The 52389-nt window shown below is 62.0% G+C and carries 66 protein-coding genes, 2 tRNA genes and 2 pseudogenes (2 of these 70 cut by a window edge); 19 read left to right on the top strand and 51 right to left on the bottom strand.

The window, feature by feature from the left end:
• On the top strand, positions 1 to 436 hold the 3' portion of the coding sequence (locus FPZ61_RS01455; RefSeq protein ID WP_185464146.1) for a septal ring lytic transglycosylase RlpA family protein. Its footprint begins 122 nt before the window's first position; the window shows 436 of its 558 coding nt (coding positions 123–558); the start codon falls outside the window, past its left edge; the stop codon is at positions 434 to 436.
• A 78-nt stretch (positions 437 to 514) separates the two neighbouring features.
• A complete protein-coding gene (locus tag FPZ61_RS01460; RefSeq protein ID WP_185464390.1) occupies positions 515 to 2107 on the top strand; it encodes a bifunctional pantoate--beta-alanine ligase/(d)CMP kinase in 1593 nt (530 codons plus the stop codon).
• Between the two features lie 42 nt (positions 2108 to 2149).
• On the opposite strand, the gene FPZ61_RS01465 is transcribed toward FPZ61_RS01460, so the two are convergent.
• Genes FPZ61_RS01465 through FPZ61_RS01475 form a run of 3 tightly spaced genes read right to left on the bottom strand, consistent with a single transcriptional unit; the run spans position 2150 to position 4193 of the window.
• The gene (locus FPZ61_RS01465; RefSeq protein ID WP_185464145.1) at positions 2150 to 2650 is read right to left on the bottom strand and encodes a low molecular weight protein-tyrosine-phosphatase; all 501 of its coding nucleotides are present in this window, start codon (positions 2648 to 2650) and stop codon (positions 2150 to 2152) included.
• Positions 2650 to 3318, bottom strand: a complete 669-nt coding sequence (locus tag FPZ61_RS01470) for a HEAT repeat domain-containing protein (protein ID WP_370594256.1) — start codon at positions 3316 to 3318, stop codon at positions 2650 to 2652. The genes FPZ61_RS01465 and FPZ61_RS01470 overlap by 1 nt, the downstream gene beginning before the upstream one ends.
• Before the next feature lie 50 nt (positions 3319 to 3368).
• Positions 3369 to 4193: a HEAT repeat domain-containing protein gene (locus tag FPZ61_RS01475; RefSeq protein WP_255441245.1), complete on the bottom strand. Its 825-nt coding sequence runs from the start codon at positions 4191 to 4193 to the stop codon at positions 3369 to 3371.
• A 156-nt stretch (positions 4194 to 4349) separates the two neighbouring features.
• Between FPZ61_RS01475 and FPZ61_RS01480 the strand changes: the two genes are divergently transcribed.
• The 3 genes and pseudogenes from FPZ61_RS01480 to FPZ61_RS01490 all read left to right on the top strand — a co-directional run.
• A complete protein-coding gene (locus FPZ61_RS01480; protein WP_185464142.1) occupies positions 4350 to 4553 on the top strand; it encodes a hypothetical protein in 204 nt (67 codons plus the stop codon).
• A 464-nt stretch (positions 4554 to 5017) separates the two neighbouring features.
• Positions 5018 to 5278, top strand: coding sequence for a hypothetical protein (locus tag FPZ61_RS01485; RefSeq protein ID WP_185464141.1), 261 nt, complete (start codon positions 5018 to 5020; stop codon positions 5276 to 5278).
• A 514-nt stretch (positions 5279 to 5792) separates the two neighbouring features.
• Positions 5793 to 6761, top strand: a pseudogene (locus FPZ61_RS01490) (IS5 family transposase); the annotation flags it as partial.
• A gap of 501 nt (positions 6762 to 7262) precedes the next feature.
• Here FPZ61_RS01490 and FPZ61_RS01495 read toward each other — a convergent pair.
• The 7 genes from FPZ61_RS01495 to FPZ61_RS01525 form a co-directional block, all read right to left on the bottom strand.
• Positions 7263 to 8180, bottom strand: coding sequence for an NAD-dependent epimerase/dehydratase family protein (locus FPZ61_RS01495; RefSeq protein WP_185464140.1), 918 nt, complete (start codon positions 8178 to 8180; stop codon positions 7263 to 7265).
• Between the two features lie 396 nt (positions 8181 to 8576).
• A complete protein-coding gene (locus FPZ61_RS01500; protein WP_185464139.1) occupies positions 8577 to 8855 on the bottom strand; it encodes a hypothetical protein in 279 nt (92 codons plus the stop codon).
• 185 nt (positions 8856 to 9040) lie between these two features.
• Positions 9041 to 9823 (bottom strand): phycoerythrobilin:ferredoxin oxidoreductase, encoded by a 783-nt coding sequence (locus FPZ61_RS01505; protein ID WP_185464138.1) that lies wholly within the window; start codon positions 9821 to 9823, stop codon positions 9041 to 9043.
• Positions 9820 to 10551: a 15,16-dihydrobiliverdin:ferredoxin oxidoreductase gene (locus FPZ61_RS01510; protein ID WP_185464137.1), complete on the bottom strand. Its 732-nt coding sequence runs from the start codon at positions 10549 to 10551 to the stop codon at positions 9820 to 9822. Before FPZ61_RS01510 ends, FPZ61_RS01505 begins: the two co-directional genes overlap by 4 nt.
• A 15-nt stretch (positions 10552 to 10566) precedes the next feature.
• Positions 10567 to 11175, bottom strand: a complete 609-nt coding sequence (locus FPZ61_RS01515) for a phycobiliprotein lyase (protein ID WP_231594571.1) — start codon at positions 11173 to 11175, stop codon at positions 10567 to 10569.
• A gap of 4 nt (positions 11176 to 11179) precedes the next feature.
• Positions 11180 to 11893 carry a heme oxygenase (biliverdin-producing) gene (locus FPZ61_RS01520; RefSeq protein ID WP_185464136.1) on the bottom strand — a complete coding sequence of 238 codons (714 nt, stop codon included), beginning with the start codon at positions 11891 to 11893 and terminating at the stop codon, positions 11180 to 11182.
• Between the two features lie 155 nt (positions 11894 to 12048).
• The gene (locus FPZ61_RS01525; protein ID WP_185464135.1) at positions 12049 to 12264 is read right to left on the bottom strand and encodes a hypothetical protein; all 216 of its coding nucleotides are present in this window, start codon (positions 12262 to 12264) and stop codon (positions 12049 to 12051) included.
• Between the two features lie 412 nt (positions 12265 to 12676).
• On the opposite strand from FPZ61_RS01525, the gene cpeB reads away from it, so the two are divergent.
• From cpeB to FPZ61_RS01540, 3 genes are all read left to right on the top strand, one after another.
• Positions 12677 to 13237 (top strand): class 1 C-phycoerythrin subunit beta, encoded by a 561-nt coding sequence (gene cpeB, locus FPZ61_RS01530; RefSeq protein WP_185464134.1) that lies wholly within the window; start codon positions 12677 to 12679, stop codon positions 13235 to 13237.
• 53 nt (positions 13238 to 13290) lie between these two features.
• A complete protein-coding gene (gene cpeA, locus FPZ61_RS01535) occupies positions 13291 to 13785 on the top strand; it encodes a class 1 C-phycoerythrin subunit alpha (RefSeq protein WP_094555058.1) in 495 nt (164 codons plus the stop codon).
• Positions 13786 to 13871: 86 nt separating this feature from the next.
• Positions 13872 to 14510, top strand: a complete 639-nt coding sequence (locus FPZ61_RS01540; protein WP_185464133.1) for a HEAT repeat domain-containing protein — start codon at positions 13872 to 13874, stop codon at positions 14508 to 14510.
• Here FPZ61_RS01540 and FPZ61_RS01545 read toward each other — a convergent pair.
• Entirely contained in the window at positions 14486 to 15403 is a 918-nt protein-coding gene (locus FPZ61_RS01545; protein ID WP_255441246.1) for a HEAT repeat domain-containing protein, read from the bottom strand. The genes FPZ61_RS01540 and FPZ61_RS01545 overlap by 25 nt on opposite strands.
• Positions 15404 to 15499: 96 nt before the next feature.
• Here FPZ61_RS01545 and FPZ61_RS01550 point away from each other — a divergent pair, with 96 nt between their 5' ends.
• Both FPZ61_RS01550 and FPZ61_RS01555 read left to right on the top strand, forming a co-directional pair.
• Entirely contained in the window at positions 15500 to 15940 is a 441-nt protein-coding gene (locus FPZ61_RS01550; protein WP_185464131.1) for a DUF2656 family protein, read from the top strand.
• A gap of 441 nt (positions 15941 to 16381) precedes the next feature.
• Positions 16382 to 17719 carry a HEAT repeat domain-containing protein gene (locus FPZ61_RS01555; RefSeq protein ID WP_185464130.1) on the top strand — a complete coding sequence of 446 codons (1338 nt, stop codon included), beginning with the start codon at positions 16382 to 16384 and terminating at the stop codon, positions 17717 to 17719.
• Positions 17720 to 18009: 290 nt separating this feature from the next.
• Here FPZ61_RS01555 and FPZ61_RS01560 read toward each other — a convergent pair whose 3' ends face one another.
• The 14 genes and pseudogenes from FPZ61_RS01560 to FPZ61_RS01620 all read right to left on the bottom strand — a co-directional run bounded on the left by FPZ61_RS01560 (position 18010) and on the right by FPZ61_RS01620 (position 29635).
• Positions 18010 to 18642, bottom strand: a complete 633-nt coding sequence (locus FPZ61_RS01560; RefSeq protein ID WP_185464129.1) for a chromophore lyase CpcT/CpeT — start codon at positions 18640 to 18642, stop codon at positions 18010 to 18012.
• Positions 18642 to 19178, bottom strand: a complete 537-nt coding sequence (locus FPZ61_RS01565; RefSeq protein WP_185464128.1) for a phycobiliprotein lyase — start codon at positions 19176 to 19178, stop codon at positions 18642 to 18644. The genes FPZ61_RS01560 and FPZ61_RS01565 overlap by 1 nt, the downstream gene beginning before the upstream one ends.
• Before the next feature lie 275 nt (positions 19179 to 19453).
• Entirely contained in the window at positions 19454 to 20326 is an 873-nt protein-coding gene (locus FPZ61_RS01570; RefSeq protein ID WP_370593305.1) for a phycobilisome rod-core linker polypeptide, read from the bottom strand.
• Positions 20289 to 21818, bottom strand: a complete 1530-nt coding sequence (locus tag FPZ61_RS01575) for a phycobilisome rod-core linker polypeptide (RefSeq protein WP_185464127.1) — start codon at positions 21816 to 21818, stop codon at positions 20289 to 20291. Before FPZ61_RS01575 ends, FPZ61_RS01570 begins: the two co-directional genes overlap by 38 nt.
• Before the next feature lie 52 nt (positions 21819 to 21870).
• Positions 21871 to 22746 (bottom strand): phycobilisome linker polypeptide, encoded by an 876-nt coding sequence (locus FPZ61_RS01580; RefSeq protein WP_185464126.1) that lies wholly within the window; start codon positions 22744 to 22746, stop codon positions 21871 to 21873.
• A gap of 114 nt (positions 22747 to 22860) precedes the next feature.
• Entirely contained in the window at positions 22861 to 24060 is a 1200-nt protein-coding gene (hemH, locus tag FPZ61_RS01585) for a ferrochelatase (RefSeq protein WP_185464125.1), read from the bottom strand.
• Positions 24061 to 24078: 18 nt separating this feature from the next.
• Positions 24079 to 24534 carry a pentapeptide repeat-containing protein gene (locus FPZ61_RS01590; RefSeq protein WP_322782643.1) on the bottom strand — a complete coding sequence of 152 codons (456 nt, stop codon included), beginning with the start codon at positions 24532 to 24534 and terminating at the stop codon, positions 24079 to 24081.
• A 30-nt stretch (positions 24535 to 24564) separates the two neighbouring features.
• Positions 24565 to 24771, bottom strand: a pseudogene (locus FPZ61_RS15845) (pentapeptide repeat-containing protein); the annotation flags it as partial.
• 119 nt (positions 24772 to 24890) lie between these two features.
• Positions 24891 to 25556 carry a phycobilisome polypeptide gene (locus tag FPZ61_RS01595; RefSeq protein ID WP_185474726.1) on the bottom strand — a complete coding sequence of 222 codons (666 nt, stop codon included), beginning with the start codon at positions 25554 to 25556 and terminating at the stop codon, positions 24891 to 24893.
• A gap of 508 nt (positions 25557 to 26064) precedes the next feature.
• Complete coding sequence (locus FPZ61_RS01600; RefSeq protein ID WP_370593304.1) at positions 26065 to 26805, bottom strand: phycobilisome rod-core linker polypeptide; 741 nt, start codon at positions 26803 to 26805, stop codon at positions 26065 to 26067.
• Between the two features lie 270 nt (positions 26806 to 27075).
• On the bottom strand, positions 27076 to 27567 hold the full coding sequence (gene cpcA / locus FPZ61_RS01605) for a phycocyanin subunit alpha (RefSeq protein ID WP_185464122.1): 492 nt from the start codon (positions 27565 to 27567) through the stop codon (positions 27076 to 27078).
• Positions 27568 to 27612: 45 nt separating this feature from the next.
• On the bottom strand, positions 27613 to 28131 hold the full coding sequence (locus tag FPZ61_RS01610) for a phycocyanin subunit beta (protein ID WP_185464121.1): 519 nt from the start codon (positions 28129 to 28131) through the stop codon (positions 27613 to 27615).
• 396 nt (positions 28132 to 28527) lie between these two features.
• The gene (locus FPZ61_RS01615; protein WP_185464120.1) at positions 28528 to 28749 is read right to left on the bottom strand and encodes a phycobilisome linker polypeptide; all 222 of its coding nucleotides are present in this window, start codon (positions 28747 to 28749) and stop codon (positions 28528 to 28530) included.
• 40 nt (positions 28750 to 28789) lie between these two features.
• Positions 28790 to 29635 carry a phycobilisome rod-core linker polypeptide gene (locus tag FPZ61_RS01620; RefSeq protein ID WP_185464119.1) on the bottom strand — a complete coding sequence of 282 codons (846 nt, stop codon included), beginning with the start codon at positions 29633 to 29635 and terminating at the stop codon, positions 28790 to 28792.
• Positions 29636 to 29856: 221 nt separating this feature from the next.
• Between FPZ61_RS01620 and FPZ61_RS01625 the strand changes: the two genes are divergently transcribed.
• Positions 29857 to 30261: a hypothetical protein gene (locus FPZ61_RS01625; protein WP_185464118.1), complete on the top strand. Its 405-nt coding sequence runs from the start codon at positions 29857 to 29859 to the stop codon at positions 30259 to 30261.
• Position 30262: 1 nt separating this feature from the next.
• Here FPZ61_RS01625 and FPZ61_RS01630 read toward each other — a convergent pair whose 3' ends face one another.
• From FPZ61_RS01630 to FPZ61_RS01645, 4 genes are all read right to left on the bottom strand, one after another.
• A complete protein-coding gene (locus FPZ61_RS01630; protein ID WP_370593303.1) occupies positions 30263 to 31078 on the bottom strand; it encodes a phycobilisome rod-core linker polypeptide in 816 nt (271 codons plus the stop codon).
• Between the two features lie 151 nt (positions 31079 to 31229).
• Positions 31230 to 31835 (bottom strand): chromophore lyase CpcT/CpeT, encoded by a 606-nt coding sequence (locus FPZ61_RS01635; protein ID WP_185464117.1) that lies wholly within the window; start codon positions 31833 to 31835, stop codon positions 31230 to 31232.
• Between the two features lie 29 nt (positions 31836 to 31864).
• Complete coding sequence (locus FPZ61_RS01640) at positions 31865 to 32101, bottom strand: hypothetical protein (RefSeq protein WP_185464116.1); 237 nt, start codon at positions 32099 to 32101, stop codon at positions 31865 to 31867.
• Positions 32102 to 32179: 78 nt separating this feature from the next.
• Positions 32180 to 32252 (bottom strand) — tRNA-Phe (locus FPZ61_RS01645).
• A 337-nt stretch (positions 32253 to 32589) separates the two neighbouring features.
• Between FPZ61_RS01645 and FPZ61_RS15425 the strand changes: the two genes are divergently transcribed.
• Entirely contained in the window at positions 32590 to 32712 is a 123-nt protein-coding gene (locus tag FPZ61_RS15425) for a hypothetical protein (protein WP_255441248.1), read from the top strand.
• 321 nt (positions 32713 to 33033) lie between these two features.
• Here the strand turns inward: FPZ61_RS15425 and FPZ61_RS01650 are convergent, their stop codons facing one another.
• From FPZ61_RS01650 to psbB, 8 genes are all read right to left on the bottom strand, one after another.
• On the bottom strand, positions 33034 to 33303 hold the full coding sequence (locus FPZ61_RS01650) for a DUF2470 domain-containing protein (RefSeq protein WP_185464115.1): 270 nt from the start codon (positions 33301 to 33303) through the stop codon (positions 33034 to 33036).
• 160 nt (positions 33304 to 33463) lie between these two features.
• Positions 33464 to 34771: an FGGY-family carbohydrate kinase gene (locus tag FPZ61_RS01655; protein ID WP_370593302.1), complete on the bottom strand. Its 1308-nt coding sequence runs from the start codon at positions 34769 to 34771 to the stop codon at positions 33464 to 33466.
• A gap of 5 nt (positions 34772 to 34776) precedes the next feature.
• Positions 34777 to 36039: a methionine adenosyltransferase gene (gene metK, locus FPZ61_RS01660; RefSeq protein WP_185464114.1), complete on the bottom strand. Its 1263-nt coding sequence runs from the start codon at positions 36037 to 36039 to the stop codon at positions 34777 to 34779.
• A gap of 57 nt (positions 36040 to 36096) precedes the next feature.
• Positions 36097 to 36882: an HAD family hydrolase gene (locus FPZ61_RS01665; protein WP_185464113.1), complete on the bottom strand. Its 786-nt coding sequence runs from the start codon at positions 36880 to 36882 to the stop codon at positions 36097 to 36099.
• A gap of 32 nt (positions 36883 to 36914) precedes the next feature.
• Positions 36915 to 38000, bottom strand: a complete 1086-nt coding sequence (locus FPZ61_RS01670) for a 30S ribosomal protein S1 (protein WP_185464112.1) — start codon at positions 37998 to 38000, stop codon at positions 36915 to 36917.
• 130 nt (positions 38001 to 38130) lie between these two features.
• A complete protein-coding gene (nrdR, locus tag FPZ61_RS01675) occupies positions 38131 to 38628 on the bottom strand; it encodes a transcriptional regulator NrdR (protein ID WP_185464111.1) in 498 nt (165 codons plus the stop codon).
• A gap of 236 nt (positions 38629 to 38864) precedes the next feature.
• Positions 38865 to 38960 (bottom strand): photosystem II reaction center protein T, encoded by a 96-nt coding sequence (locus FPZ61_RS01680; RefSeq protein ID WP_006042122.1) that lies wholly within the window; start codon positions 38958 to 38960, stop codon positions 38865 to 38867.
• Between the two features lie 24 nt (positions 38961 to 38984).
• A complete protein-coding gene (psbB, locus tag FPZ61_RS01685; protein ID WP_185464110.1) occupies positions 38985 to 40544 on the bottom strand; it encodes a photosystem II chlorophyll-binding protein CP47 in 1560 nt (519 codons plus the stop codon).
• 235 nt (positions 40545 to 40779) lie between these two features.
• On the opposite strand from psbB, the gene FPZ61_RS01690 reads away from it, so the two are divergent.
• Positions 40780 to 41259 carry a 2Fe-2S iron-sulfur cluster-binding protein gene (locus FPZ61_RS01690; protein WP_185464109.1) on the top strand — a complete coding sequence of 160 codons (480 nt, stop codon included), beginning with the start codon at positions 40780 to 40782 and terminating at the stop codon, positions 41257 to 41259.
• A 42-nt stretch (positions 41260 to 41301) separates the two neighbouring features.
• Positions 41302 to 41409 (top strand): photosystem II reaction center protein PsbM, encoded by a 108-nt coding sequence (gene psbM, locus FPZ61_RS01695; RefSeq protein ID WP_185464108.1) that lies wholly within the window; start codon positions 41302 to 41304, stop codon positions 41407 to 41409.
• A 134-nt stretch (positions 41410 to 41543) separates the two neighbouring features.
• On the opposite strand, the gene FPZ61_RS01700 is transcribed toward psbM, so the two are convergent.
• Positions 41544 to 42392, bottom strand: coding sequence for a universal stress protein (locus FPZ61_RS01700; RefSeq protein WP_185464107.1), 849 nt, complete (start codon positions 42390 to 42392; stop codon positions 41544 to 41546).
• Between the two features lie 56 nt (positions 42393 to 42448).
• Between FPZ61_RS01700 and FPZ61_RS01705 the strand changes: the two genes are divergently transcribed.
• The 5 genes from FPZ61_RS01705 to FPZ61_RS01725 are packed head-to-tail and all read left to right on the top strand — an operon-like array spanning position 42449 to position 45968.
• A complete protein-coding gene (locus FPZ61_RS01705) occupies positions 42449 to 42922 on the top strand; it encodes an acyl-CoA thioesterase (protein ID WP_255441249.1) in 474 nt (157 codons plus the stop codon).
• Between the two features lie 25 nt (positions 42923 to 42947).
• Positions 42948 to 44201: a DNA-processing protein DprA gene (locus tag FPZ61_RS01710; RefSeq protein WP_185464106.1), complete on the top strand. Its 1254-nt coding sequence runs from the start codon at positions 42948 to 42950 to the stop codon at positions 44199 to 44201.
• Between the two features lie 57 nt (positions 44202 to 44258).
• The gene (gene prmC / locus FPZ61_RS01715) at positions 44259 to 45164 is read left to right on the top strand and encodes a peptide chain release factor N(5)-glutamine methyltransferase (protein WP_185464384.1); all 906 of its coding nucleotides are present in this window, start codon (positions 44259 to 44261) and stop codon (positions 45162 to 45164) included.
• Positions 45165 to 45166: 2 nt separating this feature from the next.
• Positions 45167 to 45802, top strand: coding sequence for an L-threonylcarbamoyladenylate synthase (locus FPZ61_RS01720; protein WP_185464105.1), 636 nt, complete (start codon positions 45167 to 45169; stop codon positions 45800 to 45802).
• Between the two features lie 7 nt (positions 45803 to 45809).
• A complete protein-coding gene (locus FPZ61_RS01725; RefSeq protein WP_185464104.1) occupies positions 45810 to 45968 on the top strand; it encodes a hypothetical protein in 159 nt (52 codons plus the stop codon).
• A gap of 14 nt (positions 45969 to 45982) precedes the next feature.
• On the opposite strand, the gene FPZ61_RS01730 is transcribed toward FPZ61_RS01725, so the two are convergent.
• From FPZ61_RS01730 to FPZ61_RS01790, 13 genes are all read right to left on the bottom strand, one after another.
• Positions 45983 to 46642, bottom strand: a complete 660-nt coding sequence (locus tag FPZ61_RS01730; RefSeq protein ID WP_185464103.1) for a Na(+)/H(+) antiporter subunit B — start codon at positions 46640 to 46642, stop codon at positions 45983 to 45985.
• Positions 46642 to 47172, bottom strand: coding sequence for a hydrogenase subunit MbhD domain-containing protein (locus FPZ61_RS01735; protein WP_185464102.1), 531 nt, complete (start codon positions 47170 to 47172; stop codon positions 46642 to 46644). The genes FPZ61_RS01730 and FPZ61_RS01735 overlap by 1 nt, the downstream gene beginning before the upstream one ends.
• A complete protein-coding gene (locus tag FPZ61_RS01740) occupies positions 47169 to 47486 on the bottom strand; it encodes a monovalent cation/H(+) antiporter subunit G (RefSeq protein ID WP_185464101.1) in 318 nt (105 codons plus the stop codon). Before FPZ61_RS01740 ends, FPZ61_RS01735 begins: the two co-directional genes overlap by 4 nt.
• Positions 47483 to 47731, bottom strand: coding sequence for a hypothetical protein (locus FPZ61_RS01745; protein ID WP_185464100.1), 249 nt, complete (start codon positions 47729 to 47731; stop codon positions 47483 to 47485). Before FPZ61_RS01745 ends, FPZ61_RS01740 begins: the two co-directional genes overlap by 4 nt.
• On the bottom strand, positions 47728 to 48150 hold the full coding sequence (locus tag FPZ61_RS01750; protein ID WP_185464099.1) for a Na+/H+ antiporter subunit E: 423 nt from the start codon (positions 48148 to 48150) through the stop codon (positions 47728 to 47730). Before FPZ61_RS01750 ends, FPZ61_RS01745 begins: the two co-directional genes overlap by 4 nt.
• Complete coding sequence (locus FPZ61_RS01755; RefSeq protein ID WP_185464098.1) at positions 48147 to 49604, bottom strand: proton-conducting transporter membrane subunit; 1458 nt, start codon at positions 49602 to 49604, stop codon at positions 48147 to 48149. Before FPZ61_RS01755 ends, FPZ61_RS01750 begins: the two co-directional genes overlap by 4 nt.
• Positions 49601 to 49951, bottom strand: coding sequence for a cation:proton antiporter subunit C (locus FPZ61_RS01760; protein WP_185464097.1), 351 nt, complete (start codon positions 49949 to 49951; stop codon positions 49601 to 49603). The genes FPZ61_RS01755 and FPZ61_RS01760 overlap by 4 nt, the downstream gene beginning before the upstream one ends.
• Before the next feature lie 45 nt (positions 49952 to 49996).
• Positions 49997 to 50068, bottom strand: a tRNA-Thr gene (locus tag FPZ61_RS01765).
• Positions 50059 to 50274, bottom strand: a complete 216-nt coding sequence (locus FPZ61_RS01770; protein WP_255441250.1) for a response regulator transcription factor — start codon at positions 50272 to 50274, stop codon at positions 50059 to 50061. The genes FPZ61_RS01765 and FPZ61_RS01770 overlap by 10 nt, the downstream gene beginning before the upstream one ends.
• A gap of 84 nt (positions 50275 to 50358) precedes the next feature.
• Entirely contained in the window at positions 50359 to 50664 is a 306-nt protein-coding gene (gene minE / locus FPZ61_RS01775; RefSeq protein ID WP_185464095.1) for a cell division topological specificity factor MinE, read from the bottom strand.
• Positions 50665 to 50670: 6 nt separating this feature from the next.
• Complete coding sequence (minD, locus tag FPZ61_RS01780) at positions 50671 to 51504, bottom strand: septum site-determining protein MinD (protein ID WP_185464094.1); 834 nt, start codon at positions 51502 to 51504, stop codon at positions 50671 to 50673.
• Positions 51505 to 51595: 91 nt separating this feature from the next.
• Positions 51596 to 52279, bottom strand: coding sequence for a septum site-determining protein MinC (gene minC / locus FPZ61_RS01785; protein ID WP_185464093.1), 684 nt, complete (start codon positions 52277 to 52279; stop codon positions 51596 to 51598).
• Positions 52280 to 52302: 23 nt separating this feature from the next.
• Positions 52303 to 52389 carry the end of an HD domain-containing protein gene (locus FPZ61_RS01790; RefSeq protein ID WP_185464092.1) on the bottom strand. 1185 nt of this gene lie beyond the right edge of the window, so 87 of the gene's 1272 nt are visible here — the last part of the coding sequence; its start codon lies off the right edge, out of view; it ends in the stop codon at positions 52303 to 52305.

Below are 52389 nucleotides of genomic sequence, written 5' to 3' on the forward strand. Positions count from 1 at the left end.
GGCCGACACTGCACCGGCCGCTGAACCCTCCAAGCAGGGTCAGCCGACTGAACCGGTTGCCATTCGTCAACAGGAAAGCGAGGCGCCGGCCGCCGAAGCCCAGCCCGAGCCCACGGCTCCAGCCCCCACGCCGCGTCGCTTCAAACTGGCCGGCACCGGTGAAGCCAGCTGGTATGGCCCTGGTTTCTTCGGCAACCGCACCGCCAATGGCGAGGTGTTCCGACCCGGCACCATGACGGCAGCCCACCGCACCCTGCCTTTCGGCACCAAGGTGAAAGTCACCAACCTCTGGAATGGTCGCAGCGCCATCGTGCGCATCAACGATCGTGGTCCCTTCCACGGCAACCGGATCATCGATCTGGCCCATGGGGCTGCCCAGCGACTCGGTCTTGTCTCGAGCGGCATTGCGCAGGTTCGCCTGGAAGTGGTCCAGTAAGGCCTGAAGCCCCCAGCTTCCATTCCGATGATCGGCCCATCCGGCAATCTGCCGGGTGGGCCTTCGTTCTGCGCTTCCATGCAGCTGCTGCACACCTGTGATGAGTTGCGGCGCTGGTGCAGGCCCGCGGGGCAGCGGCCTGCGAGAGCGCTTCACTTCGTGCCCACCATGGGTGCCCTTCATCAGGGACACCGTCGACTGATCGAGAGGGCCGCTGCCCCCCTCTCCCCGTCAGGGTTGCCGCCACGGGTGCTGGTGAGCGTGTTCGTCAATCCCCTTCAGTTCGGCCCCGGGGAAGACTTCGCGCGGTATCCACGGGATCTGGGCTCCGATGCCGCTCTCGCCGCTGAAGCAGGCGCCATCGCCCTGTTCGCCCCGGATGTGCAGGAGTTGTTCCCCGGTGGTGATCCCGAACTCACCAGGGTGCTGCCTCCACCTGCCCTGCTACAGGGGCTCTGCGCCCGCACCAGAGCGGGTCATTTCGAAGGGGTGGCCACGGTGGTGGCCCGGCTGCTTGCCCTGGTGCAACCTGATCGACTGTTTCTCGGGGAGAAGGACTGGCAGCAACTGGTGATCCTCAGGCGGATCGTGGCGGATCTGGCCCTGCCGGTTCGGGTTCAGGGTTGTGCCACCTGGCGGGAACCCGATGGACTGGCCGCCAGCTCACGCAACCGTTATCTCAGCGGGAGCGACCGAATGCAGGCGGTTGGTCTGCCGGCAGCGCTCGCCTGGGGAGAACAGGCCTGGCGGGCGGGGGAGCGTGATCCTGCCCGCCTGATGCAGCTGGTGCGATCTGAGCTGGAGCGAGCCGACCTGACGGTGGAGTATGTGGAGATGGTGGAAGCCCTGCGGCTGCGCCCCCTGGATCCTTCCACCTCACCCCAGGGGCCCCTGCTGCTGGCGGCCGCGGTTCGCTGCGGTCCAAGCCGCCTGATTGATCACCTTGTTCTCATGAACCGTCCTCCGATCGTCGCCATCGATGGCCCTGCCGGGGCTGGCAAGAGCACCGTCACCCGGGCCCTGGCCCAACGCCTCGGCCTCATCTACCTCGACACCGGAGCCATGTACCGGGCCGTGACCTGGTGGGTGCTGCGCCAAGGGGCGAATCCAGCTGAGGCAGCCCAGGTGGCGCCTCTCCTCGAGGGGCTGGAGCTCAGCCTCGATACGGTGGCCAGCGGCATCCAACGGGTGACTCTGAATGGCCACGATGTGAGCGAGGCGATTCGCCATCCCGATGTGACGGCCCAGGTCTCCCTGGTGGCGGCCCATGCCTGCGTCCGGGAGGCCCTCACCCAGCAGCAGAGGGCTCTGGGCGCCAGGGGACGACTGGTGGCTGAGGGTCGCGACATCGGTACTGCCGTCTTCCCCGATGCGGATCTCAAGGTGTTTCTCACCGCCACGGTGGCGGAGCGGGCCCGCCGCCGGGCCCAGGATCTGGAGCAGCGGGGGTTCGCCGTGCCGCCCCTGGTGGAGCTGGAGGCACTGATCGCAGAGCGGGACCGTCAGGATTCCACCCGGGAGGTGGCCCCCCTGCTCCAGGCCGAGGATGCGGTGGAGCTGATCACCGATGGCTTGGCCATCGAGGAGGTGATCACGACCCTGGTGGATCTATTCAGGGAGCGCATTCCAGAGGAGGCCTGGCCAGCACCGGAGAATGGCGCAGCAGCCTGAGTGTCGCCGCCTTCTCCTGTGGGCTTCCAGCCTGCCGTCGGCTCATTGTTCCGATGGCTTCCAGGGTGTGCCGGTGGCCAGCAGGTCGTCGAGCAGGCCCGTGCAGGCATCCTCGAGCAGGTCCAGCACCTCATCGAAGCCATCGGCGCCGCCGTAGTAGGGATCCGGTACCTCACGGACCCTGTGCAAGCGGCAGTGCTGGGTGATCGGCCTGATCTGGGCCCAGGATCTACGGCCCCGGGTCATGGCCTGGACCGCCGCCAGGTTGTCGTCATCCATGGTGAGTATGTGATCGAACTGATCAAGATCGGCTACCACGATCTGGCGGGCACGGCTGGGCAGGTGGATGCCGCGCCCGGTAGCCGCGGCTCGCATGCGCGCATCGGCCGGCTGACCGGCATGCCAGTTGCCCGTGCCGGCCGAATCGACACTGAAGGACTGTTCCAGACCTTGCAGCTGCAGGTGGTGCAGAAACACCCCTTCTGCGGCGGGGGAGCGGCAGATATTGCCCAGGCAGACGAACAACAGACGGGAACGTTCCATCAGCACCCCGCCCCGCCAGTGAGGCGGCTCAGGGCCAGTCCGGCCCGCAGTCGCACCACCGGGGTGTCGTCCCCGGGCTCGCCGGCCAGCTCCTGCAGGGCCTGCAGTCCGGAGCGATGCCCTGGCTCTGCCCTGCCCATGCCGAGCAGTAGTCGCTCCAGTCCCACCGCCACGGCGTAGCGGACCACCCATTCGCCATCGCCGCCACCGCCCAGAAGGGCGTCGAGGCAACGTTGCCTTACGTTGATTTGCTCGATCTGGGGCAGGGCCTCGAGGCGGAGCTGACCCAGGCCCCGGGCCGCGGCTCGCCGCACGCTGGGTCCGATATCTGAGGAAAGGGCGCTCTCGAGGAGGTCGAGTCCACGCACGTCGCCGATCCCTGCAAGGGCACGCACCGCCCAGGCCCGGGCTCCGTAGTTCCGTTGATCGAGGCTGCCCAGTAGCGGCTCCACAGCAGGGGGGCCGATCGCGATCACCCCATCCACAGCCGCCACAGCGGCGCCAGGATTGTTGAATCCAAGCACTTGGAGCAGGCAATCAATCGCGTCTAGGCCCTCGGGATCGCAGGGCGATTCACCCTGATGATCTGCCTTCGCCAGAGCAGCGAGGGCTCCAGCCAGATTTTCGGTCGCCTTCTGCAACCCATCCGCGCTGTCGGCGCGCTCCACGGCTCTGATCCAGGGCCTGATCAAGCCCAGCCCATCGTCTGCTGTCTTACTCAAAGCAAGTCGTCCATCACCCTGAGCACAGTCTCGGTGTCAGGGGGGGCTTGGCCCCGTTCCACCAGCCCCCTCAGGGCGATCAGTTTGAGGCTGTTTTCCGCAAGGGTGTCCCGGATCGGCTCGAGCGCCGCTCGCCAACCCACGGCGCCCAGGTCCATCAGGGCGGAACGTCGGACCTGCAGCAGGGGATGTTCAAGCAGTTCGATCAGGTTTTGTCCCCAGCGCCGATCCTGTGTGAGCTGGAACAGGGCCCGCGCGGCGGCGCTGCGGATCAGGGGCCGCTCGTGGGTGGCGAAAGGCTGGATCGCGGCCACCACATCGGCAGCGGCTACGCCGATGTCCCCCAGGGCCTCGATCAGGGCCTCGCAGGGTTCTCGTAACCTCAGGCTGTTGGGAAGGGGTTGCCCGGCCTGATCGCTGGCCAGGCGGGCACAGATTGGCGAAACGGCCTCGCTTGCACGGAGTTCCCCAAGAGCTCGCGCCGCCGCTTCCCTCAGCCCGTCGTCCTCGTCCTCAAGGGCAGCAAGCAGATCGGGGATTGCCTGTGGATCCCCCAGCTTCCCCAGCGCCCGGGCAGCATTGCGGGCCACGGCGTTCTCTTCCACACCGGACGAAAGCGCACGGGGCTGGCGCCGACGCAAGGCCGCTCGAAGCAGGGGCACCGTCTCTGGATGGCGGCTGCGCATTCGGCCCAGCCACCAGGCGGCGTAGTACGAATCGGATTGATCCTCGCTCTGGCGCAGGCGCTGCAACGCTTCCTGCTCAGAGATGGGTTCGCCGGCTGTGGCCATGGCGGAATCCAGATCAGCAGTGCCAGCCATGGCCCGCACGGTGCATAGGGGAACCATTGATGTTGCCATTGCATCCATCCGATGGGCCCCATCTCCCCATGTCCTGATGAGCACTCCGGCGGCGGGATCGTTTCTTTAGCGCTGGGTCTTGGCAGAAACCCCCGGTATCCAGGCTCTTCGAGGCCCATGCTCACCCTCCCAGCCAATGGGTCACCAGACGCCTGCTTCGAGGGGATCTCATCGGTGAGCCTCGCCGCCAGCTACGTGCCCCTTATGTTCCGCCTCAACTGTGCTCTCAGGGAGGGCACCGCCCTGCGGATCACCACCGAGGGCCACTGCTTCAACGCCTATCGGGAGAGGGTGCAGATCACCATTGATGTGAAGACGTAAATGCAGAAAATACAGTGGAGAACGGTACTTCGTCCAAAATTGCTGCTTGGTATTGTGGGTACATTCTTGGCTAAACATTGGTCTTTTGCCTTGCCTACAAGGTCTATCCCTTACAGGTGAAATGGCCAGAATCTCCTCTTGAATTGCCTTGCATATCAGCGATCAGGTGATCATCTAGTGCAGTAGTCGCACCCTGCGCTGAATCCGTGCCACTGCAACGAGATCATCGCTCTTGTCTCCGTCCACCAGCGGGTGGGCGCCACTCAGCTCTTTCAGAACGGCGTCTACGGGAACTCCACGCTAGTCTGAACAAGGGGCTTCTCCCCTGCTCAGACATGAGAAGCAGCTTCGCCACCCCGAGCCGGTGCCGCCGAACTTCACCTCCAAAAGGTCTACTTTTAGCTGGTCGTTTCTTCGACCTGAGAGAATCAGGCGATGACGATCCGGATTCTGGACTGAGCACCATGGCAAGCACGACCAGCCAGAGCAACACAGGAGCTGATCGTCAGTGGGATCTGATGCGAGCCAGCATTGATGGCGACTGGCAGGGGGTGACGACCTGGTACGGCCGAGAGAGCGCTGGAATAGATCTGGCCCGTGGAGAATCAGATCCAGCTGGGTCAACAATGTATGCGATAAGTTTTTCAGATGCCGACACGGGACTTTTGGCCTGGAACTGGCTTGCGATTTGCTTCAAACAGGGAACGCAAGTTTCCATTGCATAGGCATAACTATAATCTAGGCAACAGCTATTGGCATTTTCAAGATGCAGCTGATCAGTCAAGTCTGGAAATGGACGGAAGGGCTGGACGTGCAGGCCATGAAGTTAATTTTTCACCTCCTGCTCCCGATCCATGATCATTGCTCTCTATCAATGGCAGGATAACCGTGGTAGGAACCTTTAATCATTGGCCGCGACACCCTTTGGCTGCTAGAGAGCTTGCATAGATCCCGTTCGGGACGAACCAGATTCTCAGCAAGATCTATGTTAGGCAATAGCAGGTTGGCCTGGAATGGAGCAGGAATTACGACCCGGCAAATGGACTGAGCACACGCCTTCAAAACGTGCGACCGCGGGGTTCGCTGCCAGAAACTTTCAAAAGCATGATGTTAACGGCTATTTTGCTGACAATCTACTGTGCAGCGTGCCAGGAAGTTTTCTTCATGGACCATTTGATCTGAGGAACACCTGAAAAACCCGCTAAAATCAGTCCAGATCCAAGACTGAGACTGGAACGGATGGCCGCCCCCCTCCAGCTGGGCTTCACGGACTACGAGCAGATCTACGCCAAAAAGAGGACGCGTCGCCAGCGCTTCTTGGATGAGATGGAGGCCACAGTTCCCTGGGAAGCGTTTCTGGCCTTGATCGAGCCCGTGTATCACAAGCCGTCCAGCAAAGGAGGCCGTCCGCCGATTCCTTTGGAGGTGGTGTTGCGGATCCACCTGCTGCAGCAGTGGTTCACGCTTTCAGATCCATTGATGGAGGAGATGCTGATCGATACGCCCTGCTTCCGCCGCTTCGCAGGGATCGAGACGATGGATGGCCGGATCCCTGATGAGACGACGATTCTCAACTTTCGCCATCTGCTGGAAGAGCACCGGATCGCGGAGCAGATTCTTGAGGGTGTGAACCAGATGCTTAGCGAGAGAGGAGTGATGCTGAGGGAAGGAACGATCCTTGATGCCACGATCATCAATGCCCCCAGCTCCACCAAGAACAAGGCCAAGGAGAGGGATCCTGACATGCACTCAGTGGCCAAGGGTAAGCAGTGGTTCTTTGGAATGCGCTGCCACATCGGAGTTGATGCCGCATCTGGCCTGGTCCACTCTGTTGAGAGCACCGCCGCCAATGTTCATGAGCTGAACACAGCAGCTGAACGGCTCCATGGGGATGAACGCCTCATCTACGGCGATGCAGGCCACATCGGCATCGAGAAACGAAACGACTTCCAGAACTGCGAGGCTGAGTTCAGAATTGCCATGAAGCCCGGCCAGCGCAGAGTGCTTCCAGAGACATCAGAGGGCAGGCTTCTGGATCTGATTGAGACGGCGAAAGCCCACTTCCGCGCCAAAGTAGAGCATCCCTTTCGGATCATTAAATGTCAGTTCGGATTCCGGAAGGTCTTCTACCGAGGCATCCGCAAGAACGACCTCAAGCTGAAGTTGCTCTTTGCCCTGGCAAACCTCTGGATGGTACGGGAGCGAATACCTGATCCAGCGCAGTACAAGGGTTTAGTGTGTCTTAAAGGTCGACAATCGTCCAGAAATCAAGGCAAAATGCATGGTGAAAACTGCCTGAACGTCTCTGCAAGGACTGCTGTGAGCGAATGGGGGGTCAAATTCTGCTAAGTATCGTCTCATTGACGAGAATGAGACTAGGTTTTTTGGATTAAGCCGTCTTGATCAGAGCTTCCTCAGCGTAAAGCAAGGGTATAGTGTGTCTAAAGACCGATAATCATCCAGAAATCAAGCCAAAACGAATGGTGGGAACTGCCTGAAGTCTTTTCAAGGGCTTCTCTGAGCGAAAAGTGGGCGAAATCTGCTCAGTATCGTCTCATTGATGAGAATGAGACTAGATTATTCGGATTAAGGCGTCTTGATCAGAGCTTCCCTGAATTTTGGCTGCTTGTTAAGTGCCAGGATCTTTGTGCATCTGATCATTGAATACGATGAGATGGATCAGCTGACTCGTTGGGTTGAATGGCGTTATCAGCCCACCATGGAGGGTTGAGTCAACGTGAAGCCGAGTCGCTTGAGTTTGGCATTACTCACTCTCGCATTGAGTACTCGATCGGTCGTGTCCACCGACAGCCATTTTGCTGTAGGCAGGCCAGCCCGTTCGCACAAGCGATCGGTAAGTTCCTGACCGGTGTACTGAGTATCATTCACCAAATTGTAAATTTCGTTGAGTTTGTGCTCGAAAGCAAAATTTATTCCACGAACAATATCATCAAGATGGACCCAGCACGGCACATTCTGGCCATTGCGCTGAATCGTGCTGCCTGCTGCTGAAAGAAGTATACCAGGAATATCACGACCGGGACCATAGATGCCGCCCAGTCGTAGAATGCAGACGTTGACTGTCTCTGAGCGGACCGATTGAATCATCTCTTCAGCTCCTGCCAGGACCTCATTGACGGGGTGAAGACAGTCGAGCTGGTCAGTCTCGTCGGTCATTGCTCCGCGCCGATTTCCATAAACGCCGCAACTGCTCAAGTGAACCAACTGAAGTGGTGTTTCACTTAAACGATGCTTTATCGAATCAATCAATAATTCCAGGCCTCCAAGGAATGTTTCCTGATATTGGTTAATGTCAACATGAGCACTCTTTGAGGGCGCGAAGGACACCAGTATTCCATCAAGATTTCTGGTAAAATCCAGGTTGCTGCTGGAGTCCGTGGAATCAAAAACAACTGGCGCATCAACAAATTCAGCCAATTCGATCAAGCGTTCATGACGGGTTGTGGTTCCCCAGAGTTCATGTCCCTGCTGCCTCCAGGTCTTGGCGACCGCTTCACCCACGTAGCCACAGCCCAGGATGGCCCTTTGCTCACCTGAGGGCAGGATGGGACGCTGCTTCTTGGCCAGCAGCTGGTAAAGCGAGGCCAGGTCTGGAGAGGAGGTCACGCGACTGTTGCATTTCGTAAAGTTTAGCTTAGAGTTGTTGAGGTCGTGTGGCGAAGGCTACTGTTCGTCTCCATGCAGGTGGTTTGCTGGCCGGCCTCACTTGAGAAGATGGAATGAGGTGTGCCGTTCCAATGCCCAGCTACCGGATCACTGCGGAGGGACTTGAGGAACTTCAGGTGACCTGTCCAGGTTGCAGTGGCGACGCCCTCGTTCTGGCCCTCAAGGACCAGGAGATGCGGAGCTATAAGGTGAAGCAGCGCAGCGATGACTGTCGCCAATGGTGGTTTCAGGTGACCTTGGGCCCTGCAGGAACCGGAGCCAGCGAAGACAGGTCTTTCACCAAGGAGTTCAGTGTCTATCGAATCGAAGATTGATGGTGCGATTGGACACCACTGATCACTCACACCACTCCTGATGACGGAAATCCCTGCTGGTGCCCAGTAACCAGCCTTTGAGCGAGTGAGACAACGTCCTCCCCGTCAGCGCTATGCCGGTGGCTCCGGCCTGCCGATTGGTGGACCGCAGCATGAGCATCCTGATCAAAGGCGAGAGCTGCCGGCGTAAGCGCGAATGGCGAGCAGGCAGCTGCGCTTCGGCCAAGTTGATTTCGCCGCCACTCCGCATGATCCAGCACCCTTCGGTGCGAGGAGTGGCCTGACCCGCGAACAGGCTCATGGCATGCCCTGGCGGTGGTGCATCAGGCCAAGGAGCATGCCCGAAGTGAAGTCCTGTCCCGGTGATAGGGCTACGGGGATGCAGCCATTGAGCGATCGAGCCCGAACCAGACAAACGATCCCGCAATCGCATGGGTGGGATGTGGGGGCTGACACGGCCGCCCCTTTCTGCCGGCAGGGCTGACCTCAGAGGTCGAAGAGCACCCCGTGGATGTAGGCCTCAGTCCACTCGGCCCCGTGGAAACGGGTGAGCATGCCCCGTGCTGGGTCCTTCTCGGCCCGGTAGGCCACATAGCGCTGCTGGCCTGCCAGCAGTTCTTCGCAGCGCTTCTCCTCCACAGGAGTGGCTTCCGCCACCAGCTGGAGATAGAGATCGAAGTAGGCCACGAAGGCCGGAAAAACGGCTGAGCGGATCAGCTCATCTCCTTGCTCGCCGAGGGGAAGGCGCGTCCATAGGAACCCTGGAGAGAAGTAGGGCTCCGCTTCCGATGGAATCGGCCCCCCTGAAGGCAGAAGCTTCGTCCAGTTCTCCCACAGCGGCACCAGACGCTCCCAGACTTGCATGGTGTGGGCCTGATCCTTTTTGAGTGCGGGTTGAAGATCCAGCGCGATCAGATGGCCCGAGGGCAGAGTGACCAGATCGGCTCCGAAGAAGGGAAGATCGAAGTTGCTGGAGGGATTGGCCACGAAATTCAGCACCGAGGCGGCCACCCCGGCCTCCACGCACGCGGCCCGAACCTGCCGGAGCTTGTCAGTTCTGCACGCCCAGGTGGACGTTGTCACAGCGACGGGGTGGGCTTTGGAACCGGTGACACCTTCACGCCGCAGAAAACGGGGCTCGATCGGGTAGGCCTCAGGCCGCAGAGGCTGAAGGGCCTCCACGGCGTGATCCAGGAAAGGCCCCCATCTCCATCCGGGCAGGGTGACTGGATCAAGGCTGCACGGGTGGGTCGGCAAGGAAGGAGTCATGGGGCTAGCTCGGGGGTCGGATCGGGTGCCTGGCTGCTCCCGGGGAATAGAAACTCATGCAGGAAACGGTCCGACCAGGCCTTGCCGAAATGGCTGGTGAACAGACCGTGAGCTGGATCACGTTCGGCGCTGTAGATGTCGTAAGCGTTCTGCAGACGGGCTACCTCCTCAGGCTCCAGGGAAAGGCCGGTGGCGGGGCTGTCGTGCAGGGCCCAGTACTGGGAGAGAAAGGCACCGAACGCTTCGGGCAAGGCTCCCTGAGCCTGTTCAGCGTTCCCCCGGCAGAACAGCAGCCAGGGGGAGAAGTACTGGTGCGGGTCATAGGAGCGCATGGTCTCCTCGCCACTGAGATCAGGAAACCGGTCGTGCAATCGATGCAGCCCCTGGAGGTGCCGATCCAGATAGTCCGGGGTCTGAAGCAGGGGCTGGAAATCGAGCACGGCCACCAGTTTCTGGCGTGTGCCGAACCAGAGCAGATCGATCCCCAGCAGAGGCTGGTCGCGGCTGAAGGCGGGATAGGCCACTGAGTTGAGCACCTGCAGACTGTCCCCTGCATCGAGCCGGGTCACCCGCCAGCGGCGGATGCCGGGCAAGTGCCACAGCCAGCTGCGGATGACGCTGTTGCCTTTGGCAGAGCGGCATTCCGCCAAGCCGTCCGGGATCGACAGAGCCTCTGCCCCCCTGGCTTTGATCCCGGCATGGAGCTCATCGAGGAAGGAGTCGAACATGGGGAGGATCAGGCCTCAGTGGCCAGTCGCTGGGGTGGAGAGGTGGAAACGACTCTGGGCGTTAGCAGACATGGCTTCCAGCTGATCGGTGCTGGGGCAGCGCAGCTCTGTGCAATAGGTTGTCATGCTGACGCCATCGAGAAACTGCACACTGCTGACACGGATTCGTACCCCCTCGGTCACAAACCAGCAACGCTCCACGCCGACATTTGTGTCATAGCGGGTGGTAATCGTCAACAGGCCGTCATCGGCAAAGGAGTAGGTGCTCATCACCGGCTGCTTCTCGATGTAGCCCTTGTCGCGCAGTAGAAATCCCTGGCGGGGATTCTGGTCATCCACCACATCGACCAGCACGGCCGCCTGCTCGTCACTGCGGCTCCCCTCCTTGAGGTTGCTTTCCCACCAGAAGCGAGCTCCGCCCGCCACTTGGGCTGAGGCCAGCCCAAGGCTGTCGCAGACCCGCTGAACCACCGCATCGGAGGCCTCGAATGGCTCGATTGTGAGGTTGGAATCGCCGGCTTCATCGTCCTGATGATCGAGATGGTGAACGGCGCGGCGCGTCAACCAGGTACCGGCACTGGCGGCCAGGAACTCCGCCATGGTCAACGGTGGTGCGGTCTGCATCGAATCAGGCGGCGACAGCCTCGGTGCTGCCGGCCCGCTGGCGACGGGTGAGGAAGCCGAAGAGCACCTTTCCGATGGCCGCCACCAGGTTGCCTTCCAGTTCCTGGAACATCCTCATGTTGCAGTGGAAGGCCTCGTTGGCCTCGGCCACGATGCGATCAGCGGTGGCCTGGTCGATCGGCAGTGCGTCGAGGGTGGCGCGGTAGGTGGTCTTGAACGCCTTCTCGTCGGCGATGGCGTCGAACTCGTAGAAGCGCAGGCCGTCGTGCTCGCTCAGGTTCATCGCCTTCTGGGCGATGTTCTTGAGAATGATGCCGCCGGAGAGATCGCCGATGTAGCGGGTGTAGTGATGGCCCACCAGCAGCTCTGGGGCGTCCTTGGCCACCTGATGCAGACGGGCCACATAGGACTGAGCTCCAGGTGTGGCCTGGATCTTCTGGCGCCAGTCGCCTCCGTAGTAAAAGGTGAGATCCTGCTCAAGGGCCTCGCGGCGGTTGAGCTCGGCGAAGGCGATCGGCCCGACCACTGGATGAGAGGTGAGCTTGCCGATCGCCTCTTCCATGGCGCTGTACACATACCAGAGGTCGGCCACCAGGGTGCGGTAGCTGGCCTTGTCCACCACCCCCTTGAGGAAGCAGCTCACAAAACCGGTGTTCTCGGCCATCGTGTGGGCTTTTTTGGTTCCCTCCCTCAATTGGGAAGCAAGTGCGACAGGCATGGGGAGGGAGGCGGAAGAGGGCAGTCTTGAACGCTACAAGTGCCCACCCCCTGAATACGTCCATCAGCCGGAGGGCCTTAAGGAAACTCTTGAAAACAATCGGTGGCGATGTGTCGCGACTGATCCAGCCACCGCCGGCTGAGCCCAGGGTTGGATCAGGTGGAAGAGCTGGTGTCCCGTTGGCTGAGCAGTTGTGTCAGGACGGCCTCGATGCGCTGCAGTTCGGCGTGGGAGGCGAGGGTGGCATCCACCTTCTTCTGGGGGAGCTTGAGACGCTGGCCCATGGCCGTGACATCAGCCACTAGGCGATCCCTGTAGGCGGCAAGGACCTCGATGGAGTCGTTCAGTTCCTGAAGGCTGGGTTCTGACATGGAGTGGCGCAGTCCTGCCGATCAGGGTACGAAGCCGGCTGACGCGTGCCATGACCAGCGCGCCAGATCACCCGCCGCCGCCATCCGAAGCAGAAGAAAATGTGAAATACGCTCTTCGGTGAGGGCCTGCTTCTTCCCGGCACCAGGGTCATGACTCTGGGGACCCCTGTTCCTGCGTGGGGTCTTGTCGGCTGCCACCATCGCGCGCATGGCCGGCCTGGTTCGCGTCACGAAATCTTGCGTGACGCGTTTATAGGGGGGGGGGTGCCAGGGTCTCCGGGTAACTTCATGGAGCTTCGGTCCTCGGGACTAGCGCGATCAATGGTTTCCTGATTTCTCCTGTAGCAATCAGAGCCGTTTGAGTAATGCACGAAGCTTCTTCCAACATTTTCCCTAGTCCGGGTTTGTCCCCATGCTCGACGCCTTTTCTCGCACAGTTATCAGTGCTGACGCCAAAAACACTGCCATTGGTAGTGGCGAACTGGCGACACTTCGCAATTACGTTGCCGAGGGCAACAAGAGGCTTGACGCCGTTAACGCCATCACCTCCAATGCCTCCTGCATCGTTTCTGATGCTGTCACTGGCATGATCTGTGAGAACACCGGTCTGATCCAGGCTGGTGGTAACTGCTATCCCAACCGTCGCATGGCCGCTTGCCTCCGCGATGGAGAGATCGTGCTGCGCTACATCAGCTATGCACTCTTGGCTGGTGATCCGTCTGTGCTGGATGACCGCTGCCTGAACGGCCTCAAGGAGACCTACATCGCTCTGGGCGTGCCTCTGCAGTCGGCTGCTCGTGCCGTGTCCATCATGAAGGCATCCTCCACCGCCCACATCAACGAGACCAATACCACCGGCACCAATCCTGACGAGACCCGTTTCCGCAAGATGGAAACAGTCCAGGGTGACTGCTCCGCCTTGGTGGCCGAAGCTGCTTCCTACTTTGACCGCGTGGCCAGCGCACTCGCCTGATCGGCTGAGTTGTCCATTTTCACTTTTTCACCCTCCAACACAGGAAACATTCGATGAAATCAGTTGTCACCACCGTTGTGACCGCCGCTGACGCCGCCGGTCGCTTCCCCAGCCAGAACGACCTCGAGGCCGTTCAGGGCAACATCCAGCGCGCCGCGGCCCGCTTGGAAGCCGCTGAGAAGCTGGCGAATGGTTGGGAAAAAGTTACCCGTGAAGCCGGCGATGCCTGCTTCAAGAAGTACCCCTACCTCAAGCAGCAAGGCGAAGCTGGCAGCACCCAGACCAAGGTCGACAAGTGCTACCGCGATCTGGGCCACTACCTGCGCCTGATCAACTACTGCCTCGTGGTGGGCGGCACCGGCCCCCTCGACGAGTGGGGCATCGCAGGAGCTCGTGAGGTGTACCGCACCCTCAACCTGCCCACCTCGGCCTACGTGGAGGCACTCACCTACACCCGTGACCGCGCCTGCTCCCCCCGCGACATGAGCCCCCAGGCTCTCAACGAGTTCAAGAGCTACCTGGATTACGCCATCAACTCCCTCTCCTGAGGTCGGTCTGATCTGCAGTGGGGAGGCCTTTGGGCCTCCCTTTTTTTCTGTTTATGGCTACTCCTTCCTCCCAACGCCTCCTCTTGATGGCTCCTGCCACCAGCGCCACCGCTCTTGATCAGCTGTTCGTCGATCTCGCGCATCCCAATCCCTACGTGCAGACCGAGGCCTTCCTGGCCATGGTCCGCCACCACTCCGAGGCTTCCCTGCCGCGTCTTATCCTCCTGCTCGATCATGAGGACGTTGTTCGACGGCGGGCCGCCGTGCGAGCCCTGGGTGCTTTCGGGGAGAAGGCGATGCTGCCGCTGGCACAGAAATTTCAGTCAAGCCGCGATGGCACCGTTCGCGCCAGTTGCGTGAAGGCCTATGCCCAGATCGCCTCGAATCTCCCCGGCCTTCAATTCCCCAGCGAAGCCATGGCTGTCCTCAAGACCGCTCTGGATGACGAGTCCCCCGTGGTGGCCATTGCGGCAGTGATGGCCCTCGGCCAGGTGGGGGAACAGGCCCTTCCGCTGTTGATCCAAGTCTGCCGGGGAAGTAACGAGGCTCAAGCTGTGGCAGCGGTGAATGCCCTCGCCAACATCGATCATCCCGATGTTTCGATCTGCCTGGCCCAGTTGGCAGCCTGTGAGGACACCGACGCGTATGTACGGGAGTCTGTGTCCTCCGCATTGGTAAGGGTTGAGGATCTGCGTGGGCGTCAGCCTTCCTTGCTGTCCTCTTGATGCTGCCTCAGTTGCTGAATAGAGAGGTTCAGGATGGGTTTCACTTCAGGGCTGGTTTCGCTGCCTGCAGCTGACTCCAGATCTGGTAGGGCGTCAATCGCCCCTAGTTTCATCAGAGAGAGGGCCGTGTTCTTGCGCACCTGAGCCGAGTTGTCATCGAGCAAGGGTTTCAGTAAAGGAGTTGCCCAGGTCGGCTCGTGGAGTTTCCCGAGCAGGATGACGGCTTCGGCTCGTACGAGTTCAGCGGAATCGCCAAGAGCCTCGATCACCAGCTCTCGGGCTTCCTGGTCATTGAGAGACTGAATTTGCTCACCAAGAGCAGCAATGGCTGCGATCCTCACCTCGGTGTGGGAGGACCGTGCGGCGCGTCGCAGGGCAGCGGGTGCCTGGGCGCCAACGAAGGCAAGCCCCCAACCGGCCAGGCCCAGATGCATGGAGCTACTCTCGCTGCTGGAGAGAACGGCAATGAGCGCATCCACGGCACACTCTCCGGTGGCGGCCATTGCGCCGACAGCCGATCCCTGCACCACTGGATCCCCATCGTTCAGCAGGGCATCAACCAGAACAGGCAGAGCTTCAGGATCAGCGATCAGAGTGAGGGTTTTCGCGGCTGCACGGCGAACTGTCACATTCTCATGGGTGCGCAGTGCGTGGCAGAGAGCCGGTACGGCTGCTGTGCCGATCGCACCAAGGCTTTCGGCGAATGTGAGACGCATCAGGCCACGTGGATCTCCCAGCCCTGCCACCATTTTTTCGATCAGAATCTCGTCGCCTTGGGGGCGTTCACCTGAACGAAGTTGCTTCTTGAGATCTGCGGCCAGCAGGGAGGCCTCTGACTCGCTGAGGAAGACGGCTGGAGGTGTGGCTGGAACGCCGGTGGGCTCACTGCTCAAGGCTTCTGGGGGGAGCATGGGTCATTGTCTCAGCATGGAAGCCATAGTGGTGACTGGTGACGTGGCAAGTAACATGTCAAGCTTCCAAGCACTCCCATGACCACATTTCTGCTGTCCCACAACCTGCAGGTTCAGAGTGGATCTGTGCCGCCATGGGATGCCCAACAACTGGCTGAGGGGCTGCCGCTTCACTGCTCCAGCATCACCAAGGCCGAGGCTCTGTCCCATCCTCACTGGTTGATCAGGATCGAGAGCCCAGCAGACTCGACGGCGCTGGCCAGGGAACTCTTGAAGGGCTGGGCCTTGCTGCGGCAGCACCATGGCCACGATACGAACCATACGATTCTGGCTCTGGGCGGCCGCAAGGACATGCCATCTGCACCCGGATCTCCACTGGAGCTGGGCGCCTGGGGGGTTGACATCGTGGAGACGGTGGATGCCGATGCTTTTCTTGCGTCCATCAACTGGCAAGCCCTGAAGGCGGGCCGACCTGCCGATGGTGTCTTCGAGCTGCTGCTTGATCCTGCACAGGGCTAGTGAGTGGCCAGGGGCTCGCTTGAAGCGCCCCCTCACCCCTTCTTGTTGCTGGCACGTTTACGTGATGGCCTGTCCTCCGAGGTGTTCTCTGCGGCTGTGGGAGCAGAGTCCGAATGTTCGGCGATGGATGCGCCCACATGGGTGACGACGGCACCTTGCTGGTGGAGGCCATTCATCATGCTGCTGAGGCTTTGCAGTGGAATCCTCAGGACTCTGCTGGAGAGGCGTTGGGGAGTCTGCGGATAGGCCACGGTGACGACGAGTGCGTCGGTGAGAGATGGTCCCATAGTATGTTGTGCGAGAGGATCGCATTATGCCGAAAAGTCTCGTTGGTTCCTCCTTTCGCAATGATCGTATACAACACTCTTCGTTAGGGGACAAACCGGGGAAAGGGAACGCGTAAATGGGACAATGGAGTATCGCTAGATCTGGGTGACGATGATGGGCGATTCCGGTCGCTTCAACAACCTCCATCCCGGCCTCAGTCACGATGAGGCATTGCGCATTCTTGCCTTGCCGGTGGAGCAGCTTGAGTCAAGCAGCGATCGCTACATGGCGGCAGCCCACATGATCAATTTTCCCGGTCAGCGTTCCGAGCAGGCACTACTGAGCCTACTTGATGACAACGACGACAGCCAACCCACTCGACTGGCCAGGCGTAAGGCGGTGGAGGTGCTGGCGCGCCTTGGCTGTAAGGATGCCCTCACCAGCATTGGCAGATGTCTCCTGAGTGAGGATCACTATCTGGTAGAAAATGCAGCGTGGGCCCTGCAACAATTGGGTTGCCAGGATCCACGCATCCTGAGCCAGATGATCATGTTGTTGGCAGATGCCGGGCAGAACCGGCGCATACTGGCTCAGAGTCTGGCCGGCTTAGGGGTGATGGAGGCCCTTCCGGCGATCGAACTCCTTCAGGATGATGAAGTACCAGGAGTGCGTGGGGCTGCTCTGGCGGCAGTCGCCACCCTCTCGGGAAGCCATGAGAGAGTCAGTGAGCTGGCAGAGCACTTGTTTCTTGCCAACCAGATGGATCGACAGTCGGCGATCCAGGATGTCATCAATTCCAGGGCCGCAGAGCTGCTTCCCCAGGTTCTGCAGGCGCCAGTCTCCTCAGTCTTTCGGCTTCGAGCCCTTCGGCTGCTTTGGCCGGAAGCTGAGCCACTTCATCAGGGCCTGTCACTTCTGGAAACGCTGGATAGGCTGCTCTTGGATCAGCCGGAAGGTGTCCAGGTTGTTCATCACTATGACGAAGTACCAGAGATATCCTTTCTGATCAATGAGTTGTTTGGTACCGACTTCAGTCGTTGCTATCTTGCTCTTCAAGCCATGAGCACTCATCCTGGGGCGTCACTCTGGCCTCTCCTAGAGCAGCGTTGGCTGGAGGAAGCTCATAACGATTATGGAGCTCACTATTTCTTCCTGCGGCTGTTTGGGCGGATTGCAAGCTGGGGAGATGCGCAGGATAGAGTGGAGGACCTTTGTGAAAACGCCATTCAAAATCGCAGGCCACAATTTGTGAAGTCCCGTCCTGCCGCTATTCTCTCATTGTTGCGTTTAAATCCTGAACGTCTGTCATCACGTCTGCCAGATTTGATGGATGCGCAGGAGGAAGCCAGTTGGGAGTGTAGATATGCTGCCTTGATGGCTATACAGGAATTAGTCTTGCAGGGATCCGTCAATGGCGTTTCCGGCTTAGCGGAGATGATCCTGAGTCCTGATCCTGATCTCTACGTAGAAAGCAAAAGAAAGCAAGTCCGTGCGCTACTGGCTGATCTCTGAATAGCGGGTTCTGTTGCTTCCATGGTTTGCCCAGTAGCTGACAGTTTCATTGCAAATAGGCCGTGGGACTCTCGCAACGGCTCTGAGGATTTTGAAGCTCCGGCGTGGGCCCATAGGCCATTGGCCAACATCCTTGACAGACAGGACCTGTCCACCAAGTGCTGTCAAGCACGATTCAAATCGATCAATCAAGCTTTGATCAACCGTTTCAAAAATGAAGTCTGTGCCATTGCAGATCAAGTGATGGGAGCGAATCCAGGATTGAAGTTGCTTTTCTGGGCTGTGACTGCTCATGCCGTTTCGATTTGAGCAGCTTGATTGTCTCTCAGCCAGTCAGCGCCGAGATGATCAGCGTAACGTTCCAGCCGCTTAAAGCGGAGTGGTCCATGTTCGGAGCCCCAGCGATAGGTATGGGTGGCAGGGTCGAAGCCGAGATCTCTGCTGATCCAATGGTGATCATCAAACTCAACTTCACTCACAAGATAGGTCATTTGACCTCCTCGCGGAATAAGGCATTGGCAGCCCGGCTCGACTTCACCGCAGTAACGATCGTTAGTCGTGGCACGGAATTCCATCGCGCAGCCGGGTCGAGGCAGCAGATCCTTCCGTTCTAACCCATTCAAGAGATCGGGTTTTGAACCACCGCCAGCACAACGTAAGCCGTTGCGGAGCCCATAATTGAGCATGAGAATATGATCGGCGGATACCACCATGTGATGAATCCCTTGTCGGTATGGCCTCCAAGGATCGTAATCGTAGCTTTGCTCGGAGTAGAACCAGGGGCCCTGAAAAAGATTCCAAGCAAGGGGCCTAAAAAAAATATTGATGTGGGAAAACTTTGTAGGCTCTGCTTGGGCCTGTTCATGATTGCTAAATCGGCCTGAGAGAGTCTTTACGAAGTGGACAGCTTGTTTGGCATCCATCATTCTGTTGCTATCCGCCTTACCTCAGAAGCAAAGGATGTTTGCAGCACTCCAGACCCGGCTGATGTACGCAGAACTGAGGAGCGACAGCGGACGTGTTCGGATATAAACCAGATTCGTTCTTCGGCAATGGATTGGCCATAAGCAGTGTGGAGGACGAAGGTATCATCGTCAAGAAAGTGATAGGTTGAAGCCGCGCTCTCTGTTTCAGCATAGCCAACGCTACGGACCAGCTTTCCAGCCCTATCATTTTCAGGGATGGGAATCAGAATGCAGGAGCCCTTGGATTTAGCGGAAGGGTCGTCTGGTTCCCAATCCGATTCTGCCTCCCATGACATCTGGAATGGAGAGAAGATAGTGGCGGGGTCTATGGATTCTCGGATTAGGATGTCGCTTACATCTGGATGGTCTGCCGATAACAGTACAATATCGATATGACTGAGGACATCTTCAAACTGTCGAAAGGCAAGCGAATGGGCTGAACGCATCGACCGCCACTGGCCTTGCGATCGAGTTAAAAAACGCTCAATGGTCATGAACAAGGAGACCCGATCCATGACTTGCGGAAGGTTTTGGTCTGCCTGCCTGGACCATGCTCACCAGGCTATGAATCATCATGTCAATGGCAGAACCTTGGTGAGAGGGTTGTCGCTCTACAGGGGCTGACTGGCGATTCAACTGCTGTTCCATACGAGAAGGTTGAGCGCACCAATGGGGGGAAGGTGGCGTGATTCGGAGCTGCATGCTCACATGGCACTTGGGCAGAGAGCCACCGCCACCATCTATTTTAACCAGAGACGGGGGTTGTCATTTAATCATTTGTAACAGATACAATGGAACCTCCACGTCGCTGCAGGCTTTGCAGCGTTGAAGTGAGACTGCTAAACGGAACAATGGAGACCTGCACAGCCCTGCGGTTGAGTCCGCTAGGCGAGGCGGTAGTCCAGTTGATCCGAAAGCGTCTGTCATTCCGGTTCGTGCTGCCGCCTCTGCCGCCGCGAACGGCAACGGAAGGGGCGTCACCTGTGGCAAGACTGACCTGAAGCTTGGAAGAGGAGCTACCGTCAAAGGAAGCTTCTCCCCCCTTGAGTTTTAATGAACGCGTATAGGTGAGGTTGCTTTCCCCGGTTTGGGTATGAGTTGTGCGCCAGTAAGGCACCGTGTCGAAGCCGAAGGCTCCTATGTATTCCGGGGAGTAAACATAGCTGGCGATCTCGGCTTCATAGCCCTCGTTGGCTAAGCGTTGAACATGTTCGCTCACTTCGGCCTGATCGCGGGGAGCCCTTCCCAGCAGATGCTTGAAATTGAGCTCCACAAAGCGGTAGGGCCCATTCTTGTCGAGGAAGAGTCGGCGGTAGGTGTCTGAGCAGGCCAAGGCTGCAACCAGTCCCTGGACTGCGAGGTCCCCTTGGAGGAAGAGACTTTCAGCAGTTGATACCAGCTCCTCATCCATCAGATGGGCATTGCCGAAGACCTGGCGGTAGGCGGAGCGCAGCACCATCCGTGCATGGGCATAATCTTGAACTGAGGTTGTTGCTTGTCTGGTGATCACTGGCATGGCAAAGAGAAAACAGTTGAAGTCAGGGGAGAGAAAGGAATGGACAGGTTGCTCAGCGAGCCAGCCGGGCAGACGCCCCCTGCTTGGATCAGGCCACTTCCGTGATTGAGACAATTCGGCCTCCACGGCGATGGATATAACCCAGCTGGGTCGTCATGTCCTTGCCGGATACCAGATAGCTGGCATTCGGGGTGCGCTGGCGCCCTCCAGCTGGTTGCGCTTGTACAACGATCCGATACCTTTTTGTGGTGGGATCGACAGAGCCACTGAAGACACTCGAGCGATTGATCCGCACGGTTGTGTTGCTCCATCCGGCAGGGAGCGCTTTGGCCGCCAGTGAATTCACCAGACTTGAGGAATTCTGAATGGTGTCACTGCTTGAATATCCTGCCACCAGAGACAGGTGGCGATTAAATCCGATCTGGTCGCGGCCATTCTCCGTCTGGATACGGGGGAAGGGAACTGTATCTTCACCGAAGTACGTCTGATATTCGGTGCTATCGAGGTAGCTGCTGATGTCTGCCTCATAGCCTTTTTCAGCCAGCAGACGGATGTGTTCACTCACTTCCGCCTGGGAGTTTGGTGCGCGGCCGAGCAGGTGCTTGAAGTTGAGCTCTACGAAACGATAGGGAGCGTTGGATTCAAAAAAGCGGCGACGGTATTCCTGGGAGCAGGCAATGGAACGCACGAACTCACGGGTGCTCAGATAACCCTCGATGAACTTGCTTTCTGAGGTGAGCACGCGCTCGCTTTCCATCAGGTGAGGGTTACCCATCACCTGCCGGTAGGTGGCACGGATCAGTGCCTGGATCTGGTCGGCAGTGTCTCCCTGGCAACGCTGGAAGACCTCCTGACTGCGCTGGCCAAGACCGAAGCCCACATACAGATCACCTCTCAGGCTTGTGCTATCACCGCCATCGCTGCTGTTGCGGCGCACAGGAGCGAAGGCTCCTCGTCTGCTCATACCCGAGCCAGAAAGGCTTGTTCCGGACTGGGTAAGGTAAGCATGTGCAGGCAGACGAATGGTGATTGGCTGTCCCATGGCGAGGCTGGTCAGCAACTGGCTACGTGACCCCATTGCGTTATCGCTGCCCGCGAAGTTCTGCTCCAGCGCGGCGATGCGATTGAAGGACGACTGTGCTGCCCCTTCTGGGCTGTTCCAGGAACGGATATGCGGTGCCGTGTGTTCTCCGAAGGCCGAGGCGTACTCGTCGGAATCGATCAGGGCGTCGACATCCGCTTCGAAGCCTTCTTTGGCGACTATCGCTACGTGCGTGCCCACCTCAGCTTCGTCGATGGGAGGACGCCCCAGCAGGTGCTTGATGGCCAGTTCAACCGAACGGTGAGGCGTAACTGCTTCGTAAAAGCGTGCACGATAGAAGGGTGACTTGGCCAGGCAGCGGACAAAATCGCGTACGGAGATTGTGCCGTTGCGTAGTTGCGATTCGGCAGCGTCAAGACGCTCGCTTTCCATGGGCATGGTGTTGCCGAACACATGCCGGTAAGAGGCGCTGATCACGAGGTTGAGGCTCGTCTCATCGGCGCCGGGCTTGTAAGAAGCAGGTGCATCGAGGAGAGTGGTGGCACCAAAGCTCAGGGCTACGGACTGGGAAGACATGGTTTTGCAGTGGCGAGGGAGTCGGCAAAGAGAAAACAAAGTAGTCCGTTAATTAGGCCGGAGTGATACTGGCAATCACCCCTCCTTCACGGTGAATTTCCTTATAGGTTTGGGACAGTTTGTTAAAGGGGACGAAATAAGTCCGATTGGACTTTTTGTAGCGTGAAATCGGCCGAATTGAGTTGGCCCTGTAGGCCGTTACCTCAACCCGATAGATACGACCCTCCTGGCCGGCGCCGACGCCCAGTCGCGTTGCGGCGTCTTGGAAATTGGCAGAAGGCCTGAAGCTCCATCCTTGTGTATCCGTGGAGGAGGGAGGGACGACTGGGAGTGGGCGATTCACATAGACATTGCCACCTAGTCGTGCTGCCTTGCCGGAAAGATTGCCTTTGAAGCTACTGCTGCTGGCACCACGGAGCAGTTGGAAGCTCCAAGTGAATTCCTGCATGGTTTTGCAGCTTTCGGTCTTCCAGCCACGGTGGTAGGGGGCTGTCCACTCACCGAAGGTGTCCTGATACTCCGTTGAATCTATGAAACTGTCGATATCCGCTTCATATCCTTTGCTATCGAGAAGTTCGGCATGGACGCGCATCTCGGCAAAGTCGGCTGGGGCCCGACCCAGGAGGTGGCGGAAGGCCAGCTCGATGTAGCGGTAGCGAGGGCAGGAATCAAAAAAACGAGCACGATACAGGTCACTTTTGGCAACGCTGCGTACGAACTCGCGCAGGCTCAGCTCCCCCAGCTTGAACTGGGATTCGGGGACCAGCTGCTGCTCGCTTTCCATCACATAGGAGTTTCCGAGAACCTGCCGGTACACGGCACGGATGAGCTGCTCTTTCTTGGCGTCCGTATCGTTTGGTAGCAGTTCAAGTGGGTCCTGGCTGTCAAACCGTTCGACGCCGAGGAGCGAGGCGGGACCAAAAGCCATTGTGAACGCAGAACCTGAGTGACCCTGCTATGGTGAAACACCATTGCAGGCTCCCACTGAGTTCTTAATAAAGCTAAACTATGTAGTTAAAATTGAGAGTAGTGATGCCCTACCTCAAAGCAGTCTGATGGCGTGGAGAGGTCCATTGCCGCTCAATAATTCCATCAGGATTGCCAAGAATCCCAGCATAGCAAGCCGCCCGTTCCACACTTCCGATCTGTTGTTCCAGCCCCAGGCCCACCTGTCCTGTGGATACAGCTTCACCTTGGTGGGAAGTGTGGCTGCCTGGTCAAGGTTTATCTCCGGTCCGGCCAGGGCTTGCTGTACCAGATCGGCCAAGCCGTGGATGAAGGAGGGGGTGGTGTCGAGGGCCGGTACACGGCGGAAGTTAAGGATGCCGACCTGTGTGGCGATCTCCCGGTATTCGATGTCGATTTCCTCGAGAGTCTCGATGTGCTCGCTCACGAAGCTGATAGGCACCACCACCAGATCCTTCACGCCTGCTTCACCAAGCTCATGTAGGGCTTCATCGGTGTATGGCTTCAGCCACTCCACTGGGCCCACACGGCTCTGGTAGGCCAGGGTGTAGGGGTTGGAGTGGCCCAGGTCGCCGGCCAGTCTTTCCATGATCAGGCGGGCGCAGGTCTCGATCTCGTTCTGATAGGGGTCGCCCGCCTCTTCCACGTAGCTCTTGGGCACGCCATGGGCGCTGAAGAACACATGGGCGCTGCCGGGCTCGGGACAGGCCTGAATCTCCCGAGAGATCAGTTCGGCCATGGCCCCTAGGTAGCCGGGGTCGTCGTAGTAACCGCGGATGCAGTGAATCGGAAGCTTTGCGAAGCCTGGATCGGCCAGGCGCAGGCGCTGCAGTTCTCGAAAGCTGGATCCGCTTGTGCTGATCGAAAAGTGGGGGTAGAGAGGCAACACCACCACCTGATCTATCCCGTCCGCTTTGATATCGGCCACGGCCGACTCGGTGAATGGATGCCAATAACGCATGGCTACGTAGCTGGTGGCCTCGATGCCTCGCCCCCGCAGTTCGCTCTGCAGTTCGCGGGCCTGCTGCTCGGTGATGCGGCGCAGGGGGGACCCGCCGCCGATGGAGCGGTAAGCCTCCTTGGACTTGTTGCTGCGCAGGCTGCTGATCAGCCAAGCGAGGGGCTTCTGCAACACCGGGGTCGGCAGTCGGATGATCTCCGGATCGGAGAACAGGTTGTAGAGGAACGGGGCGACATCCTCGATCCGCTCAGGGCCTCCGAGGTTCAGGAGAACCACGCCGACCTTGACATGGTCTGTGGGAGGGTGATGGTCCATACATGCAGGCGGCAATGTTTAGGTCATCAGGCTGTCGCGGGTCGTACGGCGAGTGAGCGGGTTCCAACAGTCCAGCTCCTGGAACGGCCGTCCGATCAAGGTCTCTCGAATAGAGTCCAGCCCTGATGAGCTCGTGAAGTCGGAACCACGGATCGATTCGGCTGCGGAAAGGTCAGCATCGGTCAGATTCGCCCCGCGAAAATCGGCATAATCCAGCTGGCAACCTGAGAAACGCACCCCTTCGCAAAGAGCACCGCGCAGCACAGCATGACGCAGATCTGCTCCTGCCAGGCGCACTCCTCTGAGGCAAGCACCGCTGAGATCTGCACCGCTGAGGTATGCACCCATCAATAGGGAGCCGCTCAGGTCCATGCCGGAAAGATCGGCGCTATTGAGAAAGTGGCCGCTTAACTTGGCCTTGGGTCCTACTGCACCGGAACCTCGAAACTCGTAGTTGTCTGGCCAGATGGTCATGCCGTCATATCGAGCCAGTCGCAGATCGGCTCCATCGAGTGTGCATCTACTCAGATTCGTTCCCCTTAAATCGACACGACAAAGGCGTGCTTCTGTGAGATCAGTAGCACCGAGATCCAGCTCACGCCAATCAGCTCCTCTAGCGTCGAAAGCACGACCGATGGCCTGGTTGGAAGGGAGTTTGGATTCCGGAGGAAGCCAACCAGGCACTAAGGAGGATTGCGATGCGCTATGCACGAGGCCTACGAATACTTAGAAACAATCTGCAAAGATGGAACTCTCCCAGTTCAGGTTACTGCTGGGGAGCCCTGTGGACCCCCTAGGAAGAGTGCGCTCCACGATGGAGAAATAAAACATCACAGAACAGGGGCTCCTACCTCTCCAGCTTGGCAGGAGAACTCCCTGATCATCTCCTCCAGATGGCGAATGACCATTTCAAGGCGCCAGGTATCCTTGCTTCCGCCGAGCGATCCGTAGTGAATAGATGAGACTTCACGCAGGTAGCATAAAGCCTTCGCCATGCTGTCGATAGGAACGGCCAGTTCTCGATAAAGTTCACGCAAGCCGCTGACTCCTGGTGGGTGCGTGAACGATTGCCGATCAGCGGCCACGGCATAGATGGCAATGCGGAGAAAATGCCAGCAGTCGCGCCAGCATGCCTCGGAGCGACTTTCCGGGAAAAGTGATCCACCGGGCTTGATCAGGCCAGGATCCTCTGCCACCAATCTTCTCTTGACATCTGCTACTACTTGTGAGGCGTTCTCTTGAAGCAGGCGTAGGGGTTCGGAATCAATGGAGGAGAACTGGCAAATCTCATCGAATTCCTTTGTGGTCAAAGGCCTGCTCTCATCATCAGCATGCCGGAAAATTGCACGAACATTCGCCGGGAGGGACTTGTCATGAGCAAGACCAAGGATGCGAGCCCCTGCAATCATCTCAGGCAAGTTTTTCGCCATCACTTCTGCAGCATCGATGATTTTGCCTTCATGAGGAGATCGAGGAGAATCTGGCCATTGCCTCACGTCCCAACCCTGCAGAGACCACAGGAGTTGCGACTAGATGTCCATGTCGTTCATTATACAAGGCCCAGATGGCTCCATTTGCTATGCCAGGACAATGACGGACGATCGCATCTGCCAAGTTAGGTCGCAGCCCGAGCGCATGAAAGAGCTGCCAACACTCATCCTCACTGCTAACATGAACATGGCGGATTGCGGATCCGACAACCCAGGTCAATGTCGTATCCTCAATGGGTCCGCTTGAACTGGAGCAGGCAAGTAGAAGATTGTTGTCTGTATTGTCTGCCTGAGAGTAAGTGGCTCCCCATAGATCAATGGTCTCGGGGAGAAGGTTTAGGCGTAGATCAGTTTGCCCTTCGTCAACGAGAATGTCATGCTGACCATATGCTGACTTCAGCATGGTGAGAAATCTTTGAAAAGAATCACTCATGACAATCTCTCCCTGTGGTGTGCTCCCCCTTCCCCTTAGCGTTTTTTCCAGGAACTCGGACCATTCCCAACCTCTTGAACACTAGCCCCGTCCAGCAGTGCTGAGCATGGAGATGGCGATCCAAAGCACCAGTCCAGTGATTACGAAGCCCCCCGCAGCAACGGTGTTCAACCAGAGCTTGCGGGCCCATGGAGCAGGGGCATTGGCCAGCCAGGCAGGCCGTTGACCCATGGTGCTGTTCTGCCACAGCATCGATTGTGCGGGAGTTCGCTTGGCGATGCTGTCCCGCCAGTAGGCCTGATAGCGGGGCGCTTGCTGGTTGAAGGGCATCGTGCCCACCGCCTGTCCAGGCAGAACACGGGACCGCTGGAAGGGTACTGTATCGTAGCCAAAGTTTTGCATGTACTCCTCAGACTCCAGGAGTGTATCCACCAGGGAAGCCAGGCCACCCTGGGCGATCAGAATCGAATAGGCGATGCGTTCCCGCTCGCCGTAGACGGGCCTTCCAAGCACCCGGCCGATGGTCTGCTCGACCATCCGATAGTTGCTGTTGCAGCGGTAGAAGTCGTCGCGGAACTTCTGCGACAACAGCAGGCCACGCACGAAGTCCCTCATGGTGATCTGACCCTCGCGCAACTGGGATTCGAGCATGGGATCGCGGTCCACCTTGAAGGCGTGGAAGTAGATCTGTCGATAGGCCTGCTCGATTTGGATATCCAGGTCACGTCGATCGCAGGTCCCGTTGATGCTGCGCGCAGCCGACTGAGACTGCCGACTGCCTTCCTCGCCGGCCAGGGTGAAGCTGGCGACCCGCGCATTCATGGTGAGCGGCTTAACAGAAAGCAAAGGCAGTGCCATGGTGACTTGATAGCTTGAACGAAATCATCCCCTGGATCAATGGGCCTGTGCGGGAGGGAGGAAGGGATCCACACCAATCGTCACTTCCCCTGCTCGCGGATCGAGGTTCCTTGAACAGAGGGTAAAAGCTGTGGCTGTGAAGTGATCCCAATTGGCTAGCCCAAACATAAAGAAGGCCCCCCGAAGGAGGCCAGCATCATTGAAAACTGGCGATCTCAGGTCGCCTTGCCTGCTTCAGACAAGCGCGTTGATGGCATAGTCGATGTAGTTGTTCGCCTCGGTTCCAGGCTCTCCACTCATGCCGTGGTTGGCCTTGATGTAGCTCAGGGCCTCCACGTACCAGGAGGGAGAAAGTTCAAAGGTACGGTTGATCTCATCGATGCCAGCGATAAGGTATTCGTCCATTGGACCGGTGCCACCAGCCACAAGACAGTAGGTGACCATGCGCAGGTAGTAACCGATATCACGGGCGCACTTGTCCTTCCCGCGTTGGTCGGCAGCGTACGTGGGCCCCTGCATCTGGGTGGTGTAGGGGAACTTGCTGTAGACGGCTTGCGCGGCGCCATTCACAAGGGTGTCTGCTTTGGCTGTCAATCCTTTAGCAGCCTCAAGAGCCGACTTGGCTCGAGTGAAGCGTCCGAAGGCGGCATTGATTTCGGTGTTGCTGAGAAAGCGGCCTTGGGAGTCGGCAGCTGCGACAGCCTCGGTCAGCGGAGTCTTCGACATGGGTGAAGGGGGGAGCGGAAGGATTGTCCTGAAAGGGAATGCTGATCAGGCCACGGCGGCGGCGGCGCGATCAAAGTAGGTGCCGATTTCGGAGATCAAATTGCTGCAATCGCCCGATGTGATGCCGCCGCGATCGTTGACGATGGCAATGGAGGCATCCTTCATTTTGCGTACACCTTCGGCGACAGAAGCGCCAGGAGTGCCAAGGGCAAGATAGGTTTCCCGCAGGCCGTTGAGGCAACGATCTTCGAGAATGGATGTGTCTCCGGTGAAAATGGAATACGTGATGTAGCGGAGGATGATCTCCATGTCACGTAGGCATGCGGCCATCCTGCGGCTTGTGTAAGCGTTGCCCCCGGGTGCGATCAGCGCCGGTTGCTGAGCGAACAGATCGCGGGCTGCATTGGCAACGATCATGGAAGCGTTGGAGGTGATCCGGTTGACGGCATCCATCCGCTTGTTGCTGTCTGCGACGACCGACGCCAAGGCATCGATCTGGGCAGAGCTGAGGAATTCGCCGCGGGCATCAGCCTGAGCAACGACCTTGGTGAAGGCGTCGAACATGTAAATAAAGCTCCTGTTCTCGACGGGTGGGGGTCGGGAGTTGGGTATTCCAGAGCGAGAGCGCCCAAGGCGAACTCGCGAGCCAAGGGGTGGGTATCTGGTGCTCACCGGCAAAACCGGCTGCACCGACCGATGACCAGAAAGCCCTCGACTGGACATGAGTATTTTTAACCCTTGGGCCGTCGACTTGCTCGATGATTCACAAACGGTCATCCCCTTGACGACGGTTCTGCCCCCCGGGGGGGGGCTCAGGCTCGCAGAGGCGGTCTCGGCTTTGGCGCAGCCCCGGCAGGGGACACTTGTGTACGGGCTGAACAGTCAGATTCAGGAGGGTAGCGGCCATGAAAAAAGCCCCCACGTTGAGGGGGCTGCAGCTGGATCAGGTCTGCCTTGCGCTCAGGAGTCTGAGTTGTCGCCGGAGCCGCTCACATTCACGCCGGTGATGGTTCCACCCAGGCGATGAACGAGCCGCATGGTTTCGTTCATGCGGGTGTAGGGAACCTGCATGGTGCAATCGGAGCTGCGCACATAGGCGTTGTTGGCCAGTCCGGTGACTTGAATCGTGACTTGGCGGTTGCTGCTGAAGCTGCTGCCGCGGGTGCCTGCAGAGACCTTCATGACGGGGGAGGAACGATGGGGGTGTGGGGTTGAGGAGGAGTCAGTTGACGGGGCTGACGCTGGCGATGCGGCCGCCTTCACGCTGGATCTGGCGCTGATAGTCGAGCAGCTTGGCAAAGGGGATGAATCTCACCCGGTTGCTGCGCTTGTGCAGGCGGTAGTTGTTGAATCCCGAGATTTCGACCCGGTAGGTCCGGCCCTGCTCACCGGCGCCCACCCCCATGCGCGTCACACCGTCGGACTCGACCGAGCGGAAGGCGGAGCCCTTGGCGTTGGGGCTCACCACGGGGATCGGAGCCTCTTTGTGAACCGAGGGGTTGAGGCGTGACAGGTTCTTGGCGATGTCGCCCTTGATCGACGCCGCGGCGCCACGGGTCAGCTGCAGCAGGTAGGAGAACTGGAGACCCTGCTGGCCGACGGAGTAGTTCCAGCCGTGCATGTAGGGCACCTGCTCTTCGCCGAAGCGATCCTGATACTCGGGGCTGTCGATGTAGGAATCAATCTCGGCGTCAAATCCTGCGTTCTGCAGGATCGTGAAGTGGTGCAGCATCTCGGCCTTGTTCTGGGGTGCCCGGCCGAGCAGATGCTTGTGGTTCAGTTCGATGAATCGGTAGGGATTGCTGTTCTCGAAGAAACGCTGCCTGTAGAGATTGCTCTTGGCAACCTGGCGCACGAACTCACGCACGCTGAGGTAGCCACGGCGAAACAGCGACTCGGGACCCTCGAGCCGCTCGCTCTTCATCACATATTGGTAGCCGAGCACCTGTTGGTAGACCGAGCGGATCAGGCCAGCGGTGTCGGCTTCGGTGGCGTTCGACCAGTTGTCCTTGTCGCGGGCGTTCTCGAAGCGATCGATGCCCAGGTAGGCAGCACAGACGAGTGTCATGGGCGTGCAGGCCGGGAAGTGAAGGGAGATGTGAGGGAGTCGGGGGTCATCGAGGGAGGCTGAACACAGGCCACAGCGTCCCCGACGATGCTGTCTGCAAGCCGGATCCTATGGGGGCTCTTCCGCTCTCACCAAGGGTTTTCGGAATCGTTACAAACTCGGCCCCTGGCGCCTGGAGAAGATACCGATAGCATCCGGCCATCGCGGTCCTTGCCTGACCCATGACATCGGCACCTGATTCCGAAGCCTGGCCGCTTCGCTTCGGCGTCCAGCTCAAGGCCCTTGGTGAGCTCAGCGAAACCCTCACCCTGCGCCTCCTGGAGTTGGAGGAACGTCTGGGGCGGTTGGAGGAGCACCAGGCCCACCTGCTGGCTGGGCGTGACCAGGAGGGTGTTGATTCGGCCGCTGTCATGGATCTGCTTGAGCAGACCGATGATCGACTCAGCCGACTGGAAGCTCTGCTGGAGCAGTCTCGCCAGGGCCCAGCGGCTTCAGCCCAGCCCGGCGACCCGGTCAGGCCCCTGCGGGTCTTGGGCGATGCGGCCCCCTCCCCAGGTGAGTTCGTATCGGAGTCCGTTTTCCCCGAGGAGGGCGAGCAGCCCTTCATGGATGAACTGATCGCCTGATTCAGGCCGCCACGGCTGCCCATGAAGGCTTCGGCTGGCCCGGCTCCCTCAGCCCGCAGAGCCTGTGCTGAGCATGGCAGCTGCGGTGGTGATCAGAATCCGCAGGAGCTCGAGTCCACCGATGGCTGCAAGCCCCAGCCAGATCGCCTTGGCCTGCTTCGGCGGTTGTCCCATCGACCCAAGCGGCCGAGCGCAGACCACGCTCCAGCTGGTTGCCTCCGCTGAACGGGCCGGCTGGAGCCAGGGAGCCGCTGATGTCGCGCCAGTAGGAGGAATAGAGGGGAGCCTGCTGGTTGAAGGGCATCTCCCCAGGGCTGCGTCCGGGTAGGACGCGGGAGCGCTGGTAGGGAACCTCGTCTTCGCCGAAGGTGTCGATGTATTCAGCGGAGTCGAGCAGGGCATCGACAAAACTCGGGAATCCTTCGGCGGCGATCAGAATCGAGAAAGCAATCCGTTCGCGACTGCCATGCACCGGCCTGCCAAGTATACGGCCTACCACCTGCTCCACAACATCATAGTTGCTGTTACAGCGATAGAAATCCCTGCGAAACTTGTCTGAAAGCAGCAGGCCCCGGATGAATTGCTTGGTGCTGATCTGACCTCGACGCAGCTGCGATTCCAGCCTGGGCTCCCGATCGACTTTGAAGGCATGGAAGTAAATCTGGCGGTAGGCCCTTTCAATCAGCTCATCCATGGCCTGGGGGCTGCGCCTCACCCCTTCAGGTGTGCGGCGTGGCTCTTCTTCGTCGCCGACGGCCAGGCTGGCGACGCGTGCATTCAGGGTGACGGGTTTGAGATCAAGCAGGGGCAGGGCCATGGGGTCGTGGGTGAGGTGGCGACGAACCTAAGCATCCCTGGTGAGCACAAACCCCTAGAGACAAAAGACCTTACAGAGCCTCACTGTTTGGGTTTAATTGATTGAGGCAGCTTCATTTCCTTTTGTTGAGCGGGCCTGGAGCCGGGTCCGATCAGCTCGCCCATCGCTCCAGCCAGGCGCCTGGAATTTCAGCACTGAAGTCGTCGGTACGCTGAAACTCGAACGGCCCCGCCAGAGATCCCCAGAGCTGGTCGTGGGTGGCCGGGTCGTGGCCCCGGTCGATCGTGCGCATTGACTGCCCGTCGAGCTCGAAACTGCTCACCAGGTAGGCCGTGGCCCCCTTGCGCTCCACCAGGCAGCGGCAGCCGGGTTCCACTTCCCCGACGAAGCCTTCTCCCTGCTCGCGCACCACATAGGTGCACCCTTCCAGCAGACGCAGATCCTCGGGTTGGATCTGGGCCATCCGCTCTGGATCCTCCACAGCTCCCCAGAACCGCCGCTCGTCGTGGATGGCGTGGTTCTGAATGCGCAGGCTGCCATCCTCGGCACACGCGGCCCGGAGCACCCGGATCCTGTACGGCTGGCCGGGAGCAAAGGCGTACGACTGCTCCAGCAGCAGGGATCCTGGATCCAGCTGCTGCAGCGGCCGGAAGCGCACCAGGATGTGGGCGTAAATGGGGGGATTCTCGAAAGCCTGGTCCTGGTTGCTGAACCCGGCGCTCAGCATCCGGACCAGGCGGGGCAGGGAGCTGGTCATGGGCCAAATCCTATGGGGCGGTCCAGCCTTCAGCGCTGGAGCAGGCGCAGGCGGAATTCCGCCACCTGGCGCACCAGTTCCGGTTGGCTCAGGGCGAAGGGGTGGTCGCTCAAGGCGCTGATCACACCCTCGAGAGCCGCTTCCCGGGCGGTTGGATCCTCTGGGTCGAGGGTTCCGATCCGCGCCCAGGCCTCATCGAAGGCCATGCCGTAGCTGTCTGCATTGCTGAACTGCTGGTTCGCCGGGCGATCGGGAGGAGTTCTCATCACGTCTTCAGACGGGCCGCTCGGGGTGGTATCCCCGGGGATGGTCTTGAGCCCTGCAACAGGAGCTTCAGAAAAAGATGCCAGGACCCAGATTTGAACTGGGGACACGGCGATTTTCAGTCGCCTGCTCTACCAACTGAGCTATCCCGGCTGGCCGCTTGGCAGCACCGCTGGATCTTAGATCACTGCCTGGAGCGGGGGTCCGGGCCAGGCAGAGCAGCCCCATCACCGGGTAACCGGCCTCCTCCAGGGCGGCGGCAGCCGTCTTGGCCGTGGCTCCTGTGGTGAGGATGTCGTCCACCAGCAGCAGTCCCTGGCGTGATCGCCGGCTGGGGGAGAGTCCGGAGGGAATCACCCGGAAGGCACCTTCCTGGTTCAGAGCCCGCAGTCGGCGGTTGAGGTGGTGCTGACCAAGAGTGGCTCGGCTGCGCTCCAGGGGAGCCAGGCGAGGCAGGCTCAGTCCCTGGCAGATCAGCTGGGGCAGCGGGTTGGCCCGTTGTTTCCAGCTGGGGATCGCCACGATGCTCAACTCCCGCAGCTGTGCAGGAAGGGTCCTCGCCAGGGCCCTGGCCAGGCAGGGGATCGCCTGGTCGCTGGGGTTGCGCCGCTGACGCAGCAGCAGGTTGCGCAAGGGTCCCTGATAAAGCCCAAGGGCCCACCAGGGCAGTGGCTCGGATCCGCACAAGCCAGTGTTGGCCTCGAGATCCAGCTCAAGCCGGCAGGCCTGGCATGGCTCCTGCCGGTCGCTCGCAGGCCTGGACCCTGGCTCGTTCAGGCGGCCGCAGAGTGGGCATGTGGCCTGGGTGATCAGCTCAAGACATCCCCTCAACAGGGCCTGGACCATGGAGACCTCCCCCTGGCACAACGGCCAGCAACGTTGCTGAGAAGTGTTCCCAGCTGCCAAGGAGCCGGCTCTGATCCCCGGAATCGGCTCAGGACTCGGGCAGGGCCTTGAGCATCGCCACCAGGGTGCGGTGGGCGTCCTCGCTGTCGGTGAGCAGGTGGTCAAAGGGCACCGACAGGTTCCCGCCATCCACCTCCAGCTCCATCGCCTCGGGGTTGACGCGCAGCATCCTGGCGGCGGTGGCCTGCTGGGCCCCGCCGTAGTGGCGGGCGTAGGCCAGAACCGCTTCGCCGTGGTCCTTGTTCATGTGCCGGCAGATCCGGTCGCTGACGGCTTCGGTGAGGGGATCGCTGGCCATGGCGGCTAAGCAGAGGGAGAGGCTGATTGTGGCGGAGAAGCGGCTCAGGCCAGCGTGAACCGCTGCCAGAGCAGCAGGCCCAGCCGGATGGCACTGAAGCCGACATAGCCGGCCAGGATCACGAACAGGGCCATGGAGATGACGGTGCGCAGGCGTTCGTTCATGGTCTGGCGGGTGAGGGAGGGGCGGACCCGTCCATCTTCGGCGGTGGGCTCGTTGTCATCAGGGCGCCGAGGGCCAGCCGTGCCATGCCCAGGGCCGGCGCCAGGCCCGGTCGGTTCAGCACCGGCAGGCCGATCGCCTGCTGGCGTAACTGCCGCCACTGGGGATTGCGGGCGCCACCTCCCAGGCTGATCACCCGCTGAAGCGCTGGCGCTCCCGACGCACCCAGCCGCTTCCACCCCCGGGCTTCGATGCGGGCCAGCCCTTCCAGCAGCCCTTGCAGGAAGAGCACGTCGCTCACCGGCCTGGGCTCAAGGATCGGCAGCAGGTCCGGATCGTCGTGGGGGAAACGCTCTCCCCTGCCGGGCAACGGAAGGTAATTCAGGCCGCTTGGTCTGCTGGGGTCGATCTGACGACTGAGCCGCTCCAGTTCGGCATCGCTGAAGAAGCGGCGCAGCACCCCACCGCCGGCATTGGAGGCACCGCCTACCAGCCAACGCCCCCCCAGCCGATGACAGCTCAGGCCCGGGGTTTCGATTGGTGCCTCCACGAATTGTTTGAGCACCAGGGTGGTGCCCAGTACCGTGATGCCTTCGCCGGCAGCGGGATCGGCTGCCAGTACGGCGGCGTTGGCATCGGTGCTGCCGGCCACCACCAGGCAGGAGCTGGGCAGCCTCAGTTCAGAGGCCACGGCGGGAGCCAGTGAACCCAGCACCTGGCCGCTGGGCACGACCTGCGGCAACGCCGCTGCCCAGGGCTGCCGGGGGAGTTTTCCCGTCCAGCTTTGCCGCCTGAGATCCCAGCCCAGCCGAAGGTTGTTGCCTTCTTCGCCCCAGCGCCAGTCCCCCAGCAACCAGCCCATCAGCCAGTCGGCCTGGTGGCGCAGAAGCAGGCCTGGGCCAGGCGTGGCCCCAGTGAGGGAAGCGAGCAAATGCAGGGCCCGGGCCAGGCTGCCGCTCACACTGGCGGCGGGGCAGCCGGGAGGCACCAGCTCTGCCAACGTCTCTGCCTGCTCGGGACAGGCATGGCCGTAGGCCAGGGCAGGGCCCAGGGGGGCACCGTCGGAGCGGCAGGCCAGCAGGGTTCCGGAGGTGCCGTCGAGGCTGATGGCGCCCAACCGCTTTCTCAGGCTGGCCGGCAACTGCTGAAGGAGGCCGGCAAGGCCCTGCCGCCAGCCAAGCGGGTCTTCGAAGCTGCTGGGATAGGCCGTGGCCCGCTCATCGAGCAGCTGCCCCTGGGGATCGATGAGCACGAGGCGGATGCCGCTGCTGCCCAGATCGACCCCTGCCGCCAGCGCGCTGGCCACGGGGGTCAGGCGGCGGGCTGGCCCACGGGAACACGATCGGCCGTGGCCTGTTGCAGGCGGGCTGCGGCTTCGCTCACGTCCTCCCAGGGAAGGTTCAGGTCAGGGCGACCGAAATGGCCGTAGGAGGCCACGTCCTGGTAGAAGCGACCGCCCCGCTGTCGCGGCAGATCGCGCAGACCGAAGCTTTCGATGATCGCCCCGGGCCGCAGGTCGAAGTGTTCCTGGACCAGGGCGGTGAGGTCGTCATCGCTGATTCTGCCGGTGCCGAAACTCTGCACCAGAATGCTCACGGGCCTGGCCACACCGATCGCGTAGCTGAGCTGAACCTCCACCCGGCGGGCGAGGTTGGCGGCCACCAGGCTCTTGGCCACGTGGCGGGCTGCGTAGGCCGCGGAACGGTCGACCTTGGTCGGGTCCTTTCCGGAAAAGGCTCCACCACCATGGCGTGCCGAACCGCCGTAGGTGTCGACGATGATCTTGCGCCCTGTCAGGCCCGCATCACCCTGGGGCCCGCCCACCACGAACTTTCCGGTGGGATTGACGAGAAAACGCACGCTCCCGCGCTCGGGTTGAAGCGGCAGGTCAGCGGTGGCCGGCAGCACCACATGGGCCCAGAGGTCGTCGGCGATGCGCCGGCGGAGTCCATCCTCATCACTGATGCCGTCGATCTCGGCCAGGTGCTGGGTGGAGATCAGCAGGGTGTCGATGGCCACCGGGCGCTCGTTCTCATAGACCACGCTGACCTGGGTCTTGCCGTCGGGCAGCAGGTAGGGAAGCGTGTTGTCGTGCCGCACACGGGCCAGCCTGCGGGCCAGGCGATGGGCCAGGCTGATCGGCAGGGGCATCAGCTCAGGTGTTTCGTCGCAGGCGAAGCCGAACATGATGCCCTGATCTCCAGCACCCACCAGGTCGAGGGGATCGCCGTTGTGGTCCTCAGCCTCATTCACGCCCTGGGCGATATCAGGCGACTGCTGGTCGAGGGCGGTGAGCACCGCACAGCTGTTGGAATCAAATCCACCGGCTTTGGCCCCGCTGTAGCCGATCGTTTCGATCACGCTCCGCACCAGGGTGGTGATGTCCACGCGGGCCGTGGTGCTGACCTCACCGGTGACGAGGCACAGGCCAGTGTTGACGACGGTTTCGCAGGCCACGCGGCTGGCGGGGTCGGCGCTCAGCAGGGCATCGAGAACGGCATCGCTGATCTGATCACAGATCTTGTCGGGATGGCCCTCGGTGACAGATTCAGACGTGAAGACGTAGCGGCTCATCCCGGTTTGCACCGACCTCAGGATGGCTGAGCTTATCGTCCGGTTCCTGTGCAGGTGTCACTGCGGGGCCCCAGCCACCTGCAGCTCGTGCCAGTGATCAATCTGGGGCAGATGATCCGGCAGCGGCGGCCGGCTGCTCCAGCCGGCGCTGTACCCCAGCGTCAGGGCCACTCCCGCCTGCTCAGCCATGTGCAGATCACTGCTGGCATCACCGATCAGGCCACAGGCGGAGGGGCTCACCCCCAACCTGGAGCAGAGCCCGTGAACGGCCTCCGGATCCGGCTTTCCGGGACGCATGTCGGCACTCCAGTGGTCCTGGAACAGGCCAGCAAGTCCGTGGCCGCTCAGGAACCGCTGGATGCCTTCGCTGTCGTCGTTGCTGATCACAGCCAGCTGCACGCCCGATCGGTGCAGGGACACCAGCAAGGGGCGCAGTCCCTGGGTGAGCGGTGCCAGGAGCCCCTCGCCTGGGCTGTTCTCCGGATGCAGCAGGGGCTTGTGATCGACGGCAGCAAAAACGGATTCACTGCGGGCGAGGGCCTCAGGCCAACCCAGGCCCACCTGACAGAAGACTGTGGCGGTGGAGATCAGATTGTGGCTGCGGCAGGCCACTGCCGTGGTCCCTCCTGGGTGGAGCTGATCACCCTCGAGGCCGTAGGCACGCTCCAGCAGGCTCTGAAACTGGAGGTGGTCTGAGGGTGGAACATGCTCCAGACAGGCCTGGATCCGGGCACGGCTGAGGGCCAGCAGGCCCGGCTCGCTGAGGCTGAGGGTGCCGTCCTTGTCGAAGAGAATCGCCTCCACTGACCCGATGGGCTGACCGCGCAGCAGCAGTTGAACCATCGGATCGGTGCAGGCGCCCCAGGGTATGCCGCTCAGTCGAGGGTGACGCCCATCGGTTCGTTCTCCTCGGCCTGCTCCAGCAGCATCTGCTTGTAGCGGGCGGCCATCTCCTCGGCCTTCTCGAAGACCTTCTGGGGATCGGTGAGCATGTCGCCGGGTTCCGGTTCGAGAGCCTTGGTGGAGAGGGAGATGCGGCCCCGCTCGGCGTCGAGGTCGATGATCATCACCTTCATCTGATCGTTGACGTTGAGCACCGTGTGGGGGGTCTCGATGTGCTCGTGGCTGATCTCGGAGATGTGCAGCAGGCCGCTGACGCCGCCGATGTCGATGAAGGCGCCATAGGGCTTGATGCCCCGCACCGTGCCGATCACGACCTCGCCCACCTCCAGGCGATTCATCTTGCGCTCCACCAGGGCGCGGCGATGGCTCAGCACCAGGCGGTTGCGCTCCTCGTCCACTTCCAGGAACTTGAGGGGGAGGAAATCGGCGACCAGATCTTCCTTGGGCTTGCGGGTGCTGATGTGGCTGCCTGGAATGAAGCCGCGCAGACCCTCCACCCGCACCAGGGCACCACCTCGGTTGGTGGCGAACACTTCGCTGTAGATGGTGGCGTCTTCCTTCTGCAGCTGGCGCACCCGCTCCCAGGCCCGCTGGTACTCGATCCGCCGGATCGAAAGGGTGAGCTGCCCGTCTTCGTTTTCCTCGCTGAGGATGAAGAACTCACGGATCTCACCCGGCTCCAGCACGTCGGAGAGGTTCTCGACCCGGTTGATCGACACCTCCTGCAGGGGCATGAAGGCAGCCGTCTTGGCGCCGATGTCGATCATGGCGCCCTTGGGCTCCATGGCGAACACGGTGCCGTTCACCACGTCACCGGGCTTGAAGTTGTAGTCGTACTTGCTGAGAAGGGAGGCGAACTCCTCGAGGGTGAAGCCCGCACCGTCGGTGTCGCGGTTCGCGGCACGGCTGCTCGGGTCGTCAGCTGTGGGGACCTCTTCCGGAATGTCGAGGTTCAGCTCATCCGGGGCCTCGCTCGTCGGATCCAGATCAGCCGAGGCCTTGCTCGTCGGATCCAGTTCGGCCTCGGTGCTGCTGATCTCGGAAGGGGTCACGGTCATGAAAGGGTTGGCGGTCTGCCCGGGGCAGAGCGAAGGGATGGACGTGCCTGCCCGCCGACAGCCGCACGCAATCCATGATCATACAAATCTGGGTGCCACCGCCAAATCCCTGGATGGCCAGGGGGCGGCTTCAGCTCACGGCTGCCAGGGCACCGTCCGGGCGTTTGTGGGCCGGCCGACGGGTGAGTGATTCCAGGGTGGCCACGAAATCGCTGATTCCCTGAAACTGCCTGTACACCGAAGCGAAACGCACGTAGGCCACCTCGCTGATCTCGCTGAGCTGCTGCAGGACCAGTTCACCGATCTCCGCGCTACTCACCTCCCGGCCATGCCGCTGTTGCTGCAGCTGCAGCTCGATCTCGTCGACCACGGATTCCAGCCGTGCCGGTTCGAGTCCGGTTTTCTCACAGGCTCGCACCAGGCCGTGCAGGAGTTTGCTGCGGTTGAAGATTTCGCGGGAGCCGGTGCGTTTGACCACCGTGATCGGAACTGTTTCCACCCGTTCATAGGTGGTGAAACGAAAGTCGCAATGGAGGCACTCACGGCGCCGACGCACGCTGCGACCGCCGTCCGCGGAGCGGGATTCCAGCACCCGACTGTCGGTGTGTTGGCAGGAGGGACATTGCATCCCTTGATGACCCACGCGGATTGGATAGAGCAAGTGTAGACAGTCGTGCCCCAATTGAGAAGTCAGACGTGATGAGTTCCGTGCTGAGGCCACCACAGCGCGATCCCTTGCTCGTCCCACTGCAACGGCGGGAGGCGGGTAGGGCCTGACAGTTGTTGGTCAAGAGCCTGGGCATGAAAAAGCCCCCGCAGGGGGCGGGGGCTTGGTGTGTCTTCAGCCCCGGGGGGCTCTGACTCTCACTTGCCGATCTTCGGGGGATCGCGGAAGGCGATCGCAAAGAAGAGGGTGGCGATCGCCAGGGTGAGGATGAGGATGTAAGCGAAGCTCTCCATGGAGAATCTCCTGAGTGGGGGCGATCAGCTGAGCTTGGTGCCAGCGGGTGGGATGTAACCCTCGGGTAGACGCCGGGTGGTGCGGTCTCCAAGTTTCTGGAAGAGACCGAATTCAACCTGCTCACCGAGGTCGGGATCGATGCCGGCGAACACATCCCGGTAGAGGGTGCGGGCGCCGTGCCAGATATGACCGAAGAAGAAAAGCAGGGCGAAGGTGGCGTGGCCGAAGGTGAACCAACCGCGGGGTGAGCTGCGGAAGGTGCCGTCGGAGTGGTAGGTCTCGCGATCGAATTCGAACGCCTCACCCAACTGGGCCTTGCGAGCCAGCTTCTTGACAGCAGAAGGCTCAGTGAAGGTCTGGCCGTTGAGAGCGCCGCCGTAGATGGTGGCCGTCACTCCGGTCTGCTCGAAGGAGTAGCGGGCTTCGGCGCGTCGGAAGGGGATGTCAGCTCTGACGATTCCCTGGTCGTCTTCGAGAACGACAGGGAAGTTCTCGAAGAAGTTGGGGAGGCGGCGCACCTGGAGGTTGCGCCCCTCACTGTCGGTGAAGCTGATGTGACCCAGCCAGCTGGTGGGCAGGCCATCGCCGTTCACCATCGGACCGACCCGGAACAGACCTCCCTTGGCCGGGCTGTTGCCGACGTAGTCAAAGAAGGCCAGCTTCTCAGGAATGGCGCCATAGGCCTGCTCGGCCGTGGAGCCGTTCTCGAGGGCTGTCTGAACGCGGCGGTTGATTTCAGTGCGGAAGTACCCCTGATCCCACTGGTAGCGGGTGGGGCCGAACAGTTCGATCGGGGTGGCCGCCGAGCCGTACCACATGGTGCCGGCCACGATGAAGGCCGCAAAGAAAACGGCGGCGATGGCGCTGGCCAGCACTGTTTCGATGTTGCCCATCCTCAGGGCCTTGTAGAGGCGCTCGGGAGGACGGGTGGTGATGTGGAAGATGCCGGCGATGATGCCCACGATGCCGGCGGCGATGTGGTGAGCCACGATGCCTCCAGGGTTGAAGGGGTTGAATCCTTCAGGCCCCCAGGAGGGCTGCACTTTCTCGATGTGTCCGGTGAGGCCGTAGGGGTCGGAGACCCACATCCCCGGACCGAAGACACCTGTGAGGTGAAACGCTCCGAACCCGAAGCAGCCAAGACCGGCGAGCAACAGGTGAATGCCGAAGATCTTGGGCAGATCAAGGGCAGGTTCTCCAGTGCGTGGATCCTGCCAGATCTCGAGATCCCAGTAGGTCCAGTGCCAGATGGCGGCCAGGAAGAGCAGTCCACTGAAAATGATGTGTGCGGCGGCTACGCCTTCGAAGCTCCAGAAGCCGGGGTCGACGCCCGTTTCTCCGGTGATGCTCCAGCCGCCCCAGCTGCCGGTCACACCCAGGCGGGCCATGAACGGCATGACGAACATGCCCTGGCGCCACATGGGGTTGAGCACCGGGTCGGATGGATCAAAAATGGCGAGCTCATAGAGCGCCATGGAGCCGGCCCAGCCGGCGACCAAAGCGGTGTGCATGAGGTGCACGGCCAGCAAGCGGCCCGGGTCGTTGATCACGACCGTGTGCACCCGATACCAGGGCAATCCCATGGGGGTCAGGTCCGGGGTAACTAACAGCTGTTTGCCACAGCTGGACGCCATGGCAAACAGCGGACGATCAAAAGGATCGTTCCGTGTTGGGGATCGTAAGGGGTTCCCCTGGCCTGCGGGACCGTTGCGCAGGAGCTGAAACGAGCCGTGACGCGGTATCCGGCCGTTTGGAGCGGCAGCTATTTACAAAACTCAACGTCCACGCCCCAGAATGGAGGCTTCCGCGCCTGTTCCCATGCCCGTGATCCGCTTCGTCCGTGAGGGCCGTGATGTGGAGTGCTACCCCGGCGAAAACCTGCGGGAGGTGGCCCTTCGAGAGGGCTTGGAGCTCTATGGGCTCAAGGGGCAGCTCGGCAATTGCGGTGGATGCGGCCAGTGCATCACGTGCTTTGTCGACGTGGTGGCTGAGGCCTCTCCAGGCGCGTTGAGCCCCCGCACTCCCGTGGAGGAACGCAAGCTTCGCCGGCGCCCCGAGGGGTGGCGCCTGGCCTGTCAGGCCCTGGTGCAGCGTTCCCTGGTGGTCCTCACCAGGCCCCAGGCGGGTCTCTCTGATCGTGAGGCGGTGCTGGCTGCGGCACGTGAGCAACCCCTGGCTGCCGGCCCCACTGCCTGGCCCGTGTCTGCGGAGCCCGCCATGGCCGAACCCGAACCCGAAGCCGAGCAGCCAACCGCTACGGCCGATGAAGCGGCGGCGGAAGGCCCGGCTGGTGGGTGATACGGTCGCTTCAAGTCATTTTCAACCCGCTCGAGAGCTCCCATGGAAACCAATGATCTGGGTTTTGTGGCCAGCCTCATGTTCGTGCTGGTTCCTGCGGTGTTCCTGATCGTTCTCTATATCCAAACGAATAGCCGGCAACAAGGTTGAATCAGGCCTGAACAGCCACTTGGCGCCCCTCCTCGGTTGCAGTAGCCCCTCGAGGGATGCATCAGCCGAGGATTTTTTGTCATTCAAGGGGGTCACGAAATCTGCGGCAGGATGCGGCCTGCTTGGGGCCAAACTCAACGGCCTGCTTCGGGTTCGCGCACCAGCAGCACCGGAGCAGGAGCATGGACACGGATGTAGTCGCTCACGGAGCTGCCCAGCAGCCGGTCGATGTCCACCAGGCTCTTGGCCACCAGCGGCCTTCGATCCTGGGAGGCGATCACCAGCAGGTCGGCCTTGAGCTCTTCGGCGGTGGCGCAGACTCCGCGGCCCACATCACCGGTGCCATGCACCCCCTTGAGGTCCACGCCCAGGGATCGGGCCCGCTGCACCGCCTTCTCGATCACCATGTCGGCAGGGCTTTTGCCGCCGCGGCTGGGTTGGATGTCCTGGCGGGAGATGTGCACGCCCGTGAGGGTGCCACCGGGGATTTCACGCACCAGTTCGCAGGCGATCCTCAGGGCGTCGTCGCCCACGCCGGTGCCATCAAGGGCCACCATCACCCGGTTCACGTGGCGCACGTAGAGGTCGTCGCGCACCAGCAGCATCGGTCGCGTCGAAAGCTGGAAGACGTACTGGCTGGAGCTGTTGGCCAGGATCGACTGCAGGCGCCCAAGCCCCCGGGATCCCATCAGGATCAGATCGGCATCGAGCTCGTCGGCCACCTTGAGCACAGTCTGCTTGGTGTCGCCCTGACGGATGATGGCGTTGACGTCGGCCGGATCGAGGCCAAGGCGCTGGATGGCATCAGCCACGATGCCAGCGGCTTTCTGCCAGTGCTCCTGAAAATCGTCACCGGCTTGCTCGGGAACCACGTGCAGCAGGTTGAGTCGGGCCTGACGGAATGCCGGCAGGTCGCGCAGCATGCGCACCATTTCTTCGACGTGGCCTTTGCCGGAATCGGCGATCAGCAGATTGCGGAACACGAGGCTGTCGCGAGTGTGGGGCAGCCTATGGCCTGGATCTGACTGCTCGAAGGGTGATGGCAGAGGCTGTAATGGAGTGGCAAGGGGGGAAGAGCAGCTGGGTGCTGCGGCGCAGGGTGCTTCCCCAGCACACCGACCACGGGGGCGTGATGTGGCATGGCGCCTATCTCGCCTGGCTGGAGGAGGCCCGGGTTGAGGCCCTCGCGGCGTCGGGGCTGCCCTACGCCAGTCTCTCCGCCCAGGGCCTGGAGCTTCCGGTGGTGACCCTTCAGATCGACTACCGCCGGGCCGTGGGTCATGGCGAAGTGGTCGAGCTGCGCAGTGTGGCGATGCCTCGCCGCGGGCTGCGGCTGCCCTGGATCAGCCGTTTTCTGCTCGGAGGTGGTGGGCTGGCAGCGGAGGCCCATGTGGAGCTGGTCCTCGTGCGGCGCCTGGGGGCGGGTGAGGGGCTTCGCCCGGTGCGGCGCTACCCGCCTGAGTTTGAGCGGGCCCTGCAGCGGCTGCTGGCCGGGCCCAGGGAGCCGTGCTAGTACGTGTGTACTGAGCGGGCTGGCCATGGGCGAGGTGGTGTCGGTGACTTTTGCGGGTGTCTCGCCCCGTGGTGCCGGCGGGGCGGCGGCAGATCTTCCCTCGCGGCCGCAGCTCTCTCCGGCTCCGGCCGGAGGTCGTGATTGGGCTGAGCAGCGGCAGTGGTGGTTGCTCTGGAGTGCCTGCCCGGGCCTGGGTTGGCGCCGTCTGCGGGAACTCGAGAAGGGCTGCGGCTGTTTAGCGGCGGCCTGGCAGACCCCCAGCAGCCAGCTGGCCAGGCTGAATGGCTTCGGGGCTGGGGTTCTTGCCAGCATTGAGGTTCATCGCCAGAGCTGGGGAGCGGATCCCATGGGCCCGGGCGGCTGGTCGTCCCAGGCGCCCGGGCCGGTGCTGGTGCCTGGGGACCCAGCACGACCAGCCTCCCTGGAGGCGCTGGCGCGGCCGCCGCTGGCCCTGCACTGGGCCGGGCGCGGATCCCTTTGGGCTCCCTTGCGGCGCCGGCAGTCGATTGCCGTCGTCGGCACCCGGCGCCCATCCCCCCATGGGCAACGCATGGCCGAGGCGCTGGGCGCGGCCCTGGCCGAGGCCGGCTGGCCTGTGGTCAGCGGCCTGGCGGAAGGCATCGACGCGGCGGTTCACCGCGGTTGCCTCGGGCGGGGTGGAAGGCCCATCGGGGTGCTGGGCACTCCCCTGGATCGCGTCTATCCCCGCCATCACCACAGCTTGCAGGCCGCCGTGGCCCGCAGCGGTCTGCTCCTGAGCGAGCATCCCAGGGGGACCCTCGTGCGTCGTGGCCATTTCGCCGCCCGCAACAGGCTTCAGGTGGCTCTGGCTCAGGCGGTCGTGGTGGTGGAGTGCCCCGAGGCCAGTGGTGCCCTGCATTCCGCTGCGCTGGCCTGGGAGCAGGGGCTGCCGCTCTGGGTGGTTCCAGCTGACACTGGCAAGCGATCGGCCCTTGGCAGCAATCGCCTGCTGGCCCAGGGGGCGAGCCCACTGCTGGCGGCCTCCGATCTGATCGCCCAGCTGGGCCCTGGACCCCTGGATCCAGCTGACGCTGTCACCACCACCAGGCCCATCTCCCCTCCAGCCGCAGGGGTTGTGGCCGGGGATCAGGTCCTGCTCGCCGCTCTGGGGCAGGGTGCCTCGCTCGAGCAGCTCACAGTCGCTCTGGGGCGTTCCGGCGCTGAGTTGGCCACCCAACTGCTGCAGTTGGAGTTGTCGGGGCGGGTGCGGGCTGAGCCAGGTCTTCGGTGGCGTCCCGCCGGGGAGGCCCCTGCCTAGGTTTGCCCCATGCCCCGTTCCTGGCCCCAATCCACCCCTGCCTCACCGCCCGCTTCCATGGGCCCAACGCCTCAGGCCGCAGGCACGCGCCTCCTCGGCTCCGAGCTGCTGGCCTGGCGCCAGCAGCGGTTGCGCGAAGGGGGCCGCTCGGCCGACCTCGACTGGCTGCTCGACCTGGGCGCCGGACTGCGCTGGACCCAGCTGCAGAGAGTTTGGCTCGATCCCTGCGCGCCACTGCCGTTGGATGCTGAGCTGAGTGAGCTCACACGGTTGTGGCGCCTGCATCTCGAGTCGCATACCCCACTCCAGTACCTGGTGGGCGTTTGCCCGTGGCGGCAGTTCTCGCTGGCCGTCTCCGAGGCCGTGCTGATTCCCCGCCAGGAGACCGAGGTGTTGGCAGACCTGGCCATCGACCTGGCCAGGTCCATGCCCGGCAGGGCCAGCGGACCACTGACCTGGGCTGATCTGGGAACAGGCTCCGGCTGCCTGGCCCTCGCTCTGGCTGTGGCTGTCCCTCAGGCCCGTGGCCTGGCGGTGGATTGCTCCGGGCCGGCCCTGGCCCAGGCCTCCAGCAACCTTCAGAGAGCAGGGGTGGGTGAGCGGGTCGAGCTTCAACTGGGCAGTTGGTGGGAGCCCCTGCGCCACTGCTGGGGTTCGCTGGATCTGGTGGTGAGCAACCCCCCTTACATTCCCACGGCTGTTCTCGCCCAGCTCGATCCGGTGGTGCGCGAGCATGAGCCGATTCTGGCCCTTGATGGAGGCCCTGACGGGCTGGAGGCGATCCGGAACCTGGTCAGTGGGGCCACGGAGGCACTGGCTCCCGGCGGCTTGCTGCTGCTGGAGCACCATCACGATCAGTCGGATCCGGTGGCTGAGCTGCTGGGCTCTGCTGGGCTGGTGGAGGTGATCTGCCATCACGACCTGGAAGGGCGAAGGCGCTTCGCCCAGGCCCGGAGACCCTGATCATGGACCGATCCTCCCAGCCACCTTCTTCTGATAGCCCGGCTGGGGATCTTCCTCCGGCCCGACTGGCCGGGTGGATCCTCTCGGGCGGTCCGGCCCTCTTCCCCACCGACACACTGCCGGCCCTGGCGGCACGTCCCGAAGCGGCACGCCAGATCTGGTCCCTCAAGACGCGACCCAGCAGCAAGCCGCTGATCCTGATGGGCGCCGAGCCTGAACCCTTGTGGGCCGCCCTTGAGTTGCCGCCCCTGCCGCAGTGGCTTGAGGTGGCTGAGCGCTGCTGGCCCGGGGCCCTCACCCTGGTGCTCCCCGCCCGGGGGGCTGTGGTGGCGGCCCTGCAGCCTGGTGTGGTGGCGGCCGAAGCCAGGCTTGGCCTGCGCATCCCCGCCTGCGAACAGGCCCTCGACCTGCTGCGCCGAACCGGGCCCCTGGCCACCACCAGCGCCAACCGCTCCGGAGATCCTCCCTGCCTCACAGCTGCGGAGGCGGCAGCGATGTTCCCCCAGGTGCCTCGGCTGGCGCCTGTCCCCTGGCTCCGCCCCGCAGGTCAGGCCAGCACGGTGTTGGCCTGGAGGCCGTCGGGTGATTGGCAGGTGTTGCGCTCCGGTGCTGTGATGCCGGATCTCCCCTTTCGATGAGGCCGCGATGCTCTGGCTCGTGCTGGCCGTGTTGGCCACACTTGGGTTTTCCCACAGCCTGATCGAGCCCTGGCTGGGCTGGGCCATGCCAGAGGCCGGTCTGCACGGATGGGGCTGGGCAGGGATAGCGGTTCTTGCTTTCCTGCTGGCCGGTCGTCGCCCCTGAGCGGCCTGCCGGGTTCAGAGCAGGCCGCGGTAGCGAACGAAGAGTTGAAGAATGGCCCAGGATCCCAGGGTCACCTTGATGGCCACGAGGATGTTGAGCAGGGGAATCCATCCTCCGCTGGCCAGGCTGCCGAAGGCACCGGCCGGTGGAGCCAGGCCCGTGAGACTCAACTGAGCCAGGATCAGGAAGACGATCACCGCCACCTTCTCCCAGGTTTCGGCGCGGTAGCGCTTGTAGAACATCGCTGTGCGCTCGGCTGAGCCGCTGATCACCAGAAGGCCGATGGCAGTGCCTCCGGCCACCCCGGCTCCGAATCCTCCCCCGGGTGAGAGGTGACCGCGCAGGGCCAGTTCAACCGCCACCAAGGCGCAGACGGTGGCCCCGAGTTGGCAGAGCACAAGGGAGGGAGCATCCTCCATGGCCAGGATCGTGCGGGCTGGTGCTTCACCGCTCAGCAGCCGCTTCACCCCCAGGGCTGCAAGGCTGAACACCACCACCTCACCCACGGTGTCGTAGAGCCGGGTGTCGAGAATGATCCCCGACACCACATTGGGCACGGCTGTGTCCCTGGCGATCGACTCCACGATCGAGGCAGCTGTTGGAAGCGTGAAGGCCTGATCCAGCAAGGGCAGTGCGCAGAGCAGGCCGGCGGCGAGAACATGGAGCATGGTCATCACGGCTGTGCTCCTGCTGGTGTGCTTCGGCTGAGGGGACCGATCGTTCCGCCGGCCTGAAGCCAGGCTCTGGCGCCCTCAAGGTGATGCAACTGCTCCAGCAGCCGTTGCGACCTGATCCGGAGTTGCCCGTCGGGCGCGAGCTGGCCGTGGGGATCGCCGGCCCTGGCGTCGTCGACCACCTCGAGGCGGAGGAAGGCCTGCTGGAGCCACTGCTCGAGCAGGGCCCGTTGGTCACTCTCCAGCAGGTCGTCACCAACGATGGCCAGACGAAACACCATCGAGGAGCGAAGGGCGATGGCATAAAGGGTGGTGGAGAGCAGGGTGCCCACCAGCGCTTCGGTGAGGGCCACATCGGCGGCCCCCAGCAGGGCATAGAGAAGGGTGGCGATCGCGCCGATAATTCCGCGCAGAACCAGCGTCTGGTAGGGATTGCGCTGCAACACCATCAGGATGGCGGTCAGGGGCAGCAGGCCTGCGATCGGGATCAGCTGAGCCAGGTTTCCGCCCAGATCCAGGGGGGCGCTCATGGTGGTGGCTCCATGGCCTCCAGGGGTGCCGTGCTGCGGCGGGAGCAGAACCCCAGCACGTAGCCGAACAGGGTGTTCCAGATCACCAGGGAGAACAGGGCAAGACTGAGCACAGGCCATTCCGCCGGGCGAAGCGGCAGCAGGCCCAGCAGCATCAGAGCCGAGCCGAGGGTGTCGGACACCGAGAGGCCGTGCAGCTTGGCCAGGTAGCTGGAGCGGCCAAGCAGTGGCCAGGTTCCCACCAGCCAGAACGCCAGTCCGCTGATCAGGAGCACAGCGCTGAAGAGGCGGATCAGGCTGGGGTCGATGGTCATGGCTCCATCTCGCGCAGCAGGTTGGCCAGCAGCATCACCCCTGCATTGCCGACGCTCAGCACGATCACCCCCACCACGCCGATCATCCGATCCCCGCGCACCACATCGAACACCAGCAGCAGGATGGAGATCTTGGTGGAAATGCTGGCGAAGGCCGCGAGGCGGTGCCAGAGATCGGGATTGCGAAGCACCACCAGCACTGGGATCACCAGGGCCATCACCATCCCGTAGACCAGCAGGGTCATCCCCCCCGCCTCCGTCCCAGTTCATGCACCAGGTAGCTGCCATCGGGCCGCCGGCCCAAGGCGATCGTGAGGGGGGTGAGCGTGATCCTGAACACCTCAAGGAACACCACCAGCGAGGAGGAGCTGCCTGAGCCCCCAAGACTGGTGAGCCGCTCCACCCGATGGGGCCTGAGCATCATGGAAACGGCTTCGGAGTAAGCCTGAGGGATCGAGAGCAGGACGGCCCAGAGGGAGCGCAGCAGCAGCGACGGGCTCGCCAGCCTTGAGCGTGCCCTCGGCAGTGCCACAGCCAGGGCCAGACCGACGATCAGATTGAAACGGCCGAAATCCGCGGTGAGCAGGAGCCAGAGCCCCAGCCGGAATCCGGTGGTCAGCCCCCAGCTGGCTGCTCGGCGCAGCCTCAACAGGTGGCTTGTCACCACAAGAGCATCACCACAATGGCTGTGCCCATGATGCCCATGCTGCCGATCAGGTCGTCGAAGCGTTCAACGTCCGGCAAGCGAAGCTGCGCTCGAAAGGGCTGGATCAGCCGGTGAACTGCCCAGCCGGCCAGCAGCACCCCCAGCGATTTCCCCAGGGACGCCGGTTTCAGGCTGGCCAGCCAAGGGAGGCTGTCGTGACCCATCAGGGGCAGGCCGTTGCTCAACACCAGGCCGGCCACCAGCAGTGTCACCCCCCAGGAAACCGGCCAGGTCCAGCCTGAAGGCACCCGCTGGATCGGGCTGGCCCACAGCCGGGTGTAGACGGCGGCTGTGCCCACCGAGAACACCGTGACCAGCAGGGCCGGCAGGGGACCCAGCTCCAGCTGCAGTCGCTCCTTGGCCAGATAGCCCACCAGCAGAGGACAGCCGGCGATCGAAAGGGCCGCCAGCCGCATCGGCAGTGCCACCGAAAACGGCAGGGGCATCTCCTCCCAATCTTCCAGACGGCGGCTTGGAAAGTGGCGTGCCAGCAGAAACAAGCAGGCTTTGGCGATCCCATGGCCCAGAGCGAACAGGCCGGCGGTCAGCGGCGAGAGCACCACCAACCCGACCTGCGACACCGTGCTCCAGGCCAGCAGTCGTTTCACATCGGGCTCGAGCAAGGCGAAGACCACCGCAAAGCCCGTGCTGGCCAGACCCAGCCAGAGCACCACCGAGCCGATCGCCGAGCTTGCCTGGGCCAGCCTCATCAAGGGCGCCGCCCCAGCGGTGATCACCACCCCCGAGAGCAGTGCCGACACCTGGGCCGGCGCCTCGGCGTGGGTTCTCGGCAGCCACAGCCCCGAGATGAACAACCCCGACTTCGTCAGCAGTCCCACCAGGAGAAGCGCCAGCGGGCCGGCCGTGGCTCCACGGACCCCCTCAAAGCCAAAGGAGCCATGGCTGGCATGGATCTGGGCGCAGCCGATCAGATAGAAGAGCAGGGCTGTGCTCCCCACCAGCAGGTAGCGCAGGGCAATCCAGAGTGATTGGACCCTGTGGCGGTCGGCGATCAGCAGGAACGCGCACAGGCTCACCACTTCCAGAGCCACATAGAGGCTGATCAGGTCGTGGCAGACGAGGGCGGAATTGATCGACCCATGCAGGGCCATCAACAGCAGGCAGAAGCTGGGGTCCTCCTGGCTCTGGCCACGATCGAGCAGAACGGCAGCACCCACGAGGGCATTGAGCACCAGGAAGGGGGTGAGGAAACCATCCAGCAGCAGGGACACACCAAAGGGCCCCACCAGCTGGATCCGAATCGCCTCGGGAGCAAAGCCGAGCGCCAGGCCCACGACCAGGGTGGCCGTGCAGCAGATCAGGGCCATCCACCAGCCGAGTTTCGGCCGGAGAGCCGAGCTGAAGGCCAGCAGGAAGGGCAGCAGCAACCAGCCGATGAGGAGCGCATTCATCCTTCAGTGGGCTCCTCCATGGCATCGACCTGCAGAGTGGGCTCCCGGCGGGCGAGATGGGTGATCACCACCAGCAGCAGGGCCTGAACAGAAAATCCGATCACGATTGCCGTGAGGATCACCGCCTGGGGTACCGGGTCGGCAAAGGGCGACACCGGCTGCACGACCTCGGGGCTGGTCTCCAGGATCGGCGTGCGCAGGCCACTGCGGGCGGCCAGCAGCACGAAGAACCCGATCACTCCGGTGCTCATCACATCAAGCGCCAACACCTTGAGAAAGAGGTTGCGGCGCAGCAGAACCCCAAGAAAACCCGCCAGGGCCGTCACCAGGACCAGGGCCTCGATCAACAGCGCAGGGGTGAGGAAAGGGAGGGGAATGGGGTGTTGGCAGCAAGCCGGCTAACGGATTTGAACCGATGACCTTCGCTTTACAAAAGCGCTGCTCTACCGCTGAGCTAAGCCGGCACGGGGCTGAGCTTATCGTTCGCCTGTGCCCAGAGCAGAAGCTGGGATCGATTGCTGCAGCCCGCCTTTGCCAGCAGGCTGGAAACATGGCTCTCCACGGTCCTGGGGCTCAGCACGAGCTGGGTCGCAATCGCTTTGTTGCTCAGGCCACGTGACAGCCAGATGAGCACCCGCATTTCGGCAGGAGTGGGGGAAAGATCGACCATGGACATGGGCCAACCCTCAGAGGTTCGCGTTCCAGGGTTCCCCATCTGTCCATCCCTGGTCCTGCCGAAGGCCTCCAACCAGGATCAGGCGGTGGCCATGGTGGGGTCGTTGCCGGGAGCAGGCGGATTAGGGCGGGCTCGTTTGATCGGCAGATTGGCCACCAGCGCCGTGACGCGGTCTTCGGTTTCGAGGCTCACGTCCCCTTCCTCCACGTCGATCTCGACATAACGGGAGACCACCTCAAGGATTTCCCGACGCATCTGCTCCAGCAATTCGGGATTGAGGTCGCTGCGGTCGTGGGCGAGCACGAGCTGCAGCCTTTCGCGGGCCATGCCTGCGCTTGCGGGTTGACGCCCCAGCAGCCTGTCGATGAAATCGCGCAAAGTCATCGCAGCTCAGAAGATTTTGGTGTGCATCAGGCGCCCCAGCTTGGCGCGCAGGCTCTTGCCTTCCTTGGTGGGGTCGGTCAGGGGCACCTCCTCGCCACGCAGGCGTCGGGCGACATTGGTGTAAGCCTGCCCTGCCGGGGAACGGGTGCCGTTGAGGGTGAGCGGCTCGCCGCGGTTGGTGGAGACGATCACCTGGTCGTCTTCCAGAACAAGGCCGAGCAGGGGCAGGGCAAGAATGTCGGTGACATCGCTCACCGAGAGCATCTCCTGGTTGGCCATCATCCGGGGCCTCACCCTGTTGAGCACCAGCTGGATCGGCTTGATCTCACGGGTCTGCAGCAGACCGATCACCCGATCCGCATCCCTCACCGCCGACACCTCCGGGGTGGTCACCACCAGGGCTTCCCGGCAGGCTGCAGCGGCATTCTTGAAGCCGTCCTCGATGCCTGCAGGACAATCGATCAGGACGTAGTCGAATTGCTCGGCCAGAAGCCCCACGATCTTCTTCATGTCGTCGGGGGTGAGCCACTCGAGCATGCGTGGGTTGCCGGCCGGGAGCAGGGAGAGGTTGGGCTCCTGCTTGTGCTTGACCAGCGCCTGTTCCAGACGGCAACTGCCTGCAAGCACCTCCTGGGCGGTGTAGACGATCCGGTTCTCCAGGCCCAGCAGGAGATCAAGGTTGCGAAGGCCGAAGTCGGCATCCAGCACGGCGGTGCGGGCCCCCTGCTTGGCCAGGGCAATGCCCAGATTGGCCGTGAGGGTGGTTTTTCCGACGCCCCCTTTGCCGGAACAGATCAGAATCGTGCGGTTCTGTGCGCTCGTCACGGGAATGCCAGACATGCCAGAGATTATGGCCCCGAACTCCGGCCAGCCCATGGTTCAGGAGCCGGCCTTTGCGGAGCTGCTGACTGTGACACCCGTAGGGGCCTGATCAACTGCTGAAGGGGGGCCAGCTCGGCTCGGCGGGATCGATGCGGATCAGCCCATCAACCAAGCGGGCCTGCTCGCAGAAGCCTGGAGGCGGGGAGTCCTCCGGTCCCCTGGCGATCACTTCGGCGATCCGCAGCTGCAGGGGCCGCAGCTGCAGGGCCACGATCCTGGCGCCTGAATCACCATGGCAACCGGCATGGGCCACGCCCCGCAGCCGGCCCCACACCAGCACATCGCCGCCGGCACTGACCCGGGCCCCTGGGTTGACGTCCCCGAGCACCAGGGCCGTGCCCTCCACCTGAAGATGGTCACCGGAGCGCAGAGTGCCCCGCTGGATCACCAGATCACTGCTCGCCAGGGGTTTCGGGGTGGGCTCAGCGGCGGCGTTCAGGTGCAGGCGGGTGGTGAGCCCGATCGCCGCGGCAGCGACCAGGGTGAGGGGCTGGACCCCTTCCACCCCCACCAGTTCCAGCTGGTGAGCGGCCAGCTGACGTTCCAGGGCACGAAGGTCAGTCACCGTGAGCAGCCAGTCGCCGCTCTGAAGCAGCAGCGCTCCGCTGCCGATCACGCCCTCGAGTCCATGATTCACCTGCTCCGGCACGGGAGCGGTTTCGGGGCCCTGTGCCGGCAGCATCAATTGATGGGGAAGGCCGCTGCGGGCAGCCGGCACGAAATCGGCAGCCATCGCCGCATGCGGAGGCGCCCAACTTAGGCAGCACCACGGCGGTTCCCCCCCAGGGCGCGGAGCCGCTCACGCAGGGGCTCGCTCACCTCCGCAGGGTGGATCAACCAGGC

It is taken from the genome of Synechococcus sp. BSA11S, from assembly GCF_014224355.1.
Classification (GTDB): domain Bacteria; phylum Cyanobacteriota; class Cyanobacteriia; order PCC-6307; family Cyanobiaceae; genus Regnicoccus_A.

What these genes read in the sequence shown, in the direction of transcription:
- FPZ61_RS01460 (WP_185464390.1), top strand. Translation starts at nt 515, where the DNA reads ATGCAGCTGCTGCACACCTGTGATGAGTTGCGGCGCTGGTGCAGGCCC.
- FPZ61_RS01465 (WP_185464145.1), bottom strand. Translation starts at nt 2,650, where the DNA reads ATGGAACGTTCCCGTCTGTTGTTCGTCTGCCTGGGCAATATCTGCCGC.
- FPZ61_RS01475 (WP_255441245.1), bottom strand. Translation starts at nt 4,193, where the DNA reads ATGGCTGGCACTGCTGATCTGGATTCCGCCATGGCCACAGCCGGCGAA.
- FPZ61_RS01480 (WP_185464142.1), top strand. Translation starts at nt 4,350, where the DNA reads ATGCTCACCCTCCCAGCCAATGGGTCACCAGACGCCTGCTTCGAGGGG.
- FPZ61_RS01485 (WP_185464141.1), top strand. Translation starts at nt 5,018, where the DNA reads ATGGCAAGCACGACCAGCCAGAGCAACACAGGAGCTGATCGTCAGTGG.
- FPZ61_RS01500 (WP_185464139.1), bottom strand. Translation starts at nt 8,855, where the DNA reads ATGAGCCTGTTCGCGGGTCAGGCCACTCCTCGCACCGAAGGGTGCTGG.
- FPZ61_RS01505 (WP_185464138.1), bottom strand. Translation starts at nt 9,823, where the DNA reads ATGACTCCTTCCTTGCCGACCCACCCGTGCAGCCTTGATCCAGTCACC.
- FPZ61_RS01510 (WP_185464137.1), bottom strand. Translation starts at nt 10,551, where the DNA reads ATGTTCGACTCCTTCCTCGATGAGCTCCATGCCGGGATCAAAGCCAGG.
- FPZ61_RS01515 (WP_231594571.1), bottom strand. Translation starts at nt 11,175, where the DNA reads ATGCAGACCGCACCACCGTTGACCATGGCGGAGTTCCTGGCCGCCAGT.
- FPZ61_RS01520 (WP_185464136.1), bottom strand. Translation starts at nt 11,893, where the DNA reads ATGCCTGTCGCACTTGCTTCCCAATTGAGGGAGGGAACCAAAAAAGCC.
- FPZ61_RS01525 (WP_185464135.1), bottom strand. Translation starts at nt 12,264, where the DNA reads ATGTCAGAACCCAGCCTTCAGGAACTGAACGACTCCATCGAGGTCCTT.
- cpeB (WP_185464134.1), top strand. Translation starts at nt 12,677, where the DNA reads ATGCTCGACGCCTTTTCTCGCACAGTTATCAGTGCTGACGCCAAAAAC.
- cpeA (WP_094555058.1), top strand. Translation starts at nt 13,291, where the DNA reads ATGAAATCAGTTGTCACCACCGTTGTGACCGCCGCTGACGCCGCCGGT.
- FPZ61_RS01540 (WP_185464133.1), top strand. Translation starts at nt 13,872, where the DNA reads ATGGCTCCTGCCACCAGCGCCACCGCTCTTGATCAGCTGTTCGTCGAT.
- FPZ61_RS01550 (WP_185464131.1), top strand. Translation starts at nt 15,500, where the DNA reads ATGACCACATTTCTGCTGTCCCACAACCTGCAGGTTCAGAGTGGATCT.
- FPZ61_RS01555 (WP_185464130.1), top strand. Translation starts at nt 16,382, where the DNA reads ATGGGCGATTCCGGTCGCTTCAACAACCTCCATCCCGGCCTCAGTCAC.
- FPZ61_RS01560 (WP_185464129.1), bottom strand. Translation starts at nt 18,642, where the DNA reads ATGGATGCCAAACAAGCTGTCCACTTCGTAAAGACTCTCTCAGGCCGA.
- FPZ61_RS01565 (WP_185464128.1), bottom strand. Translation starts at nt 19,178, where the DNA reads ATGACCATTGAGCGTTTTTTAACTCGATCGCAAGGCCAGTGGCGGTCG.
- FPZ61_RS01575 (WP_185464127.1), bottom strand. Translation starts at nt 21,818, where the DNA reads ATGTCTTCCCAGTCCGTAGCCCTGAGCTTTGGTGCCACCACTCTCCTC.
- FPZ61_RS01580 (WP_185464126.1), bottom strand. Translation starts at nt 22,746, where the DNA reads ATGGCTTTTGGTCCCGCCTCGCTCCTCGGCGTCGAACGGTTTGACAGC.
- hemH (WP_185464125.1), bottom strand. Translation starts at nt 24,060, where the DNA reads ATGGACCATCACCCTCCCACAGACCATGTCAAGGTCGGCGTGGTTCTC.
- FPZ61_RS01590 (WP_322782643.1), bottom strand. Translation starts at nt 24,534, where the DNA reads ATGACCATCTGGCCAGACAACTACGAGTTTCGAGGTTCCGGTGCAGTA.
- FPZ61_RS01600 (WP_370593304.1), bottom strand. Translation starts at nt 26,805, where the DNA reads ATGAATGCGCGGGTCGCCAGCTTCACCCTGGCCGGCGAGGAAGGCAGT.
- cpcA (WP_185464122.1), bottom strand. Translation starts at nt 27,567, where the DNA reads ATGTCGAAGACTCCGCTGACCGAGGCTGTCGCAGCTGCCGACTCCCAA.
- FPZ61_RS01610 (WP_185464121.1), bottom strand. Translation starts at nt 28,131, where the DNA reads ATGTTCGACGCCTTCACCAAGGTCGTTGCTCAGGCTGATGCCCGCGGC.
- FPZ61_RS01615 (WP_185464120.1), bottom strand. Translation starts at nt 28,749, where the DNA reads ATGAAGGTCTCTGCAGGCACCCGCGGCAGCAGCTTCAGCAGCAACCGC.
- FPZ61_RS01620 (WP_185464119.1), bottom strand. Translation starts at nt 29,635, where the DNA reads ATGACACTCGTCTGTGCTGCCTACCTGGGCATCGATCGCTTCGAGAAC.
- FPZ61_RS01625 (WP_185464118.1), top strand. Translation starts at nt 29,857, where the DNA reads ATGACATCGGCACCTGATTCCGAAGCCTGGCCGCTTCGCTTCGGCGTC.
- FPZ61_RS01630 (WP_370593303.1), bottom strand. Translation starts at nt 31,078, where the DNA reads ATGGCCCTGCCCCTGCTTGATCTCAAACCCGTCACCCTGAATGCACGC.
- FPZ61_RS01635 (WP_185464117.1), bottom strand. Translation starts at nt 31,835, where the DNA reads ATGACCAGCTCCCTGCCCCGCCTGGTCCGGATGCTGAGCGCCGGGTTC.
- FPZ61_RS01640 (WP_185464116.1), bottom strand. Translation starts at nt 32,101, where the DNA reads ATGAGAACTCCTCCCGATCGCCCGGCGAACCAGCAGTTCAGCAATGCA.
- FPZ61_RS01650 (WP_185464115.1), bottom strand. Translation starts at nt 33,303, where the DNA reads ATGGCCAGCGATCCCCTCACCGAAGCCGTCAGCGACCGGATCTGCCGG.
- metK (WP_185464114.1), bottom strand. Translation starts at nt 36,039, where the DNA reads ATGAGCCGCTACGTCTTCACGTCTGAATCTGTCACCGAGGGCCATCCC.
- FPZ61_RS01665 (WP_185464113.1), bottom strand. Translation starts at nt 36,882, where the DNA reads ATGGTTCAACTGCTGCTGCGCGGTCAGCCCATCGGGTCAGTGGAGGCG.
- FPZ61_RS01670 (WP_185464112.1), bottom strand. Translation starts at nt 38,000, where the DNA reads ATGACCGTGACCCCTTCCGAGATCAGCAGCACCGAGGCCGAACTGGAT.
- nrdR (WP_185464111.1), bottom strand. Translation starts at nt 38,628, where the DNA reads ATGCAATGTCCCTCCTGCCAACACACCGACAGTCGGGTGCTGGAATCC.
- FPZ61_RS01680 (WP_006042122.1), bottom strand. Translation starts at nt 38,960, where the DNA reads ATGGAGAGCTTCGCTTACATCCTCATCCTCACCCTGGCGATCGCCACC.
- psbB (WP_185464110.1), bottom strand. Translation starts at nt 40,544, where the DNA reads ATGGGATTGCCCTGGTATCGGGTGCACACGGTCGTGATCAACGACCCG.
- FPZ61_RS01690 (WP_185464109.1), top strand. Translation starts at nt 40,780, where the DNA reads ATGCCCGTGATCCGCTTCGTCCGTGAGGGCCGTGATGTGGAGTGCTAC.
- psbM (WP_185464108.1), top strand. Translation starts at nt 41,302, where the DNA reads ATGGAAACCAATGATCTGGGTTTTGTGGCCAGCCTCATGTTCGTGCTG.
- FPZ61_RS01705 (WP_255441249.1), top strand. Translation starts at nt 42,449, where the DNA reads ATGGCAGAGGCTGTAATGGAGTGGCAAGGGGGGAAGAGCAGCTGGGTG.
- FPZ61_RS01710 (WP_185464106.1), top strand. Translation starts at nt 42,948, where the DNA reads ATGGGCGAGGTGGTGTCGGTGACTTTTGCGGGTGTCTCGCCCCGTGGT.
- prmC (WP_185464384.1), top strand. Translation starts at nt 44,259, where the DNA reads ATGGGCCCAACGCCTCAGGCCGCAGGCACGCGCCTCCTCGGCTCCGAG.
- FPZ61_RS01720 (WP_185464105.1), top strand. Translation starts at nt 45,167, where the DNA reads ATGGACCGATCCTCCCAGCCACCTTCTTCTGATAGCCCGGCTGGGGAT.
- FPZ61_RS01725 (WP_185464104.1), top strand. Translation starts at nt 45,810, where the DNA reads ATGCTCTGGCTCGTGCTGGCCGTGTTGGCCACACTTGGGTTTTCCCAC.
- FPZ61_RS01730 (WP_185464103.1), bottom strand. Translation starts at nt 46,642, where the DNA reads ATGACCATGCTCCATGTTCTCGCCGCCGGCCTGCTCTGCGCACTGCCC.
- FPZ61_RS01735 (WP_185464102.1), bottom strand. Translation starts at nt 47,172, where the DNA reads ATGAGCGCCCCCCTGGATCTGGGCGGAAACCTGGCTCAGCTGATCCCG.
- FPZ61_RS01740 (WP_185464101.1), bottom strand. Translation starts at nt 47,486, where the DNA reads ATGACCATCGACCCCAGCCTGATCCGCCTCTTCAGCGCTGTGCTCCTG.
- FPZ61_RS01745 (WP_185464100.1), bottom strand. Translation starts at nt 47,731, where the DNA reads ATGACCCTGCTGGTCTACGGGATGGTGATGGCCCTGGTGATCCCAGTG.
- FPZ61_RS01755 (WP_185464098.1), bottom strand. Translation starts at nt 49,604, where the DNA reads ATGAATGCGCTCCTCATCGGCTGGTTGCTGCTGCCCTTCCTGCTGGCC.
- FPZ61_RS01770 (WP_255441250.1), bottom strand. Translation starts at nt 50,274, where the DNA reads ATGGTCGATCTTTCCCCCACTCCTGCCGAAATGCGGGTGCTCATCTGG.
- minE (WP_185464095.1), bottom strand. Translation starts at nt 50,664, where the DNA reads ATGACTTTGCGCGATTTCATCGACAGGCTGCTGGGGCGTCAACCCGCA.
- minD (WP_185464094.1), bottom strand. Translation starts at nt 51,504, where the DNA reads ATGTCTGGCATTCCCGTGACGAGCGCACAGAACCGCACGATTCTGATC.
- minC (WP_185464093.1), bottom strand. Translation starts at nt 52,279, where the DNA reads ATGGCTGCCGATTTCGTGCCGGCTGCCCGCAGCGGCCTTCCCCATCAA.